Source organism: Streptomyces sp. NPDC057697, from assembly GCF_042799335.1.
Lineage (GTDB): Bacteria > Actinomycetota > Actinomycetes > Streptomycetales > Streptomycetaceae > Streptomyces.
The window spans coordinates 1-57,671 of record NZ_JBHVJA010000003.1 but is presented as its reverse complement, the minus strand read 5'-3'; the positions used below and the strand labels follow the sequence as shown (position 1 = coordinate 57,671).

Sequence of the window (57,671 nt, the reverse complement as noted above, 5' to 3'; positions counted from 1 at the left end):
CGCGACGCTGTGACGACGGACCGGACTTGCCGTCCTCGTCGTCGTCCTCGTCGTCGTTGTACAGATCCGCGTACTGTGCGTACGGGTCATCTTCCTCGTCGTCGTCCTCGAACGGCTCTGCGTTCGGTGGTTGACTCGAAGGCGATGCGCCCAGCTCATTGGCCAGACGCGACAGGTCAGTCCCGCCGCTGCTGTACTTCAGCTGGCGGGCGACCTTGGTCTGCTTGGCCTTTGCCCGGCCGCGCCCCATGGCTCGACCCCCTCGGTGACGGGGCTCGACGGCCCCAGAGTCTTGACACGCGTTCATGTTTCAGGACGGACTCTCGGCTGAGAGACCGTGCCCGTAGGGCTTCAACGGTACCTGCTTCCGCGGCCATACGGTACGCCGCCCGCATCACGCGCCCCGGAAGGAGACCGGCGAGGAGCCCTGTCCTCGCTGGTCAACTGCGATTTTAACCTCTTCCTGGCACGCGACCCGCCGACCGGCGTGAGTCTTGTCTCGCCGGTCGACGGGTCGGTGGACCACTGGCGACGCGGACGCGCGGTGACGCGTCCGGCACGGTCAGCCGCGGCGGGCTTCGGCCATTCGCTGTTCGGCGATCCGGTCGGCCGCCGCGGCCGGCGGAATTCCGTCGACCTTCGCACGTGCGAATATGGCCAGCGTGGTGTCGAAGATCTTGGACGCCTTGGCCTTGCACCGGTCGAAGTCGAAGCCGTGCAGCTCGTCGGCGACCTGGATGACGCCGCCCGCGTTCACCACGTAGTCGGGCGCGTACAGGATCGAGCGGTCCGCGAGGTCCTTCTCCACGCCGGGGTGCGCGAGCTGGTTGTTGGCCGCACCGCACACCACCGAGGCCGTGAGCACCGCCACGCTGTCGTCGTTCAGCGCACCGCCGAGGGCACACGGCGCGTAGATGTCCAGGCCCTCGGTGCGGATCAGCGCGTCGGTGTCCGCGACGACGGCGACCCCGGGGTGCCGGTCGGTGATCCGGCGTACGGATTCCTCCCGCACATCCGTGATCACGACCTCCGCGCCGTCCGAGAGCAGGTGTTCGACCAGATGGTGGCCGACCTTGCCGACCCCGGCGACCCCCACTTTTCGGCCACGTAGCGTCGGGTCGCCCCAGAGGTGCTGTGCCGAGGCCCGCATGCCCTGGAAGACGCCGAACGCGGTGAGGACCGAGGAGTCGCCGGCCCCGCCGTTCTCGGGGGAGCGGCCGGTGGTCCAGCGGCACTCGCGCGCGACGACGTCCATGTCGGCGACATAGGTGCCGACGTCGCAGGCCGTCACGTACCGCCCGCCGAGCGAGGCCACGAACCGGCCGTAGGCCAGCAGCAGTTCCTCCGACTTGATCAGCTCGGGGTCGCCGATGATGACGGCCTTGCCGCCGCCGTGGCCGAGACCGGCCATGGCGTTCTTGTACGACATTCCGCGCGCGAGGTTCAGCGCGTCCGCGACGGCCTCCTGCTCGGAGGCGTACGGATAGAAGCGGGTGCCGCCGAGGGCCGGGCCCAGGGCGGTGGAGTGAAGGGCGATGACGGCCTTGAGGCCGGTGGCGCGGTCCTGGCAGAGCACGACTTGTTCGTGTCCACCCTGCTCCGAGCGGAACAAGGTGTTCAGTACATCAACAGGCGCGCCGGTCACATCGGTCACTGTGGTGACTCCCAAGTACGTAGCGGCGAGGACCCTCCTGAAGGTGGGGAGGGCCCTGGACCGGCCGCGCGGCCGGTCCGACAGGGCAAGAGGGTAAGTCCTCCGCGGACGCGGTTCCGTTCCAGTGCGCGGGATCACCCCCCGGCGGAGTACGGGCGTGACACGATCTGCTGCATGTCGGTGGTGTCTTCGGTGCTCGTCCCCTACGCGTCCTACCTCCGGGTGTACGAGCCGCTGGCCGCCTTCCCGGAGGCCGAACGCGCCCACTGGGCGCGGTACGCCGGGGGGTCCCGCGTCCCCACGGCCCAGGACGAACTGCGCCGCTCGCTGGCCGACTTGGCGGCCACGCCGCCGGTCGCCGTGCCGGTCCACGAGAGCGGGGACGCGTTCGTCGCCGAGGTCGACGGGGTGGTGTGCGTCTGCCCGTGGCGGACCAGGCTGCGCGGCTGGCTGGCGCTGGAGGGGCTGACGGAGATGTTCCCCGGGCCGGTGCTCGACGCGGTGCTGCCTCCGGTGGTGCGCGGGCAGGCGGCCGCGGACCACGAGCGGTGGGCGGAGCGGAATCCGGACGCCAGGCCGTGGATCCGCACCTCGGTGTGGCAGGTGCCGGTGCGGTGGTTCGTGCTCTTCTCCGACGAGGAGCGGGAGCACACGGCGGCGGGCGAGGACGGCGCGGCGCCGGTGCTGCGGTACCGGACGCCGATGGTGCAGGCCCGCCGCAGACTGGCCCGCGCGCTGAAGACGCTGCGGGACTCGGTGGACGGGGGCGGGCTGACCGAGGGGCTCGTGGACGTGGGGCGCTGGCTGGAGGAGTTCCACCCCCGTGCGCTGGTCGAGCTGGACTACGGCGGTCTGGTGCACGCCCTCCCGGCGGAGCAGCTCGCCGCGGACCGGTCGGCGGCAGACGTGGCCGAGGGCATCGCGGCGCTGCGGACCGGGGACACCGAGCTGGCGGGCGAGGCGTACGGCCGGCTGGCGGAGCGCTGGCGGGCCGTAAGGGATCGTCAGTTCGCGAACTGACGGGGCGGAATCCGCGTCTGCCCCTGTGTCCTGTGTGACGGCTGGGGGCAGAGAGGCGGAAGCGTACACCCGTGACCTCGGGACCTACGTCCCGAACCGGGCCTTTGCCCTCAAGCGTGATGGATAGCACTAACGGGGCCCTTGCGCCCTTCCCTACTCCTCATGCCAAAATAGGACAAGGAGCCCCGGGAGGGTGCCTTCCGTCCAACTACGGGCGGAATGCTCAGCATTGCACGCTATGGGGGGTCTGATGGCTCCTGATCGCTCTGTGACTGATCGTCACGGCGGGGTGACTGTCCGCTATGGCATGGTCCATCGGCTTCCGTCGCTGATGAACACCTGGGAGGGCAATTCCATCGGTTTGGCCGACGTGGCTGGACGGATGGTGTAGTTGTAGTGCCGAGGACAAGCCGTTCGTCCTATAACCGACTCGGCCCGCGTCCGCCATTTCGGGCAACGCGGGTCAAGGTGCAGAATTTAGAGGAAAGAACCGAGATGGTTCGGTTCTCCCGAGGAGGCCGCTCATGACCGCTCGCACCCCTGATGCCGAGCCGCTGCTGACCCCGGCTGAGGTTGCCACGATGTTCCGCGTGGACCCGAAGACGGTTACCCGCTGGGCCAAGGCCGGCAAGCTCACGTCCATCCGCACGCTCGGTGGACATCGCCGGTACCGCGAGGCAGAGGTCCGCGCACTGCTTGCGGGTATTCCGCAGCAGCGCAGCGAGGCCTGACACACCCCCTGCCACGCCGCAACAACCGGGCTTCCGGGTCCCCCAACCCGCACAGGCCCACCCATAGCTCCACATGACGGGCGCCCGCCCCAACGGGCGCCATACCTGTGCCATACGGGTGCGTCATCCGATCGCGCTGGACTCCGCCGGGTCCAGCGCGATCTTTTTGTGTCCGCGCGCAGGCGCGGCCGGACGGTCCGCGGGGGCCGGGGGAAACCGCGCGTGCGGTCCGGTCCGGACGGGTCGCCGTGCGGGCTTGGGCGGGTCTGTTCGGGACTGTTCCGGACGGCCCGGGGAGGCCGGTCCGGGCGGGTCCGGACGGTCCTGCGGCGCCCTCGTCCGACTGGTGCAATTGCACATATTAAATTCGCCAGTTGTAGGAAGGGAGTAAAGTCACCACTTCGCAAAACTCTTTCGGTGACTCCCGTCACACTCCCCGGGTCTTGCCAGGTACGAGCCTGCCACTGCCGGGAGCGGGAATGCCCCGCCATTGGTCACCCGCTCGGGGGACTTTCGTCCCGGGCCTCCACGGGGCCGTCCTGGCGCCCTCCACGGGGGCCGGGCGGTTCGGGGGCGGAATCGGTCCGGCGGGCCGTCACGGGCTCCATGACGAGCCGCAGGAGCCGATGGCAGACCGGACAGTGGCGGGTGAGGTGGTGGCGGCCGGAGACGGCGGCCAGATGGGCGCGCAGAAGCGCGTGGGTCTGGTGTGCGACGGATGCGGCCATGCGCGCCACCTTCCGGTGGACCGCCGCCCCGCACCGGGAAATCAGGGACGGCCCCTGCTGTCTGACTACTCGTCGGCAGTTGCCGGAGTCAAGACGCGCGAAAGCCCGGATCCAGAAGGATCCGGGCTTTCGTTACTGCGGTCCTGACGGGATTTGAACCCGCGGCCTCCACCTTGACAGGGTGGCGAGCACTCCAAACTGCTCCACAGGACCAGGTTTTCGCTGCCTTCCTTGCGGCTGGCTGCGAAGACAGACTGTACAGCAGGTCAGAGGGCCAGGTCGAACTCACCGTGGGTGGCTGCTCCGTCACGGCCGGAACGGACCGTCCGGACGGTCGGTCTCACGGTGCCGCCGCGTCGATCGCCTTCACGATCCGCTTGTCGGAGACGGGGTGGGCCGTCCCCAGCGCGTGGGCGAAATAGCTGACCCGGAGCTCCTCGATCATCCAGCGGATGTCCAGGACCTCCTGCGGCACGGGCCGGCCCTGCGGCATCTGTTCGAGCAGCCAGGCGTACTCGTCCTGCATCTCGTGGACCTTCTGCATGCGCGTGGTGTCGCGCTGGACGGCCGTCGGCATCTGCTGGAGCCGGCGGTCCACGGCGACCAGGTAGCGCATCAGGTCGGGCAGCCTGCGCAGCCCGGTCCTCGTCACGAAGCCCGGCGGCACCAGGGCCGCGAGCTGGTCCCGCGCGTCGGTCACGTTGTCGACCAGGACCAGGCTGTTGGTGGCCTTCAGGCGCCGCTCGCAGGCCTGCCAGGCGGCCAGCACCTGCTGGACCTGCTTGACCGTGTGCTCGGTCAGGGCGACGAGGTCGGTGCGGACCTTGTCGTAGAGCTTCCGGAACGATTCCTCGTCCCAGGCCGGGCCGCCGTGCGCGCCGATCAGCCGGTCGGCGGCCGCCGTCGCGCAGTCCTCGAACAGCGCCTGGATGGAGCCGTGCGGGTTGCGGGACAGGGCCAGCTTCTGCTGGTTCGTCAGCTTGTCGGAGGCGAACTTCGCCGGGTTCACCGGCACGTTCAGCATGATCAGCTTCCGGGTGCCCAGCCACATCGCCTGCTGCTGCTCGGCCTCGGTGTCGAAGAGCCGGACGGCGACGGTCGCGCCCTGGTCGACCAGGGCCGGGTACGCCTTGACCGGCTGACCGGCCCTCCTGGTCTCGAAGACCCGGTTCAGCGTGCCGATCGTCCAGTCCGTGAGGCCCGAACGCTCGATGGACTCGCCCGAGGGTCCCGCGGTGGCCGCGGCGGCCTTGGAGAGCGCCTGACGGGCCTTGGGGCGCAGCTGGAGCTTCAGCGCCTCCAGGTCCTTGTCCTCGGCCACCTTGCGGCGCCGCTCGTCGACGATCCGGAACGTGATCTTCAGGTGGTCCGGGACGCGGCTCAGGTCGAAGTCCTCGGCCGTGACCGGGACGCCGACCATCCGCTGGAGCTCGCGGGCGAGCGTGACCGGCAGCGGCTCCTGGAGCGGAACGGCCCGGTCCAGGAACTTGTCCGCGTAGTTCGGCGCGGGGACGTAGTGCCGGCGGACCGGCTTGGGCAGCGAGCGGATCAGCTCGGTGACCACTTCCTCCCGCAGGCCCGGGATCTGCCAGTCGAAGCCCTCGGCGGTGACCTGGTTGAGCACCTGGAGCGGGATGTGGACGGTCACACCGTCGGCGTCCGCACCCGGCTCGAACTGGTACGTCACCTTGAACTTGAGCTTCCCCTGACGCCAGGAGTCCGGGTAGTCGTCCTTGGTGACGGCCCCGGCCTTCTCGTTGATCAGCATCGAACGTTCGAAGTCCAGCGCGTCCGGCTCGTCCCGGCGCTTGTGCTTCCACCAGGAGTCGAAGTGCGCCCCGGAGACCACGTGGTCGGGGATCCGCCGGTCGTAGAAGTCGAAGAGCGTCTCGTCGTCCACGAGGATGTCGCGGCGGCGGGCGCGGTGTTCCAGCTCCTCGACCTCGCCGAGCAGCTTGCGGTTGTCGTGGAAGAACTGGTGGTGGGTCCGCCAGTCGCCCTCGACCAGGGCGTTGCGGATGAACAGGTCGCGGGAGGTCTCGGCGTCGATACGGCCGAAATTGATCTTGCGCTGGGCGACGATCGGTACCCCGTAGAGCGTGACCCGCTCGTACGCCATCACCGCCGCCTGGTCCTTCTCCCAGTGCGGCTCGCTGTAGGTGCGCTTGAGGAGGTGCTGGGCCAGCGGCTCGATCCACTCCGGTTCGACCCGGGCGTTGACCCGCGCCCACAGCCGGGACGTCTCCACCAGCTCGGCCGACATCACGAACCGCGGCTGCTTCTTGAAGAGCGCCGACCCCGGGAAGATCGCGAACTTGGCGCTGCGCGCGCCCAGGTACTCGTTCTTCTCGGTGTCCTTCAGCCCGATGTGCGACAGCAGCCCGGCCAGCAGCGAGGTGTGGACCGACTGCTCGGGGGCGTCGTCCTCGTTGAGCGCGATGCCCATCTGCTTGGCGACCGTGCGCAGCTGCGCGTAGATGTCCTGCCATTCGCGGATGCGCAGGAAGTTCAGGTACTCCTGCTTGCACATCCGGCGGAAGCTGGACGAGCCGCGCTCCTTCTGCTGCTCGCGGATGTACCGCCACAGGTTCAGGAACGCCAGGAAGTCGGACGTCTCGTCCTTGAAGCGGGCGTGCTGCTGATCGGCCTGGGTCTGCTTCTCCGAGGGCCGCTCGCGCGGGTCCTGGATGGAGAGCGCCGCCGCGATGACCATGACCTCGCGGGCACAGCCGTTCCGCTCGGCCTCGATGACCATGCGGGCCAGGCGCGGGTCGACGGGCAGCTGCGAGAGCTTCCGGCCGAGCTGGGTGAGCCGCTTCTTCGGATCCTTCTCCTCCGGGTCCAGCGCGCCGAGCTCCTGGAGGAGCTGGATGCCGTCGCGGATGTTCCGGTGGTCCGGCGGGTCGATGAAGGGGAACTTCTCGATGTCGCCCAGACCGGCCGCGGTCATCTGGAGGATGACGGAGGCCAGGTTCGTACGGAGGATCTCCGGGTCGGTGAACTCCGGACGGGTCAGGAAGTCGTCCTCGGAGTACAGCCGGATGCAGATACCGTCCGACGTACGGCCGCAGCGGCCCTTGCGCTGGTTGGCGCTGGCCTGCGAGATCCGCTCGATCGGCAGCCGCTGGACCTTGGTGCGGTGGCTGTAGCGGGAGATACGGGCGTTGCCCGGGTCGATCACGTACTTGATGCCGGGGACGGTCAGCGAGGTCTCGGCGACATTGGTCGCCAGAACGATCCGCCGGCCCGTATGGCGCTGGAAGACGCGGTGCTGCTCGGCGTGCGAGAGCCGGGCGTAGAGGGGGAGCACCTCGGTGTGGCGGAGGTTCCGCTTGTTCAGGGCGTCCGCCGTGTCACGGATCTCCCGCTCGCCGGAGAGGAAGACCAGGATGTCGCCCGGACCTTCGGTCTGGAGCTCGTCCACGGCGTCGCAGATCGCGGTGATCTGGTCGCGGTCGGAGTCGTCCGAGTCCTCTTCGAGGAGGGGGCGGTAGCGCACCTCGACCGGGTAGGTGCGTCCGCTGACCTCGACGATCGGCGCCTCGCCGAAGTGCCGGGCGAAGCGCTCCGGGTCGATCGTCGCGGAGGTGATGACGACCTTGAGGTCCGGGCGCCTGGGCAGCAGCCGGGCCAGATAGCCGAGCAGGAAGTCGATGTTCAGCGACCGCTCGTGGGCCTCGTCGATGATGATCGTGTCGTAGGCGCGCAGCTCGCGGTCCGTCTGGATCTCGGCGAGCAGGATGCCGTCCGTCATCAGCTTCACGAACGTGGCGTCGGGGTTCACCTGGTCGGTGAAGCGGACCTTCCAGCCGACCGCCTCGCCCAGCGGCGTCTTCAGCTCGTCCGCCACGCGCTCGGCGACCGTACGGGCCGCGATCCGGCGCGGCTGGGTGTGCCCGATCATGCCCCGGACACCGCGCCCCAGCTCCATACAGATCTTCGGGATCTGCGTGGTCTTGCCGGACCCGGTCTCCCCGGCGACGATCACGACCTGGTGGTCGCGTATCGCCTCCAGGATCTCGTCCTTCTTCTGACTGACCGGGAGCTGTTCCGGGTACGACAGAGCGGGCATCCGCGCGGCACGCGACGCGAGCCGTTCGGCTGCCTGCCCGGTCTCGGCGGCGATCTCGTCCAGCACGGCCTGCCGGGCCTCGGGCTTGCGGATGCGCCGCGCCCCTTCGAGACGGCGGCCGAGCCGGTGCGCGTCGCGGAGCGAGATCTGTCCGAGCCGGTTCTGGAGATCAGCGAAGGAAGTAGACATACGGAGCCCAGGATCTCACCCGGGCCCGAGGAACGGCCAACACATTTCGTGCGGTCCGGGTCACCCTCCGGGCACCGCGCGGAGGCGCGGGATCACAGCACGTACCATTTCGGGCAGCTGACCCCCGTCGCCCCGTCCGGAAAGGCCGTCGCCGTGTCCCGTACGCAGTGGTGTTGCCTGACGGCGGTGCTCGCGGTCGTGCTGGGGCTGTTCTGCGGACCGGCGACGGCCGCTCCGCAGGTCGCGTCCACGACCGTGGGCGCGTTTACGACTGCGGGCGCGTTTACGACTGAGGGCGCGTCCATGACCGTCGACGTGTTCACGATCTCCGGCGCGTCCACGACCGCCGGCGTGGCCATGACCACGGGTGCGTCCACGCCTGCCGGCGCGTCCACGATCTCCGGCGCGTCCACGACCGCCGGCGAAACCATGGCCCCGGATGCTCTGGCCGACCCCGGACCCGTGGTGGCGGCGCCCGCCGACCGGGCCCCGGTGCCGGGCTGCCGCAAGACCAGGAAGCAGGACGGAGAACCCGCGCTCCCGGGCCGGGCGCGGGCCGCGTACGACCAGGCGCCCGGCCTCGCCGGGTGGGGCCTGCCCGCCACCACCGGCCAGGGCCCGGTCCACCCGCCCGTACGGCTGAAGCTGCGCGCGCCCGAGCCCGCCGCGCCCACTCCCGTCGAACTCTCCGTGCTGAGGGTGTAGCCGGCCGCCTCCACCCGGCCGTCCCCCTTCCTTCCCGTATCACCAGCACGGAGTCCCGCATGCCCGAGTCCACGCCCGCACGCAAGCCCTCGCCGGGGAACAAGAACAGCGACAAGAACAGCAACAGCGCCAAGAACGGCAACAGGAGCAAGAACAGGAAGCCGCTGCTCTACGGCGCCGGAGTCGTCCTCGCCGCCGCGCTCCTCGGCTTCGTCTCCTACCGGGCCACCGCACCCGACCACCCGTCCTCCGGCTCCTCCTCGGTCGCCGACATCACGGCCGACCCGGACGCGGGCGTCTACCCGGAGCTGGCGAAGCTCGCCCGCCGCAACGCCGCCGACAAGCTCGCCCAGGGCCGGGCCGACGCCCCCGTGGTCCTCATCGAGTACGCCGACTTCAAGTGCGGCTACTGCGGGAAGTTCGCCCGGGACACCGAACCCGCCCTGGTGAAGAAGTACGTCGCCGACGGCACCCTGCGCATCGAGTGGCGCAACTTCCCGATCTTCGGCGCCGAGTCCGAGGCCGCCGCACGCGCCGCCTGGGCCGCCGGTCAGCAGGGCCGTTTCTGGGAGTTCCACGCCGCCGCGTACGCCGAGGGCGCCAAGGAGAAGGGCTTCGGCAAGGACCGGCTGAAGGAACTCGCCCGCCAGGCCGAAGTCGCCGACCTCGCCCGCTTCACCCGCGACGCGGAGAGCTCCGCCGCCTCGGCCGCCGTGTCCGAGGACCAGGAACAGGGGTACGGGATCGGCGCCACCTCCACGCCGTCGTTCCTGATCAACGGCCGCCCGATCGCCGGGGCCCAGCCCATGGAGACCTTCACCTCGGCCATCGAGGCGGCGGCCGAGAAGGCCCGCGCCACCGAGGACGCCAAGGGCGGCCAGGGTGCCAAGGGCGCCGGGGACGGCGCGAAGTGACCGCCGACATCGGCTATTTCGCGGCATTCCTCGGCGGGCTGCTCGCCCTGGTCAGCCCGTGCAGCGCGCTGCTCCTGCCCGCCTTCTTCGCCTACTCCGTCGACTCCGCCTCGCGGCTCCTGGCCCGTACCGGCATCTTCTACGCCGGACTGGCCACCACCCTGGTCCCGCTCGGCGCCGCGGGCTCGTTCGCCGGACGGCTCTTCTACCGCCACCGGGACGCGCTCGTCCTCGGCGCGGGCTGGCTGATCATCGGGCTCGGCATCGCCCAGATCGTGGGTCTGGGCTTCGCCTCGCGCCGGATCGCCGCCCTCAGCGGCCGGATCCGCCCGACCACCGCCGTCTCGGTCTACGCACTGGGCGCCGTCTACGGACTGGCCGGCTTCTGCGCCGGCCCGATCCTCGGCAGCGTCCTCACCGTGGCGGCGGTCAGCGGCAGCCCGGTCTACGGCGGACTGCTGCTCGCCGTCTACGCCCTGGGCATGGCGGTCCCGCTCTTCCTGCTCGCGCTGCTCTGGGAACGCTTCGACCTGGGGCGCCGGGCCTGGCTGCGCGGCCGCGCCTTCCGGCTCGGCCGCTTCGAGCTGCACACCACGACGCTGCTGTCCGGGCTGTTCTTCATCGCGCTCGGCGCGCTCTTCCTCGCGTTCGACGGGACGACCGCGCTGCCCGGACTGCTGGACGTGGACGATTCGTTCGCCGTCGAGCAGTGGGCCCAGCGTGTCGGCGAGCATGTGCCGGACGCCATGGCGCTGGTGGCCGTGGTCGCGGTGGTGCTGCTGATTCTGGCGGTACGGGCGTGGCGCGGCCGGGACGGCGTGAACCGGGCGGACCGGGAAGAGGCCTGACACGGCGAAGGCCCCGTCCAACGGACGGGGCCTTCGGGTGGTGGCTGGGGCCGGGATCGAACCGGCGACCTATCGCTTTTCAGGCGATCGCTCGTACCAACTGAGCTACCCAGCCACGCAGCTGGTAAAAGCTGCAGCGGTCCTGACGGGATTTGAACCCGCGGCCTCCACCTTGACAGGGTGGCGAGCACTCCAAACTGCTCCACAGGACCAAGCTAATGTGCGAGACAAGTCTCGCACACAGTAAAGCGTGCCCCCAACGGGATTCGAACCCGTGCTACCGCCTTGAAAGGGCGGCGTCCTGGGCCACTAGACGATGAGGGCTAAGGGCCCACCTGCGCGCCTTCCAGCGCGTCGGGGACGTGAGAAGCATATGGGATGGCGGCGGCTATCGCCAAAACGGTTTACGGCGGGGGCGGAGCGGGCGCGCGGACGCCTTCGCGGAGGGCAGGTCCGGGCGGTCCGGCCGGGGCGCGGCGGCCGGTCGTACGGGACAATGACGGGGTGCTGGAGATGACGCGCGAAGAGTTCGAGGAACTGGTCGCCGAGGCGCTGGACCGGATCCCGCCGGAGCTGACACGACTGATGGACAACGTCGCGGTGTTCGTCGAGGACGAGCCCGACCCGGGCGATCCGGAGCTGCTCGGGCTGTACGAGGGCACACCGCTCACCGATCGCGGCGAGTGGTACGCGGGGGTGCTGCCGGACCGGATCACCATCTACCGCGGGCCGACCCTCCGTATGTGCGAGTCCCGCGAGGACGTGGTCGCCGAGACCGAGATCACGGTCGTCCACGAGATCGCCCATCACTTCGGCATCGACGACGCGAGGCTGCACGCGCTCGGTTACGGCTGAGCGCGCCCGGAGGTCCGTCCCGGACGCCCGCCGGGGTCCCTGGCGGCGCGCGGACGGAGCGCGGCGGGTGTGCGGGTGGTGTGCGGGCCGGGCCGGGGCGTGTCCCCGGCGGGGCAACGAGAGTTGGGCACGGCGCCCCCTCTCCTTCCCGTACCGCCCCGCTCCTTCCCCGTATCCCGGAGGTGCCTCTCGTGCGCCAGCTGTCCGTTCCCGTCCGATGGGCGGCCGTCGTCGCCGCGACGGTCGCCGCGTCCACCGGTTGTATGAGCATCGGCGACGACGGGGGGAAACCGGAGTCGTCGCCGTCCCCTTCGACCGGGCACGGGGGGAGCGCCGCCCGGCCGGACGGCGGCACCGTGGCGGGCACGGGCCGGGTCCGTACCGGTGGCGGCGGGGCCGAGGCGCACTCCGAGCGGGAGACCGTCGAGTCGCCGGAGCCGAGCGGTTCCGCCGGGTCCTCGCCCAGTCCCGGCGAGGCGCGCCCGGGTGCGGAGCCCGGGAGCGCGGGGCCGACCCGGGGCGGGCCGACGCCGACGCCCTCGCTCTCGAAGCCGGGGCCCGGGGTGCCGCAGCCGTCCGCGTCCCCCGCGCCCTCCGGACCGGTGACGCCCGAGCCGCCGAGTTCGCCCCCGGAGCCGGAGCCCTCCGAGCCGCCGCCCCCGCCGCCGTCCGCCTCGCCGGCGGCGCAGCTGCGCAGTGAGGCGATGCGGGCCCTGGGGGAGTCGGTGCCGCTGCGGACGCCCGAGGCATCGCCGCAGGTGGGGCCGGTGTAGTGGGGGGCTGGGAACGGCCGGTTTGCGCGATGTGGGGGGGAGTGCGTATGGTAGTAGATCGTTTGATCCCATTGCCCGGCGCCGAAACAGAAGCGCGCCGTGTGGCGCGTACTCTCCCTTGCCGTGGCTGGACCGCATTGAGGCGGTCGAAATTGCGAATCACGGAGTTACGGGCGCGTGCCGAGACTCCGGAAGGTTTCGCATTTCGCATGTCAATTTCCAGTTCTGACCGCACCGTCATGCCCGAGAGCATCGAGAACGACGAGCTCGTCGAGGCCGCGCAGGCCGTCGTCGCCGAGTCCGCCGACTCCATCGAGGCCGACGCCCCCCTGGCCGAGCAGGCCGACACCGCCTTGGCCGAGCAGGCCGACGCCGCGGACGCGGACGCCGAGCCGAGCATCACCTTCGCCGACCTGGGCCTGCCCGAGGGCATCGTCCGCAAGCTCGCGCAGAACGGCGTGACGGCGCCCTTCCCGATCCAGGCCGCGACCATCCCGGACGCCCTGGCCGGCAAGGACATCCTGGGCCGCGGGCGCACCGGCTCCGGCAAGACGCTCTCCTTCGGTCTGCCGACCCTGGCCACGCTGGCCGGCGGCCACACCGAGAAGAAGAAGCCCCGCGCGGTCATCCTCACCCCGACCCGTGAACTCGCGATGCAGGTCGCGGACGCGCTCCAGCCGTACGGCGACGTGCTCGGCCTGAAGATGAAGGTCGTCTGCGGCGGTACATCGATGGGCAACCAGATCTACGCGCTGGAGCGCGGTGTCGACATCCTCGTCGCCACCCCGGGCCGGCTGCGCGACATCATCAACCGGGGCGCCTGCTCCCTGGAGAACGTCCAGGTCGCCGTCCTCGACGAGGCCGACCAGATGTCCGACCTGGGCTTCCTGCCCGAGGTCACCGAGCTGCTCGACCAGGTTCCGGTCGGCGGCCAGCGGATGCTCTTCTCCGCCACGATGGAGAACGAGATCGGCACGCTGGTCAAGCGCTACCTGGACAACCCGGTGAGCCACGAGGTCGACAGCGCCCAGGGCAACGTCACGACCATGACGCACCACGTCCTCGTCGTGAAGCCGAAGGACAAGGCGCCGGTCACCTCCGCCATCGCCGCCCGCAAGGGCCGCACCATCATCTTCGTCCGCACCCAGCTGGGCGCCGACCGCATCGCCGAGCAGCTCGTCGAGGCGGGCGTCAAGGCGGACGCGCTGCACGGCGGCATGACGCAGGGTGCCCGTACCCGGGTGCTCGCCGACTTCAAGGACGGTTACGTCAACGCGCTCGTCGCGACCGACGTCGCCGCCCGAGGCATCCACGTCGACGGCATCGACCTGGTGCTGAACGTGGACCCGGCCGGTGACCACAAGGACTACCTGCACCGCTCGGGCCGCACCGCGCGGGCCGGCAAGTCCGGTGTCGTCGTCTCGCTGGCGCTGCCGCACCAGCGCCGTCAGATCTTCCGGCTGATGGAGGACGCGGGCGTCGACGCCTCGCGTCACATCGTCGGCGGCGCGGGCGCCTTCGACCCGGAGGTCGCCGAGATCACCGGCGCCCGTTCGCTGACCGAGGTCCAGGCCGACTCCGCGAACAACGCCGCCAAGCAGGCCGAGCGCGAGGTCGCCGACCTGACCAAGCAGCTGGAGCGCGTCCAGCGCCGCGCCGGTGAGCTGCGCGAGGAGGCCGACCGCCTCGTCGCCCGTGCCGCGCGCGAGCGGGGCGACGACCCCGAGGCCGCGGTGGCCGAGGCCGCCGCCGAGGCGGAGGCCGCCATCGAGGCCGCCGTCTCCGTGCCGGAGCAGCCCGCCGCCCGTGACGACCGTCGCGACGACCGGGGCAACTTCGACCGCCGGGACAACCGTGGCGGCGACCGCGGTGGCTACCGCAACGACCGCCGGGACGACCGCGGTGGTGACCGTGGTGGTTTCCAGCGTCGTGACGACCGTCCGTCCGGTGGTTTCCGCCGGGACAACGACCGTCCGTCGTTCAACCGGGACCGCCGGGACGACCGCGGTGGTGACCGCGGTGGTTTCCAGCGTCGTGACGACCGTCCGTCCGGTGGTTTCCGCCGGGACAACGACCGTCCGTCGTTCAACCGCGACCGCCGCGACGACCGCCCCTCCGGCGGCTTCCGCTCCAACGACCGTCGTGACGACCGTGGCGGCCGCTCCTTCGACCGCCGGGACAACGACCGCCCGTCGTTCAACCGCGACCGCCGCGACGACCGCCCCTCCGGTGGCTTCCGCTCCGGCGGCAGCGACCGTCCGTTCAACCGCGACCGTCGTGACGACCGTCCCTCCGGTGGCTTCCGCTCCGGCGGCGGCGACCGTCCGACCGGCCGCCGCGACGACCACCGGGGCACCGGCACCAACACCGGTTCCTTCGGCCGCCGCGACGACAAGCCGCGCTGGAAGCGCAACGGCTGAACACCGTGAGGACCTGCTGAAGGTCCGCTGAACGGTCTGCGGAAAGCGGGCCCGCTCTTCACGAGCGGGCCCGCTTCTCGTTTTCGGGGCAGGGCAGGGCAGGACCGGGCCGGGCCGGGCTGTGCAGGCGACGCAGACGGCGCGGGCGATGCAGACGGCGCGGGCGACGCGTGCGGTGCAGATGGCGCGGGGGCTGGGCAGAGGCCGGGGGAGGGCGCTGCCCGGGGGCGCGCTTTCCCCAGTCGTGACCCCGGCGTGACCCCGGCGCCCGCATGTGTGCTCCGGCGCCAGGGCATCGCTGGGGACATGACAAACGACATGGGCGGGAGCCCACCCCCGGGCGTCTCCGACGAGGAGCGCCTCGCACAGCTCGGGTACACACAGACGCTGGCCCGGCGGATGTCGGCGTTCTCCAACTACGCCGTCTCGTTCACCATCATCTCGGTGCTCTCCGGCTGCCTCACGCTCTACCTCTTCGGCATGAACACCGGCGGCCCCGCCGTCATCACCTGGGGCTGGATCGGCGTCGGACTGATGACGCTCTTCGTCGGCCTGGCGATGGCCGAGATCTGTTCGGCCTACCCGACCTCCGCCGGGCTCTACTTCTGGGCCCACCGACTGGCCCCGCCGCGCACGGCGGCCGCCTGGGCGTGGTTCACGGGCTGGTTCAACGTGCTCGGCCAGGTCGCCGTCACCGCCGGGATCGACTTCGGGGCGGCGTCCTTCCTGGGCGCCTATCTGAACCTCCAGTTCGGCTTCGGGGTCACCCCCACCCGTACGATCCTGCTCTTCGCCGCGATCCTGCTGCTGCACGGCCTCCTCAACACCTTCGGGGTGCGGATCGTCGCCCTCCTGAACAGCGTGAGCGTCTGGTGGCACGTGATCGGGGTCGTCGTCATCGTCGGAGCCCTGACCTTCGTACCGGACTCGCACCGGTCGGCGTCGTTCGTCTTCACCGAATTCGTCAACAACACCGGGTGGGGCAGCGGCTTCTACGTGGTGATGATCGGCCTGCTGATGGCCCAGTACACCTTCACCGGCTATGACGCCTCCGCCCATATGACGGAGGAGACCCACGACGCCGCGACGGCCGGACCGCGCGGCATCGTCCAGTCGATCTGGACCTCCTGGATCGCCGGCTTCGTCCTGCTTCTCGGCTTCACCTTCGCCATCCAGTCGTACGACGGAGCGCTGAACTCGCCGACCGGCGCCCCGCCCGCCCAGATCCTCCTGGACGCCCTCGGCGCCACCACCGGCAAGCTCCTGCTGCTGATCGTGATCGGGGCCCAGCTCTTCTGCGGCATGGCGTCCGTGACCGCCAACAGCCGCATGATCTACGCCTTCTCGCGCGACGGGGCCCTGCCCTTCTCCCACGTCTGGCACACGGTCAGCCCGCGCACCCGCACCCCCGTCGCCGCGGTCTGGCTGGCCGCGGCGGGAGCCCTGGCGCTGGGCCTGCCGTACCTGATCAACGTCACCGCGTACGCGGCGGTGACCTCGATCGCGGTGATCGGCCTCTACATCGCCTACGTCATCCCCACCCTGCTCCGGCTGCTCCGGGGCGACGACTTCGCCCCGGGCCCCTGGCACCTGGGCCGCTGGTCGCGCCCGATCGGCATCGTGGCGGTGGTCTGGGTCCTGATCATCACGGTGCTCTTCATGCTGCCGCAGCTCTCACCGGTCACCTGGGAGACGTTCAACTACGCGCCCGTCGCCGTCCTGGTGGTCCTGGGCTTCGCGGCGGCATGGTGGCTGGCGTCGGCGAGACACTGGTTCCTCGCCCCGGACGACCCTGGCACGACCGCCCCCGACGACACCCCCTGACGGTCCGGAATGTCACCGCGCCGGGGCCCAGTGGCCGATACCCGATCGGCGACCGGGCCCCGGCGGGCTATGCTCAGGGGTGATTCGCCGAGGGCCGTTAGCTCAATTGGCAGAGCAGCGGACTTTTAATCCGTTGGTTGTGGGTTCGAGTCCCACACGGCCTACCGAACGCGGGGCGGGGGAACCCCCTCTGACCTGCTACTTAGCGCCTCGACCGGCTTCGGCTGGCCGGGGCGCTTCGGCGTTTGAGGGCTCGGGCGTAAGCGGACGGGCCCCATCATGGCCCTGGGGGCGGACGGAGAGGCACTGGGAGGGTTCAAGGGCAGGTGAGAAGCGCTCGACTCCCGCCGCGCTCTGCTACTGCACTGCCACAGTTCCTTGATGGACTGTCTGCTGATCCTCCAAGAGAGCCGCCAGAAAATCACGGGCTTGCAGGAGGTCGCCCAGATGCGCCCTGAAATCAGTGATCAGCTCATCCACCTCCTCCAGGTTCAGACCCGGCCAGGTGCCGTCACCCACGAACTCCAGTTCTGGCGCATTATGCGGCCAGTGGACGACTCCGAACTCCAGGAGGCCGTGCCCGTAGCCTCCGGACATCGTGTGGGCAGCCGTGCCGTGGATCGGCTCATCCGGGTGGCCGTTCTTCCCGCAGTCGCGGCCGATGCATTGGCCGGCGAGCGCGTCGCACAGCGTGGACTTGTCGGATGCTGGTGCCGTACTGCTCATGCCTGGGCCTCCAGCCACTCGGTACGGATCTGCACCAACTGGGAGTGGATCTCGTCGAGGCGGTCGCAATGGGTGCGGATCTTGCTGATGATGTCTGCGAAATCGTCGGGATCCACGCACTCCATGACCTCGTCCTGGAAAGGTTCGAAGACCAGGTGCGGCATGTGGAGCCTGGGATTCTGGTCATACGGTGCGATTTGGATGCGGCCCTGAAGGATGGGCGCCAGGGCTGTACCGTCCTTCGCGTCGAAGACAGCCACTTCTGGCCTCTCGAAGTGGAACCCGTGGAACAGGTGCGAGAGGCACTCGTCCTGGTCGTTGGTGTGATGGTCCGTGCAATAGGTGGGGCAGTACTCGGTGATCTGTCCACCATTTTCGACCCTTCGGACCCACGTTCGGGGTGAGTGGCCGTGTTTCTCAGTGCCTACGGACGGCTCTGCTTGCGCCTTTGTCGCCATGCTCTGCCTTCTGTGTTGCGGCGGTTTTAGGGCCGCTGCGTGGTGGGTGAAGGACCACGACTGCCTGAGGGAGGGCGGAGCTCTGTAGGAGGGGTGGTACCGCCCAGGGTGCGCCCCCGATGTGGTGTGAGGGCACTTGCTGGGTCAGGCAGTACCCCGGTGCGCTGGCTTCTCCACGTGCGCCGGGACAGCACCAACCGATGGGGTGGCCCGGGCCGATCGGCCTTGACGATCGGGCACGGGGTACCTGCCGCGCAGCGGCCTCGGCCGCAGCCTGGTCCACCTCCGGCAGCAGGCTCGTGTACGTGTCCGACGTCAGCGTGATTGCGGAGTGCCGCAGCGCCTCCTTGATCGTGTGGAGGTCCCCGCCCCCTGCCGGGGGTGAGCGTCGCGGCGACATGGCGCAGATCACGCATGGTGATCGAGGGCAGATCCGTGGCGGCGAGGACGCGGCGGAAGGTCTCCGAGACCGTCTCGGGGCGGAGCCAGGAGCCGTCCTCCCGGGTGAAGACTTGCCGGTCTCGTCCCAGGTCGGGGCCCACGACGCCCGGCTCCTCCTGCTGGCGCCCACGGTGTTCCCGCAGCAGCGCGACGCTGACGCTGTTCAGGGCGATCGTGCTGGCGCTGCTGTCCGTCTTCGGCGTGGACTCGTACAGGTCCCAGCAGTCGGCCACGATCTCCTTCGCGGGGTGATGAGGCCAGTGTCCAGGTCCACGTCCGTCCAGCCCTGGCCGATGGCCTCGCCGGCGGAGCTCACGGGTGCCGATCAGGTGGAAGAGGGGGTACAGGAGGTCGCTTTCGGCCGCGTCCAGGAAGACGTCGAACTGGGCCGGGGTCCACACCATCACCGCCGACGGTTGTCCAGCAGGCGGAAGCTGCCCGGCAGACCGTCGAGCCCCTGCGGACCGCCTGCCGGATCGCAGCCGCCCAACCGCTGGCGGCCATATGTGCCTACGGCCGGCGGCTTCCGGCACCGGACCGGCGACGCCAGGTCGCCGTGCTCCACACTGTGCTGCCCGACCTCGCGGACCGGATCCAGGCCGAGCCCGGGTGGCCCGCCCTGACTGCTGTACTGGACCAAGCCGAACGCGAGGGCCATGAGGCCACCGCTCTGCTGCGGCAGGCCGTGGCCCAGCGGGAACTCGGCCCTGCGGGTTCCCTCTCCGAGGTGCTGGTCTGGCGGCTGCACGGGCTCGACGTCCAGCCGGTGAAGGCTCCGGACCGATGTGTACGGACGAAGAGCACCCCGCCTCTTGTCCGGCCGGTCACCATTCCTGCCGTTTCGGCTATACGACCACGCGGACGTTGACCCCGCCCGTCAGCCGTTCACCGGGCGGGCCCCGTGTTCGGTCGCGAGGGCGGTGAGGCGGGCGGCCGTGGAGGTGTCGAGGGCGGTGATGGCGCCTCCGGCGTCGTGGGTGTTGAGGGCGAAGCCGATCGTCCCGTAGAGGATGCGGACCTCGGCGTGATGGTTGGCCTCGTCCTCGGCCGCCGCCACGGCCGCGTAGAGAGAAGGGACGGTGGAGCGGTCGGTCTTGAAAGTGGCCGTGAGTTTTCCGTCCTCCACGGTCCAGCCGGGGAGGTCGGTGAGGGCCTGGGCGAGTTCGGCGTCGGTCAGCGAGGTGGCGGGCATGGGGGCTCCTTCTTTTAACGGTTTTAAGCGACGAGTGGCTTGAGGGCCTTGACGAGACAGTCGCCGATGGGGTCGTTCCGCCAGCGGCTCATGCTCTGGCGGAGAGCTTCCAGCTCTTTGCGGTGGCGGGCGGAGCCAGTTTGGGCGGCGATCTTGGCGGACTCGGCGGCCAGGGTCACGGCGTGTTCCGGCTCGCCGGTGGCGGCGTACGCGGCGGCTTGGCGGGCGAGGTAGACGCCGGTGTCCCGGCGGGCGTCCGGGGGCATGTCGGCGTTGATCCGGTCCCAGATGACTTGGGCCTCCTCGTACAGCCCCATGCGGCCGTAGCAGGTGGCCCGCTGGACCTCGAAGAAGTACGCGTTGTGGTGGACCGCACCCCATGGCACGGACGGATCCGCTACTTCGACCACGGCGGACGCCTCGTCCAGAAGATGATCGACGGCGGCCCGTTCGCCCAGGAGGGAGTGGCCGTGGGCCTGCTGGTGCATGAGGTTGACGCGGATGCGGTTCGAGAGCCGATGCCGTTCGCTCAGCCCCTGTCGGCACAGGTCGACAGAGGCCCGGCCGTCGCCCAGGTCGGATCGGAGGCGGGCCGTGTTGGAGAGGATGTACGCGGTGAGATCGGCGTTCCCGAGGATCTGGGCGTCCATCTGCGCGATGCCGTGCCAGTACGCGGTCGAGTCCCACAGGCCGGCGTCCTGATGGAGCCATCCGGCCAGCGCGGCGTAGGTCACCCCGACCTGGATCAGTTCCTTCCGCACGGTGCCGCTGGCCGCCCGGGTGAGATCGCTGATCAGCCGGTACTGCTCGGTGACGGTCCCGATGAGATCGCGGGGGCCGAGCATCATGTCGGCGGTGTAGTGGCCACCGAGCTGCTGGTAGAAGTAGCCGACCAGGGCCGGGTCGATGTCCCGGGGCCTGAGGTCGGTCGGGCTTACCACGCCGAGCGCGGCCACCGATCCGGCGGCCGGGAAGCTCCGGCGTTCCATGGAAGGTCCCTCCTCCGCACGGCGTGAACGGGCTGGGTGACCGGGCGGGGGAGGGAAGCCGAGGTGCTCCGGGCAGAGGCCGAAGGCGGCGCGCAGGGCGGCGGCGGTGTCGGGCCGGGGCCAGCCCGGCCGGTCCGACTCCCAGCGGCGGTAGGTACGCACGCTGACGGTGAAGTACGGGTCGCCGAGCGCGAGCCGGCCCGCCGTGCTGATCTCCTCAGCTGCCTTCTCCTGGGACAGCCACCCGCGGTCGAGCCGTGCCGCCCGCAGCCTGTCGTTGGTCCTCACCGTGTCCCCTCGCGCTCGACCTCTCCAACGTAACGCTCAACTGATCTGCTCATACCCGGCGTTACGGAAGATCGGTCCATCTGTTCGAAGTGGCCGCTGAATGGCCGCGCTGTGGCCGTCGGGCTTCCTGGCCGCCCGGTGGGGTGTGACGGTTCCCTGGAACGGTCAGCCACTCGCCACCCCAGGGAAGAGGTGAACCGGTGTCCCGACCTCCCTGGACGGATGCCGCACACGAAAGCCCCCGGGGGCCTGGGCCCCGTACCGACGACCGGGTACTGCTCTCCGAGGACGCGCGGACGTTTCGCAGCCGCCACGGTGACCCCACCCGCTGGACGGCCGAGGAGTGGACGGTGTTCCTCTCCCTGGGCGGCGCGCGATGAGCGGCAGGCACGCCGCAGGTCGCCCCTCGCGACCCGGTCCCGCCACCCTGCTGCTCGGCGTCATCGGTGTCGTACCGCCCTTCCTCGTTCTCATCCCGCAGGTGGTCGACGCGGCTTCGCCCATGAAGCCCATGCCGGCCGTTGCCGCCGGCACCAAACCGGACTCGGAATCGTCGGCCACTTCCTGAGACTGCCCCGGGCAGGAGACAGACCCACTTGGTGGACCTCTGCCCGCGGCGCACACCCCCTGGCCCACGGCCCGGGGAACCGCCCGAGCACCTCTACGACGAAAAGGGAACCCTTCATGTCGCTCCTGCTGGAACGTGTCCCGTCCCTGTCCCACGAGATCGCCGCTGAGCCGGTCGGACCTGCTGAGACGCGGCCATTCGGTCTCGACAGCCTGACCGACCCGATGCCGGTCCACGGCCACCGTCCGGTGCTGACCGTGGACCCGGTCACCCAGCTCTCCCTGGTCGACGGCTTCCCGGCCGGCGCCCACCCCACCATGAGCAAGACGTCGTGCAACACCGAGTCGGACGGCAAGGACGCCATCGCCGTCGACACGGATCAGAACGACGACGAGTACGACGACTGATGACGTTCCGCGTCAGTCGGAGCACGCGCGGCGGACTCCCGCCGCGCGTGCTCGTCGTCACCCACGCCCTGGACCCCACTGCGGACTTCGTCCTGCGCGAGCTGAACGAGCGGCGGGTCCCGTTCTGGCGGACCGACCTCGCCGACTTCCCCACCCGTACGACCCTCCGTACAGAGCTGGGGGCGGACGGTCGCTGGACCGGCTCCCTCCACGACTGCGCCCGAGGCATCGACTTATCGGAGCTGCGGGCGGTGTGGTGGCGCAAGCCCACCGTCCACGAGCTGCCGGAATCGATGGGCGGTCCGGAGCGCCGCTTCGCGATCGGGCAGGCCAAGCGGGCGGTCACCGTCCTCGGGTCGTTGCCCGGGGTGCTGTGGGTGAACCGGCCGCAGGCGAACGTCGACTGCACCAAGCCCGTGCACCTGGCAGCCGCCGTCGCCAGCGGGCTCCAGGTGCCCGAGACGCTGATCACCAACGACCCGGCCGCCGTCCCGCCCTTCGCCCGGCGCTGCGGCGGGCGGATCGTGACGAAGGTGCTGGGCGGGATCGTCCACACGGAGGGCGGCACGCGGGGCCAGCTCTACACCCGCCGTGTCCCCGAGGAACAGTGGGTGGATCCCCGGATCGCGCTGACCGCTCACCTCTTCCAGCGGGAGATCGCCGACCGTGCGTACGAGGTCCGCGTCGCGGTCGTCGGCGGTCGGCTGTTCGCCGCCTCGATCCAGGCCCCGCCCGGGCACATCGGGCCGGATTGGCGCCAGGGCTCCGACGCCTTCACCCACACCGCCATCGTCCTGCCCGTCTCGATCGCGGACGCGGTACGCGAGATGATGCGCCGCCTCGGCCTGGTCTTCGCCGCCCTCGACTTCATCGTGGACGGCCAGGGCGTGCACTACCTGGTCGACGTCAACGCGGGGGGCCAGTGGGCCTGGATCGAACCCACCCGCGAACCGATCACTCACGCCATCGCCGACCTCCTACAGAAAGGCTCCACCCGCTGATGACCAGTGCTTTCACAGATCAGGCCGCCGCCGAGGCCCGCCGCGCTCTCACCCAGGCCCTCATGGATTCCGGCGACCTCACCGACTCGCGGTGGCTCCTCGCGTTCGAAGAAGTCCCTCGACATGTCTTCGTCCCGTACTTTTACGTGTCCTCCGGGGAACGCGTTTCCGGCGACGACCAGTGGTTCACCGCTGTTCATGAGGACCGCAGCCTGGTCACCCACCGTACGGACGGCGCGGCGACCTCGTCCAGCTCCCAGCCGTCCCTCATGGCCACCATGCTCGAAGCGCTCGCCGTGGCGGACGGGATGAACGTCCTGGAGATTGGCGCCGGCACCGGCTACAACGCCGCCCTTCTCGCCCACCGCCTCGGCGACGACCATGTCACCACTGTCGATATCGCCGCCGACATCACCGGCCCCGCCCGCGAACGTCTGGCCACCGCCGGATACCGCCCCACCGTGATCACAGGCGACGGCTCCCTCGGCGCCCCCGACCGCGCCCCCTACGACCGCATCATCGTCACATGCGGCCTGTCCACCGTCCCTCCGGCGCTGCTCCAGCAGCTCACGGACGACGGTTGCCTCCTTGCCCCCCTCGGCAACGCCCTCGCCCGTATCCACCCCACGGGACCGGGCACCGCCACCGGCCGCTTCCTCCGCCACGGCGCCTTCTTCATGCCCCTCCGCCACACCACGAGCGATGGTGTCCCTGCTCGTCGCCCGCCCCTGCCGACCGGTCCCGGCCGCCCCTCCGCCCTCCCCGCCAAGGCCATCGCCGACAATCACTTCCGCTTCCTCGCCGGCATCGCCGTCCCAGGCCTCACCTGGCAGTACGACCTCAACGACGAGCGCGAGATCACCGCCGCCCGCGTCTGGCACCGCGACGGCTCCATCGCCCAGCTCCACCCCGACACCACTGTGACCGAGGCGGGACCCCGCCGCCTCTGGACCACCCTCGAAGACGCCCATCGCAGCTACCAAGACGCGGGCAGCCCTACCCCCGACCGTTATGGCATCACCATCGACGCAGAGGGACAGTTCGTCTGTCTCGATGACCCAGACGGGCAGAGCTGGACGCTGGGAGAGTGACTGGTGCAGCCCCCGCAGGCAGTCCAGCCTGCGGGGGAGTGCTGTCAGAAGACAGCAGCGATAGCCAGACTGACGATGAGGTGCCACCACCCCGGATTAGACCACCAGGGGTCACGCCACTTCATTGTGATCACGAACATTTTCCCCTCCTGCGGAGACCTATTGGGGCCCTTGTCTGACGGCCCGTCTTCGAGACCAACGGGGCCCCGTGCATAGGGTCACGGGAATACTCGAAGAGTCTACTTAAGTGGGGGCCTGTGCGAAATCGGGTCGAGCTGGCAAGTGAGAACCGCTCGCGTGTGCGTGCCCAAGGTGGGGGTGCAACGCACGTGGTCGTCAACCGAAGCCTCGGTTGACGACCACGTGTCGATGAACACCCCCGAGTCTGTGGGGGACCACTCTGTTGCCGGGCCTGTCCAATCAACTGGGACCACCCCCGCGTGCGCGAGGACCACTCTGTTTCCGGGCCTGTCCAATTAAGCAGACTGGGACCACCCCCGCGTGCGCGAGGACCACTGCGCCGGCATCAGTGCAGCGTAGGCATTGTCAGGCCCACCCCGCAGGTGCGGGGATGTCCCGGGTCAGGCTTTCAAGATAGGTCCCAACAGCGTTGGGGGACATATTGGTGGCTGACCGCTGGTTTGGGGGCGAACCTGTTCCAGACAGTTTTGCGTGAGCGGACGCGCCAGCACAGGGCGACCGGATGGCACCGATGGCCCCGCACACTGGGCCTCTGCGACAGCCGAGCGATCAGTCAGAACCCTCCAACACAAGATCGTCGGGCCTTTTTTTATCCGTTGGTTGTGGGTTCGAGTCCCACACGGCCTACCGGCAGCAGGGCGGGGAAATCTCCTCCGACCTGCTGCGGAGCGCCCCGACCGGTTCCATCCGGTCGGGGCGCTCCGTGCTTTCCCGTCCGGGTCAGGTGGTGAGCAGGCGGTCGAAGAAGGACCGGTACTGGCGCAGGGCCAGGCGCAGGTCCTCGGTGGCGACCTCCTCGCCGCGGTGCCACTGGCCTTCGAGCCCCCGTTTGTGGTCGGCGAAGGTGGTGGCGAGCAGCCGGATGACCTCGGCGACGAGCTCGTCCGCCGCGAGGACCGACCGCTGGGGGTCGTCGACGAATTCCTGCTGGATCCGCTGCCACCGGGCACGGAGGTCTTCCGTGTCCTGGGGGCCGATCAGCGGGGCGGAACCGGGGCTCTGCGCGGACTCCGGGCTCCGGGCGGGCTCGTCGCGGTCGTGCGTGACGGTCTCTCTCGGGCGGCCGGTCTCGTCGGTGATTCTGCTTCTGGGCGCCGTGCTGTCGGGATCGGGCGCGGTGGTCCGCTCCCCGGCCGGGTCCGGGGGCCGTCGCGGCGGCTTTGTCTCGGGCCGGGCGATGTCCTCGGTGGACAGGGCTTCGCGGGCAGGCTCGGCGTACGCGTCGCGTCCGGTCGGTCCATCCCTCTGCATGTCCCTTCACCTCCACGGGGTGCCTGCGGACGGTCCCGGCCGCAGGGCTCTCATCGGTGTTCGCCGTCCGGGGAAGAGGTGTCGCCCCGCAGCAGTTCGTCGAAGAGCGCGCGGTAGTGGACCATCGCGGTCCGCAGCTCTTCCGTCGAGGTCTCCCTGCCACCCGCGCGCTGGTTGATCTCATGGGCGGCGCGGTAGTGCTCCAGCGTCCGGGAGTGCTCGACCGACAGGTCCCGAGTCTGCTGCTCGTAGCTCTCGGTCGGGTAGCCGCGCTCGCTCATGAGCGTGGTCACCAGCCGGTCCGCCTCGCCGACCGCCTGGTCGGGGTCGTCGACGAAGCGTTCCTGGACGGTGTTCCAGTCCCGGGCGTACTGGTCGCGGACCCTCGCGGGCAGCGGCCGGATCTCCAGCGCCTCGTGCCGCTCTTCCCTGGCCTTCAGGTCGCGTTCGGCCGCTCCGCGGCTGTGCTTCGCCTTGACCGTGCGTTCGTACTCCGGCCCGTAACGCTCCCGCAGGTGCCGCCGCCGGGACATCGTCCGCAGCGCGAGGGCGACCAGAGCCACGACGATCACGGCAGCCACGATGATGACGATGGTCGTCCACATCGAGTCCTCCACTCATCGGGAGTTCACGCCGACGGACGGGGCTCGGGGGCCTGTGAGAGGCACCGCGGCGGGGCATCCTGTCGCCTGGCGTGCCACCTTTCAGGATTCCACGCATCGCCCCGGTTGTCCCGGCGGAGCACGGCCGGCGGCCCGCCCGCGCGGCCGGGGCGGTCAGACGAGGAGCTTCGTCTTCGCCCGCTGGTACTCCTCGTCCGTGATGGCGCCCCGGTCCCTGAGCTCGGCGAGTCTCGCCAGGTCGTCGACGTGGCTGCCCTTCTTCGTGGCGTCGCCCGTGTCGGAGGTGCCCGCGGCCTCGCGTACGTACGCCTTGAAGGCCGCGTCGCGGTCCTGGGCCTCCTTGATGTCCCGCCGGCTCATGGACTTGCCGCGCACGATCACATAGACGAGCACGCCGAGGTACGGCAGCAGCAGCGTCAGGATCAGCCAGCCCGCCTTGCCCCAGCCGCTGAGGTCGTGGCTGCGGAAGATGTCCGTGATGACCTTGAACAGCAGGAACAGCCACATGACCCAGAGGAAGAACCAGAGCATGGTCCAGAAGAGGTCGAGCAGGGTGTAGTCGTCCACGGATCGCTCCTCGGTCAACGCGTGTTCGGCGCGGTGAGCAGGCAAAGGGTAAAACAGTCATATCACCAGATATTCATGGCCGCTCGTTGCCGTTATGGGGTGGTACAGGACGTTCTGTGACGAGGTCCGGAGTACCGTGGAAGGGTCGAGGGAGGCCCGGCCTCCAGGAGGCGGGGTCGACCCATGAACTGGTGCGGTACACCGCGTGAGAAGCGGCGTGAGCCGGCGTACGCACAGAGGCTCGCGAGGGCGCATGCACAGGGCAGATGAGTCCGCCCGCAGCCCGGTCGGGGCGATCGGCCGTGTCACCGTGCCGATTCCGCCGGGCGGGCCCGGCGAAGTGCTGGTGGCCGTACGGGGCGGGTCCGAGGCGTACACCGCGTGGTCGGCGACGTCGATCGACCGGGACGAGCGCGTCGTCGTCGTCGACTCGGTGTCGGCGCGGGGCGTGATCGTGGAGCGCCTGCCGCCCTGAGCGGCCCGAGCCGTCGAGGCGGCCGGAGTCGACGCGGCGGCCGGAGTCGTTACGTGCGGCCGGTGCGGCCGCACGTAACCACGGACCCAAGGAAGTGCGGCGGCCGTGGCGGCCGCACGTAAACCACGGACCTACGGAAGCAGTGACCTACGGCAGGAGCCTCCGATGTTCTTCTGGCACGTTCCCGCCCCCAACGAGGCGATGCTCATATCCGGTTCCAAGGGCCAGACCCTGGACACCCAGTTCCGGATCGTCACCGGGCACGGCAGCTTCGTGCTCCCGGTGAAGCAGAAGGCGCGCATGCTCTCCCTGGCGCTGCGCGAGGCGGAGATCACCGAGGACTGCGTGACGCAGCAGGGCATCCGTCTCAACGTCCGCGCCGTGGCCGTCTTCAAGGTCGGCGACGACGCCGTCTCCATCGCCAACGCGGCCCGCCGCTTCCTGACCGAGCAGGAACAGATGGAGGAACTCGTCGGGCGGATCTTCGCCGGACATCTGCGGTCCATCGTCGGCGGACTGACCGTGGAGCAGATCATCCGGGAGCGCAACCGGGTCTCCCAGGAGGTCATCGCGGGCAGCCACGGCGAGATGGAGAAGCTCGGCATCGTCGTGGACGCGCTCCAGATCCAGGAGATCGACGACGCCACCGGCTACATCAGGAACCTCGCCGCCCCGCACGCCGCCGCCGTCGCCAGTCAGGCCCGTATCGCCGAGGCCAAGGCCGACCAGGAGGCCAGTCAGCGCGAGCAGCAGGCCGCCGCGCTCAAGGCGGAGTACGAACGCGACACCGCGATCAAGCGGGCCGGGTTCCTCGCCGAGACCGAGCAGTACAACGCCCGCGCCGCCCAGGCCGGGCCGCTCGCCCAGGCCAAGGCCTCGCACGAGGTCATCGAGGAGCAGACCGCGCTGGCCGAACGACAGGCGGCGCTCGCCGCGCAACGGCTGGAGGCGGAGGTCCGGCGCCCGGCGGACGCCGAGGCGTACCGGCAGCGGACCCTGGCGGAGGCGGCCCGGGACCGGGTGAAGTTCGAGGCCGACGGCAACGCGTACACGGAGCGGGCCCTCGCCCAGGCGCAGGCCGACGCCAACAGCGCGCGCGCCGCCTCGCTGCGGGACGGCAACCAGGAGCTCATCGCGGCCAACCGCATCGTCGAGAACCTGCCCGCGCTCGCCGACGCGGCCGCCCGCGGCATGTCCGGGGCCGACCTCACCGTGCTCAACGGCACCAGCGGGGTCAACGAGATGGCGGCGGGCGTCGTCGGCCAGGGGCTGGCGATCCTGCACGCCCTGCAACAGGGGGTGAACCCGGTGAAGCAGCCGGCCGTCGACGGGAAGGCCGCGCCCGTTCCCCGCATCTCCGAGACGAATACGTCCTGATTGCGCCCATACGCTCCGTTCCGTCCCGGTCCGGGTGACGGCCCGGCAAACCGGAGTGGTCAAACGGGCGCCGGAGATGCCGTAGAGTTGTGTTCACCGACGCGGGGTGGAGCAGCTCGGTAGCTCGCTGGGCTCATAACCCAGAGGTCGCAGGTTCAAATCCTGTCCCCGCTACTGAAGGACCAGGCCCGGCACGCATACAGCGTGCCGGGCCTGATTCGTTTCCGTGCGCGGGCCCGCGCGGGTGCGTGAGCCCCGTCGCGGGTATCCCCCTTTTGGCGGACGAGGAGTCGCAGCTCCGTGCCGCTCCGGCGAGCCTGGGAGTGGGGCGCGGTACCGTCCGCAGCCGCGCGCGTACCGGGCAGGAGACCACAGGTGTGGAAGCGGGAGAGGCGGCGCGGCAGACATGCCGGGGGCGGTGCGCGTACCCGGAGCTTCGTGCGTACCCTCCCCGCCCTGATGATTCTCGGCGGGCTCGTGTTCGACTTCTTCACCCCGCAGACCTTCACCGCCATTCCGCTGTTCGTGGCCGCCCCGCTGATCGCCGCCCCGTTCTTCTCGCTCTCCAGCACCATCCGCACCGGGATCGCCTCGATGCTGGCCGTGATCGCGCTGCGGCTGTACAGCAATACGTTGCCGCAGGTCGTGCCGTTGATCGAGCTGCTCACGCTGGCCACCGTCTCGGTCCTCGCCGTGGTGATCAACGGGGTCGTGCGGCGCGGCAACGAGCAGCTGGCCTCCGCGAGATTCGTCGCGGAGACCGCCATGCGCGCGGTGCTGCCCCAGCCGTCCGACCGGATCGGCGGACTACAGGTAGCCGCGCGGTACGAGGCGGCGCAGGCGGACGAGTTCGTCGGCGGTGACCTCTTCGCCGTGGCGGACACCCCGCAGGGGGTGCGGCTGGTGGTCGGGGACGTGCGGGGCAAGGGGCTCGAAGCCGTGGAGACGGTGGCGGTGGTCATGGGGGCGTTCCGCGAGGCGGCCGAGCAGGAGCCCTCGCTGGAGGGGGTGGCCGGCCGGCTGGAGCGGGCGCTGGCGCGGGAGGAGGCGCGGCGGGGCGGGCTCGACGTCCTGGAGGGCTTCATCACCGCCGTGCTCGCCGAGATCCCGTCCGGGCTCTCCCGGGTGCGGATCGTCAACCGTGGTCACCCCGAACCGATCCTGCTCCACCCGGACGGGGCGCTGGAGGTGCTGAAGCCGTCCGTGCCGGCGCTGCCGCTGGGGATGGGGCTGGGGGCATGGCCGGAGCGGACGGACGAGTGGGACCTGCCGGCCGGGACGACGCTGCTGCTCTACACGGACGGGCTGTCCGAGGCGCGGAACGCCGAGGGGGTCTTCTACGATCCGGCGGCCCGGCTGCGCGGGCGGATCTTTCCGGGGCCCGAGGAGCTGCTGTCCGCGCTGACCGACGACGTACGGCTGCACACGGGCGGCGAGACGACCGACGACATGGCGCTGCTCGCGGTGGTACGTCCCGCCGCGGGGCAGCCGGACCGGCGCAGGACCGTACGGATCGTGGGCGCGGAGACGGTGGGAGGGGCGGGGTGAGAAGCGGGGCGAGAAGCGTGGCGAGGGGCGTGGCGAGGGGCGTGGCGAGGGGGCGGATGCGTGATGCCACCCTGTGTAGTCGAAAGGCGCCGCTCCGCATAACGTTTGACGCAACGTCAGAAACGGGGTAATGGCTGAGGTGCGGTCAACTCGTCCGATTCCACCCGCTTGTGTCCCGTAAAGTCCAGGCCAAAGACGTGAACGATCAGTGGGAACAGCTTGGAATAGGACGCCGGTGTCTATTAACGTTCGATAACGCAGCGCGGTCGTCCCAGCCGTCGTCAAGGGCGGCACCGTGCGCGAGCGCCGAATTCCGCAAGGGAACCGGGGAACCACCTACATTGGGGTGAATCGGACACCTGTGTCTCGTGAGAGACGGAGGGGCCCGTAGGAGACCTTCCTGCTCCGAACCCGTCAGCTAACCCGGTAGGCGAGAAGGAAGGAAAGGAGTGCGCCCCCGTGGCGTCCAACAAGCCTGCCCCCGAGGCCCCGTCCCGGTTCCAACCCGACTACGGCAGCGGTCACGGCGCCGACTACGGCACCCGTCCCGACGCCGGTTACGGCGCCGGTTACGGCGCCGAATTCGCACCCACCGGTCCCGCCACGGCTTTCGTCCCCACCGGTCCGGCTACGGCGTTCGTGCCCACCGGTCCGGCGACGGCGTTCGGAACCGACTACGGCACGGGGCACGGCACCGAGCCGGGCGGTGACTTCACCGGCGGATTGAACGGCGGGTTGAACGGCGGATCGGCCGTCGGAACCACCGGAGACTTCGGCGGCGAGCCCGGTCGCGAGTTCGCCGGGGAGTTCGGTGGCGAGTTCGGTGGCGACCTCCGCGCCGAGGCCAACTCCGGTGAGTCCGAGCGTGGTTGGGACGAGTGGAACCCCACCGAGGAGACCGTCCGCCCGGTGCGCGGCAGACACCGCGTCGCCAAGCAGCGCAACGGTCTCGCCCGCAGCTCCACCGTGCTCGGCGTCGGCGTCATAGCGGCGGTCGGCGCGGGCGGCATGGCCACCGCGGCGGGCAAGCCGCCGGTCTCCATCTCGGTGCCCGACTCCATCAAGGACAACCTCCCCGACGCCAAGTCCCTGCCCGGTGTGGGCGCCCTGTTCTCCGACGGGTCCGAGGCCGACAAGACCGCGGTCACGGCCGCCTCCGCCCCGCTCACCACCGCCGGCATCACCACCGCCGAGGCGGAGCAGGGGGCGACGGACGCGGGCGAGGCGCTCCGCGCCCGCATCCTCCAGCAGGCCGAGCAGCAGCAGGACGCCGCCGACGCCGAGGCCAAGGCCGCCCAGGAGAAGGAAGCCTCCGAGAAGGCCGCCGCCGAGGCCAAGAAGCAGCAGGACGAGGCGGAGGCCAAGGCCGAGGCCGAGAAGAAGAAGGCGGAGGAGGAGGCCAAGAAGAAGGCGGAGGCCCTGCGGCTCGCCAAGCTCGCCGCCAGCTACGCCATCCCGACCTCCTCGTACACGATCACCTCGACGTTCGGCGAAGCCGGTTCGATGTGGTCCTCCGGCCACCACACCGGCCTCGACTTCGCGGCTCCGACCGGTACCCCGATCAAGGCGATCCACAGCGGCACGGTCAAGTCGGCCGGCTGGTCCGGCGCGTACGGCTACCGCACGGTGCTGGAGCTCGACGACGGTACGGAGCTGTGGTTCTGCCACCAGTCCTCGATCGGCGTCGGCGTCGGCCAGAAGGTCAGCACCGGTGAGACCATCGGCCGGGTCGGCGCGACCGGCAATGTGACCGGGCCGCACCTCCACCTGGAGGTCCACACCGCCGGCGGTACGGGCATCGACCCGATGGCCTGGCTCCGCGGCAAGGGCCTCAACCCCTGAGACGACCCCCTGGAACGGCGACCGCCCACCCGTGAGGTGCGCCGGTCAGCCCCCGATGAACCCCGGCAGCCCTGACGCTCACCCCCCGACGTCAGGGCTGCCGGTCCGTCGTGGCGGAACAGTGGCGGAACAGCGGAACAGTGGCGGAACAGCGGAACAGTGGTGGAACAGCGGATCCGGCGGTGGAACAGCGGACCCGGCGGTGGAATAGCGGGCCCGGCGCGGGACGTTGATCCACTCATGACTTCTCTTCGTAAGCTGGGCTCCTCGGACCTTCAGGTCTTCCCGCTCGCCCTCGGCGGCAACGTCTTCGGCTGGACCGCCGACGAGGCGCAGTCGTTCGCCGTCCTGGACGCCTACGTCGAGGCCGGAGGCAACTTCGTCGACACCGCCGACGGCTACTCCGCCTGGGTGCAGGGCAACGAGGGCGGGGAGTCGGAGACGGTCATCGGCAAGTGGCTCGCCTCCCGCTCCCGTCGCGCCGATGTCGTGATCGCCACCAAGGTCTCCACCCACCCCTCGTACAAGGGGCTCGCGCCCGCCACCATCAAGGCCGGGGCCGAGGCGTCGCTGCGCAGGCTCGGCACCGACCACATCGACCTCTACTACACGCACTTCGACGACGAGAGCGTGCCGGTCGAGGACATCATCACCACCCTCGACCAGCTGGTGAAGGAGGGCAAGGTCAGGGAGATCGCCGCCTCCAACATCAGCCCCGCGCGGCTCCAGGCCTCCCTGGACTTCTCGGAGCGCGAGGGCCTGGCCCGCTACGTCGCCCTGCAGCCGCACTACAACCTGGTCTCCCGCGACACGTACGAGGGCGAGCTCCAGGACACCGCCGCCCGCGCCGGGCTCGCCGCCGTGCCGTACTTCGCGCTGGCCTCCGGCTTCCTCACCGGGAAGTACCGTCCGGGCGCCACGGTGGAGAGCGCGCGGCTGGAGCTCGTCGCCCAGTACCGGGACTCGGAGCGGGGCCAGAGGGTCCTGGCGGCGCTCGACGAGGTCGCCAAGGAGCACGACGCGCAGATCGCGACCGTCGCGCTGGCCTGGCTGGCGTCCCGGCCGACCGTGGTCGCGCCGATCGCCTCGGCCCGTACGGTCGAGCAGCTGCCCGCGCTGGTGGCCGTTGCGGACCTGTCGCTGACCGAGCAGGAGCTGGCCCGGCTCACCGAGGCGTCCGCCTGACCTGACGCACGGCCGTCCTACCGTGGCGGCTGCGGCGCCGGATACGGGTTGCCGACCGGCCCGGGGCCCGGCCCCGGGCCGTGTCCGCCGCGATGACCGCCGTACTGCGGGTACTGCGCACGCGGCTCGTGCCGGGGGCCCGGCCCGTGCGGACCGCGCGGGCCGGGCTGCGGATACCGCGCGTGCTGCGAGAACGGCTGGGGGTACGGGGGCTGCGGGTACGAGGGGCGCAGCCGGCCCGTCGCCTGCGCCGCGTACGCCAGGGCGGGCGCGGCCACCTCCCTGCGCTGCCAGAGATGGTGCAGGAGCTCCAGCTCGCGTGCGGCGAAGTCCGGGCCCGCCGTCCCGCGGCGGGCCCGGAGCCGCAGCGAGGCCAGTGAGGTCGCGAACGACTCGTACTCGGCGACGGCCTGGGCGGCCGCCTGTCCGTGGGCCTTGGCCGCGGCCTTCGCCTGGGCGGAGGGGGCCGGGACGGGCCCGTACGGGCTCTGCCAGGAGCCACGGGCCGCCATGGCGTACTTCCGGCGGGCGGCGTCGCGGGCCAGGCCGCGGGCCCGCATCGAGGCGAGGGCGAGCGGCTCCGCCGGGGTCAGCCAGCCGGCGGCCGCGTAGGCGGGCAGCTCGGCGGCGAGCGTCCGCAGCTCCCGCTGGCGCGACCAGATCACCAGCCAGGTCACCAGGCCGAAGACCGGGACCATGAACACGCCGTACACCGCGTAGAAGCCGTACGGGCTGAAGACCGCCGACCCGTTCCACAGCGCGTGCATGCCCATGGCGAGGACGAGCCCGAGCAGCGGCAGCGCGATGCGGCGGACGCGGGCCCGGCGCGGGGCGGCCGCGGCGAGCCCGAAACCGATGCCGGTCAGCACCGTGAAGAGCGGGTGCGCGAACGGCGACATGACCGCCCGGACGAAGAACGTCGCGGCCGTCACCGATACGAAGCCCGTGGTGCCGATCTGCTGATCCTCGCCGAAGGCGTTCCCGAGATAGAGGATGTTCTCGGTGAAGGCGAAGCCGCTCGCGGTGATGCCGGCGATCACGGCGCCATCGACGATCCCGTGGAAATCCCGTCTTCGGAACAGGAAGATCAGCAGGACCGCGGCGGCCTTGGCGCTCTCCTCGACGACCGGGGCTATGACCGTGGCACCGAGGGTGTCGGCGTTCGACGGATCGGCGGTGGTCGTGGCTATCCAGCGGGTCGCGAACGAGTTCGCGAGGATCGCGACCAGGGCGGCGGCGAACGCACCCCAGGCGAAAGCGAACAGCATGTTCCGCCAGGGGCCCGGATCGACCCGGTCCAGCCAGCGGAAGGCCGCCGTCAGGAGCGGCACCGGCAGCACGGCGAGGCCGAGACCGACGAGGAAGCCCTGGGTGCCGGTCTGATCGCGGACCAGGGCCAGGATCGCCAGACCGCAGAGGGCGAGCACCGTGACCACCACGACGACGCGGAACGTCCGGCTGCGCCACACCCTGCCGACGCGGCGGGGCCGGTAGCGCCAGTGCCCGCGCTCGGGCACGGCCGCCAGGATCTCGCCGACCCGCTGCTCCTGAAGGAGCGGGACGGCGGGCTGCGACTCCCGCTGCTGGACAGACCCGTCGGACACCACTCGATGACCCTAACCAGCGGCACTGACACCTGGCCATGGGGCGCCCGGCCGTCCAGGGGGCCGGACCGGCCGGTCCACGGGCTCAGCGGACCCGCTGGGCTCGGTGGCCCCCGCTGGGTCCGTCCGTCCCGCTGGGTCCGTCCGTCCCCCTGGGCCCGGTCGTCCCGCTGGGCCCGGTGGGCTCGGTGGTCCCGCTGGGTCCGTCCGTCCCGCTGGGCATGGTCGTCCCGCTGGGCTCGGTCGTCCCATTGGCTCGGTCTCCCGGCTGGTCCCGTCGGGCTGGCTGGACGACCTGCCTGGCTGGTCCCGTCGAGTCAGGTGGTTCCGTCGGGTCGGCTGGACGACCCGCCCAGCTGGTCCCGCCCGGCCCGCGCGTGGACCCCGTACGGGCCCCCGCCAGCGGGCTACGCGCGGTTCAGCGGCGGGCGAAAAGCAGGTCGTGCACGACATGGCCCTTGTCCAGGCCCTGCCCCTCGAACCGGGTGAGCGGCCGAAACGCGGGTCGGGGGGCGTAGCCGCCGTCCGCCTGGGTGTTCTCGAAGAGGGGGTGCGCGGTCAGCACTTCCAGCATCTGCTCGGCGTACGGCTCCCAGTCCGTCGCGCAGTGGATCACGGCTCCCGGCTTCAGCCGCTGCGCCACCAGGTCGAGGAACTCCGGCTGGATCAGCCGCCGCTTGTGGTGGCGCTTCTTGGGCCACGGGTCGGGGAAGTACACCCGCAGGCCGTCCAGCGCGTCCGGTGCGAGCATCTCGCGCAGCAGGATGATCGCGTCGCCGTTGGCCACCCGGATGTTGGTGAGGCCGTTCCGGTCGGCGAGGCCGAGGAGATTGCCCTGACCGGGGGTGTGCACATCGACGGCGAGAATGCCCGTGCCCGGGTCCTCGGCGGCCATCTGCGCGGTGGCCTCGCCCATGCCGAAGCCGATCTCCAGCACGGCCGGCAGCCCGTCGAACAGCTCGGGCAGATCGAGGACGCGCTGCCCGTCGATGTCCAGGCCCCACTTCGGCCAGAGCCGCAGCAGGGCGTCCTGCTGGCCGGGGGTGACCCGGCTGCGGCGTGGCTGGAAGCTGCGGATCCGCCGCTCGTGGTGCGAACCGGCCGGGTCGATGGCGGGCCCGCCCGGGAAGCGCGGCTCCTGGCGCAGCCTGCGCTGCCGCTCGAAGGAGGCGGCACGCAGCTCGTCCGGAATCCCGGCGGCGGCCGGTCCGCCGACGGCCGGTCCATCGGCAGCCGGTCCATCGGCGGGCGCCGCAGAACCGGAGCCCGCTGCCGTGGAGCCGGAGTCGGACGCCGTGGAGCCGGAGCCGGAGTCGGACGCCGTGGAGCCGGAGCCGGAGTCGGACGCCGTGGAGCCGGAGCCGGAGCCGGGCGCCGTGGAGGCGGAGCCGGACACTGCGGAACCGGATTCGGGCGCCGGGGCGGAAGGGCTCGCGGCGGGGTTCTCGGGGGTGGCCTCGGAGAGGTTCGCGGAGCGGCCCTCGGAGGGGTTCATGGGCTCAGACACAATGCCCCGATTCTACGGCGGGCGGTCTCCACCCCGTCTCCCTCGCCCGGATCAGCGCCCTGCGTGCCACCTCCCGCCCGATGGGCAGCGAGGCCGTCGCGGCGGGCGACGGGGCGTTCAGCACATGGACGGTGTGCGGGGCCTCGCGGATCAGGAAGTCGTCCACCAGGGTGCCGTCCCGCAGCACTGCCTGGGCCCTGACCCCGGCCGGTGCCGGTCTCAGATCGGCCTCCGTCACCTCGGGCAGCAGCCGCCGCACGGCCTGGGTGAACGCGTGCTTGGACAGCGAACGGCGCACCTCGCCCGCCCCGTACCGCCAGTGTCTGCGGGCTATCCGCCAGGCGCCGGGCCAGGCGAGGGTGTCCGCCAGCTCGCGGGGGTGGACGACCGGCCAGCCGTACCCCTCGCGGGCCAGGGCCGGGACCGCGTTCGGCCCGACGTGGACGCTGCCGTCATGGCCCCGGGTCAGATGGACGCCGAGGAACGGGAAGGCCGGATCGGGCACCGGATAGACCAGACCGCGCACCAGCTCCGGCCGCGTCAGCTCGTAGTACTCCCCCCGGAAGGGCACGATCCGCATCCCCGGGTCGTCGCCCGCGAGCCGTGCCACCCGGTCGCAGTGCAGCCCGGCGCAGTTGACCAGCGCACGGGCGCGCACCACCACGCCGTCCGCCGTGCGCACCGCCACGCCCCAGGGGCGCCGGTCGATCGCGGTGACCTCCGCCCCGTAGCGGATCACCCCGCCCGCCCCGCTCACCTCGGTGGCGAACCGGGCGGCCACCGCCCCGTAGTCGCACACCCCGGTCGACCCGACCCGGATCGCGGCGAGGCCGCTCACCTGCGGCTCGTACTCCGTGATCTGGGCGGGGCCCAGCTCGCGCACCGGCAGCCCGTGCTGTCGGCCGCGCTGGACCAGGGCGTGCAGCCGGGGCAGCTCGGAGCGCTCGGTCGCGACGATCAGCTTGCCGGTCACCGCGTGCGCGATGCCGTGCTCCGCGCAGAAGTCGACCATCTCGGCGGCGCCGCGCACCGCGTAACGGGCCTTGAGGGAGCCGGGGCGGTAGTAGATGCCGCTGTGGACCACTCCGCTGTTGCGCCCGGTCTGGTGCCGGGCCGGGCCGGGCTCCTTCTCCAGGACCGTGACCCGGGTGCCCGGAGCGGTGCGCGTGATCGCGTACGCCGTCGACAGCCCGACGATCCCGCCGCCGATCACCAGCACATCGCAGTCGTACGCCGCGTGCGTCATCATCACGCCACCTCCCACCCCGATAGTGCACTGACCCACTGACAACGCACTCAAACCCGTGTGGCCCAGCGTGGCGCCCGATCTTTACGGCCCTTGGTACGCCGGACGCCGGACGGATACCTTCCGGACACCGTCCGTACGCCCTCCGGCAGGCGGGCCGGGCCGGTCAGGCGGGGGCCACCAGGAGCGGCCGGGCCCGCTCCCGCAGCTCCGCGACGCGCGGCTCGTGCCCGTACGGTTCGAGCCGGTGCAGCAGGTCCCGTACGTACTCCGTGGTCCGGGCCGAGGAGATGCGGCCGGCCACCTCCACCGCCCGGGTGCCCGCGGCGCAGGCCGCGTCCAGGTTGCCCGACTCCAGCTCGGCCACCGCCGACACCACGAGCCGCAGCCCGTGCGAGCGGACGAACTCCTCGGTGGGTCTGGACAGCGCCTGCTCGGTGAAGCGCCGGACCTGGCGGGGTGCCTTCAGGTCGAGATGGCACTCCGCGGCATCGGCCGCGAACCTGTCGTACGAGTAGAAGCCCAGCCAGGACGGGTCCGCGTCGCCGTCCCGGGAGCGCTCCAGCCAGCCCTCGGCGGCCTTCAGCGCGGACCCCGCGGCCGCCGCGTCGTTCGCCTTGGCATGGGCGCGCGCCTCCACCAGGCGGAAGAAGCTCATGGTGCGGGCCGTGGCGAGCCCCCGGTTGCGCTCGACGGCGGCCTGCGCGAGGTCGACCCCCTCGTCGGCGAAGCCGCGGTAGGTCGCCTGGAGCGACATCGACGCGAGGACATAGCCACCGAGCGGGACGTCGGCCGCGGCGCGCGCGAGCCGCAGCGCCTGGATGTAGTAGCGCTGCGCGGCCTCCTGCTGGCCGGTGTCGAAGGCCATCCACCCGGCGAGCCTGGTCAGCTCGGCCGCCGCGCCGAAGAGCGCCCGGCCGACCTCGTCGCTGTACGAACCGAGCAGCAGCGGCGCGGCATCGACCCGTAAACACTCGGGCACCATGGAGGAACGCCAGTCCCCGCCGCCGTACTTGGAGTCCCAGCGGCGGGCGTCCTGGGCCGCCTCGCGCAGCTTGGAGACATCGCTGTGGCCGACCCGCAGCGGGGAGATGTCGCTGGTGGTGGTCGTGGGGCTCGTGGTGGTGCCGGTGCCGGTGCCGGTGGCCGCCGTGGGGCTCGTGGCGCCGGTGGTGCTGCCGGTGGGGGCGGTCGCGGCCGCGGACGACCGCGCGGACGCGGACGCGGATTCCGGGCTCGGCTGGGCGGGGATGGCCGGGGCCTGCCGCGTACCCAGCGCTCCCAGCGTGCCCAGCGCCGTCCTGGCCGCCTGGGCGTTCAGCGCCGTCCGGGCGTTCAGCGCGGCCGGGGCGCCGGGCCTCGGGCCCGGACCGGACGTCTGCTGCGGGACGGGCGCCGGCTCGGCGGGTCCCGCCGCCTTGCCCGGCGGGCTCTGCGCCCCCGCACCGCTGCGTGCGCCCCGTGCGCCTTGCGGCTCGGGAGTGGTTGCCCCGGCCGACGCCGCGTCCCGTGCCACCGTCGCGTCGGCGGGGGATATCAGCCAGCGGGACGCGGGGGTCGCGTACGCGCTGACCGAGAAGGAGCCCGCGAGCGACTGCCAGATCCCGCCGCCGCCCGCCCGCCGCCCGGCCAGATCGAGCCGGTACAGCTCGGTCGCGGAACGGACCGCCTCGGCCACGTCGCGCGGGAAGGCCAGCCCGACCTCCGGCGCCGGATCGGCGTCCGCGAGCCCGATCTCGTGCAGCGGGACCGGTCGGCCGAGCTTGGCGCCGATCGCCGCGGCGATGAGATGCGGCGCGGCGCCCTGCGGCACCATGCCCTTGGAGACCCACCGGGCCACCGATGTCTTGTCGTACCGCAGTGTCAGACCGCGCTGCGCCCCGAGGTCATTGACCCGCCGGGCGAGCCCCGCGTTGCTGATTCCCGCGAGGGCGAGAACGGTTCCGAGCTTCTCGTTCGGTCCGCGTTGCTCCCTGGACATGCGCCACCCCTCGACACACAGACGGCAGCCGCGTCACCGTTGCGGCGCGCGGCATTCGTACCGTGTCCTCCCCAGTGACGGGCCCCGGCACTCCGGCCGCACACGCATATGGCCGAGCCCCGAGGAATATGCCTCCTGCAGAGAACCTCAGTAAACCCAGCGTAGTTCGCCGCATCCCTACCGTTAAGGGGCAGACGTCCGTATGGCGGGATTGTTGTCCGTGCGGATGGGGGCGGCGGGGCGGTTGCGCCCCCGGCGCGGTCCGGGCGGCCTCCTCGTCCGGGTCGGGCGCCGGGCGGACCGGGGCCGCGGACCGGCTCGACGGCGCACGGGAACGGCACGTGAAGGCGTTGTCCGTCCATGGTGACGGCGCTGTGCGCGGAGTCCCGGACGTGCCCCTGGCGTGTGGCCGTGCGCCCGGCCGTGCGCTCTCGTCGGGCGGTTTCGGAAGGGTTTCCATGAGTGCTGCGTGGGTCGGCCCACTGCACACGACTCAGTGGGCTGGGGGACACTGCCGCCTCATTCCCCGCAGGCGGCGGACCGGTCCGGGAGGTGAACGACGCCTCCCGGACTGTGCATCGGCGGTTCCGGCGGAGATCGTTCGCGGCTGCCGGAGGGGTCGGAGGGTTCCGGGAGGCATTCGGGAGGTTTCGGGGAGCGAAGCGGGGCGAAAGCGGACGTCCGGCACGGCGAGTTGACCTTCGCGGAGTTCCGACCTCCGCCAAGAATGGCCGAATGTCGTCGGTCGCCTGGGGTTGGGGTGCCGGTTTCGCGGACATCCCGTGGGCCGCCCGGCGGTCGCCCGTGAGTCGCCCGTGGGTCGCCCGGCAGTCGTACGGCAGTTGTACGGCCGGTCGCCCGTCGGCGGCTCCCGCGCGGTGCGTGGTTGGCTGGATTTCGGCCCATGGATCTGGCTCATAAGAGGGCGTCAACTTGCGTGGCGCGTAAGTCGGTTGGCGGCCCGAGTATCCGGCGCGGGTCGCGCGTGATGCCGCGCCGCCGGGGGTGCCGCCGACTGGTCGCCGGTACGCGTCCGCCCGCGCCCGGCCCGGCCACCTGCCCGGCCACCCTCCAGGCTGACCGTCCGGCCCGGCCTTTGCCAGGGGCGCATGCCCTTCCGACGTGCGCCCCACGGAGCCCTTCCTGTGCGCCGTTGACGTGGCAGCATGTTCGCAACGGCGCCGCGCGTTACCGGAGTTCTCCCGATACTGCCCTGTCGCGCCGTTTTGTCCACAGCCTGTGGAGGCGGCGATGCGTTGGTTGGTGGGGTGGAGCAGTATCGCCGCGAGCTTCGGTACGGCCGGTGCGGTCGGCCCCGGCGACGAGGGCCGCACGATGCACCCCGTGGGCTCCCAACTCCTCTGGGGCGACCCGGATCCGCTCTGGGCGGTGGGGGACTGGCGCCCCGACGAGATCCGGCGCACCACCGTCGAGACCACCGAAGGCGCGCCCACCGCCCGGATGGCCGTCCTCGGCTGTTGCAGCGCCACCGACGAACAGCTGCGCTCCGGCCTCCTCGCCGCCCGCGGCGGCGCCCTGCGCCACCTCACCTCCTGGCCCGGCAGCTACACGACCGTCGTCCAGATCGGCCGCCGCATCACCATCATCGGCGACCTCGCCGGCGCCCGCCCCGTCTTCTACACGCCCTGGGCGGGCGGCACGGCGTACGCCACCGCCGCGCTCCCGCTCGCCGACCTCATCGAGGCCCAGCTGGACATCGGCCACCTGGCCGCACTGCTCGCCTGCCCCGAGACGCCGGAGGCGCTGCGCGACGGCACCCCGTACGCCGGGGTGAAGCGCATCCCGCCGGGCCACGCGCTCATCCTCCGCGAGGGCTCGCGCGAGATCACCGGTTACGAGGCGGTGGCCTCCCTCGCCGTGGCCGCCCCCCAGCTCGACCCGGTCAGCGCCGTCGACGGCGTACGCGATGCCCTGGTCGAAGCCGTGCGCGCCAGGCTCCTGGCCCCGCGCCACGCCCCCGAGACCGTGCCCCCCGACCCGGGCCCGGTGCCCGGCATGGGCCCCGCCGAACGGCGCGCCGCCCGCGGCGCACCCGTCCCCGGCATCGGCGCCGACCTGTCCGGAGGCAGCGCCTCCGGCACCCTCGCCCTGCTCGCCGCCGGACTTCCGGGCCTGCCCGGCACCCTCCTCGGCCACGGCACGGGAGCGGGCGAACGACTGCTCGCCGTCACCCTCAACGACCTCACCGCGCACGGACACGAGGACGAACTGGAGCGCGCCCGCGTCATCGCCGCCAACCCGCGCCTGCACCACGTGGTCGTCGCCGCGGGCGAGGAGGCCCTGCCCTACGCGGGCCTGGGCGGCGGCCCGCTCACCGACGAACCCGCCCCGGCGCTCGTCGTCGCCGAACGCCACCGCAGACGCCTCGCCGCGGGCAGCGCCGACCACTTCGTCGGCGGCGGCGCCCGACAGGTCCTCGACGCCCACCCGGCCCGCCTCGCCGACCTGTTGATGGACCGCCGCCGACGCCATCTGCTGCGCCCGGTCGCCGCGCTCGCCAGGGCGGAGGGCCCGAGCGCGCACTCCCTGTTCGTCCCGCTCACCGTCTACCGCGCGGCCCGTCGGCTGTCCCGGACGTCGTACCGCACGGGACTGGAAGCGGCGGCCGGCCGGCTCCCGGACGCCAACCGGCACGCACCCGACCTCGACACCCCCGCCGAGGCCTCCCTGGCCGCCCTCGCCTGGTCGCGGCCCGGCCCGGCCGCCCGCTGGCTCACGGGCGAGGCGCTGGCCGAGGTGGCGGCCCGCCTGCAGGACGCGGCCGTCCGCCCCGTCTCCGTCCAGCGCCCCGGCGAGGCGCGCGCCAGGGCGGCCCTGGCCCGGTACGCCGCCGACCACCGGATCCTGGAGCAGGCCGCCGAGAACCGCAGCCAGCGGCTGCACGCCCCGTTCCTCGACAACCAGGTCGTACGCGCCGCCCGCGCGCTCCCCGAATCGCTCCGCGTCCAGCCGGGCGCCCGCGCCGCGATCCTGCGCCGGGTGCTCGCCGGGGCGGGCATCCACGAACTGCCGCCGGGCTGGGGCACCCCCTCCGTCGCCACCTCGCACGCCCTCGCCCGCACCGGCCTGCGCGCCGCCCTGCCCGAGCTGATCGCCCTCTTCGACGCCCCGCTGCTCGCCGACGCGGGCCTGGTCGAGGCCCGCGTCGTACGGAAGGCCCTGCGCGCGGCCTCCGAGGGCGAACCGCTTCCGCTGGACGGCCTGGCACATCTGGCGTCCACGGAGCTCTGGCTCCGCCGCCTGGTGTCACGGCGCGGCACCTGCTGGACCGGCACGGCGGCGCCCCGCCAGCGCGCGGTCGCGGGCGGAGTCACCCCGGCCAGGCGGACGCTGCAACCGTAGGCGGCGGACGGCGGACGGCGGGCGGCGGGCGGCGGATGGCGCGCCTGGTATGGGACGGGCGGTGCGCCTGGTATGGGGCGGGCGGTGTTCCCGGTACGGAGCGGATGGCGCGCCTGGCATGGGACGGGCGGCGTTCTCGGTACGGAGCGGGTGGCGTTTCCGGTACGGGGCAGGCGGCGCACCGCGGGCGGGCTGCCGCTGTCCGGGCGCGGGCAAAAGCGTGGGGCGGCCCTCGTGGGTGCGGGACACAATGGCCCGATGCGTTACCTGATCCTGGGCGTCACCGAGGCACGAGACGAGAACGGCGGCGTGCTGCCCCTGGGCGGTACGCGGCTGCGTGCCCTCCTCGCCGCCCTGGCCCTGCGTGCGGGACGCGCCGCCCCCGTCGCCGAACTGGTCGACGACGTGTGGGCCGCGGATCCCCCGAACGATGCCCCCGCCGCGCTCCAGGCCCTCGTGGGCCGGTTGCGCCGGGTGCTGGGCAGGGATGCGATCGCGAGCACCTACGAGGGCTACCGCCTGGTGGCCGGGCCCGACGAGGTCGACCTCCATGTGTTCGAGCGGCTCTGCCGCGAGGGGGCCGGGGAACTCGACGCGGGCGACCCCGCGAAGGCCGCGCGCACGCTCCGTACCGCGCTCGCCCTGTGGCGCGGCCCCGCGCTGGCCGACCTGCCGGACCGGGACCACGGCCACGCCCTGCGCCCCGAGGGCCACCGGCTGGCCGCGCTGGAACGCCGTATCGAGGCCGACCTGCGGTGCGCGGAGACGGGCACGGACGGCGGGGCGTGGCCGAACTCCCTCGTACCCGAGCTCATGGAACTGGCGGCCGCCCAGCCGTACGACGAGCGCTTCCGGGCCCAGCTGATGCGGGCCCTGCGCGCCGAGGGCCGCCAGGCCGACGCGCTGGCCGCCTACGAGGACGCCCGCCGGACCCTCGCCGATGGACTCGGGGCGGACCCGGGGCCGGAACTGCTCGCACTCCACCGCGAGTTGCTCGCCCGCCCGCCGCAGGCGGGGCCGGGGTCGGGACGGTCGGTGGGATCGATGGGGTCGGGGCGGTCGGTAGGGGCTGTGGGGTCTGCGTCGCCAATGGGGTCTGTGGGATCTGCGGGATCTGTGAAGTACGTGAAGTCCGCAGGGCCCGTGAAGTCCGCAGAGCCCGTGAAGCCCGCGGACTCCGCGGAGCCCGTGGAATCCGTGGTGGAGCCTGTGGCGGCGGCGCGGGTGCTGCCGGGCTCGCCCCTCGCGCGCCCGTATGAGCCGGGCGCGCGGGAGTCGGACGGGCGGGAGCCCGGCGCGCGCTCGTTGCATCCGCACGAACCGTCCGGCCTCGCCGCCGTTCACGGCAACCTGCGGCCCCGGCTCACCTCCTTCGTGGGGCGCGAGCCGGAGCTGAGCTCCATCCGCGCCGATCTGACCCGCTCCCGTCTGGTGACCCTCACCGGACCTGGCGGCTCGGGCAAGACCCGGCTGGCCGAGGAGGCCGCCGCGCGTGGAGCACAACCGTCCCTGACAACTCCCACGCTCCTGGCGGCTCATACAGCTCAGACCCATCAGACCCATCAGATGGCTCAGATAGCTCAGACGGAACAAACGACGGAGGCAGTCCAGACAACCCAGGCGACTCAGACAGAACAGACAGAGAAGGCAGTCCCGACAGCCCCAGCAGTCCCGACACCCAAGCCGGTCTCAGCAGCCCAGACGCCCCCGCCAGGCCCGCCGGCGCTACCAGCCACGCCAGCCACGCCAGCCGTGCCAGCCACGCCAGGCTCATCAGCCCCGACCACCCCCGAGGCCGGTACGGACGCCTGGATCGCCGAACTCGCCTCCGTGGACGACCCCGCCGACGTACCCGGAGCCGTACTCTCCGCTCTCGGGCTGCGCGAGACGGCCCTTCTCCGTGACAACCGCGAGGGCCAGTCGCCGCGCACCGATCCGACCGGCCTCCTCGTCGAGCATCTGGCACGCCGCTCCCGCATACGCCCGTTCCTGCTCATCCTGGACAACTGCGAGCACGTCATCGACGCGGCCGCGAGCCTCGCCGAAACCCTGCTCACCCACTGCCCACAGCTGCGGATCCTCGCCACCAGCCGAGAACCCCTCGGTGTCCCCGGCGAATCCGTGCGCCCGGTCGGTCCGCTCCCGGCCGACCCCGCCCACCGGCTGTTCGCCGAACGGGCCCGCGCCGTACGGCCCGGTTTCGACCTCGGGCAGGGGGCGGCGGGCGATGCGGAGGCCGTCGCCGAGATCTGCCGACGGCTCGACGGTCAGCCACTCGCCATCGAACTCGCCGCGGCCCGGCTGCGGATGCTCGGTCCCCGTCAGATCGCGGACCGCCTCGACGACCGGTTCCGTCTGCTGACCGGCGGCAGTCGGACGGTGCTGCCGCGCCAGCAGACCCTGCGCGCGGTCGTCGACTGGTCCTGGGACCTCCTCGACGAGGACGAGCGCACGGCGTTGCGGCAGCTCTCCGTCTTCGCGGGCGGCTGGGACCTGTCGGCCGCGGAAGCCGTCGTCACCCCCGTAGCGCCGCCCACCGATGCCCCGCCCACCGATGCCCCGCCCACCGGGACGGCACCCGCCGAGGCCCCCGACCGGTCCTCCGTCCCCGACCGGTCTTCCCTCCCCGACCAGCCCTCCGCCGCCGATCTGATCGGGGCGCTCATCGACAAGTCCCTCGTCGTCGCCACCCCGACCACCACCGGCGAGATGCGCTACCGCCTCCTGGAGACCATCCACGAGTACGCCGCCGAACGTGCGGCCGAGGCACCGGAGATACGCGCCGCCGCAGCGGACGCGCACACCGCGTACTTCCTCGCGCTCGTCGAGAAGGCCGAGCCGCTCCTCCGCTCCGGCGACCAGCTGCCCTGGATCGAACGCCTGGAGACGGAACTCGACAACATCCGCGCCGCCCTCCACCGCACCCTCGTCACCAGCCCGGCCGAAGCGGAAGCCGCACGGCTGGTGCTCGGCATGGGGTGGTTCTGGTGGCTGCGCAACTTCCGTTCCGAGGGCCTCGCCTGGACCGAGCGCGTGGTGGCGCTCGGTCCGATGCCGACCGACAGCAGCGACTCCCGTTACTGGCCGCGCATGCACCTGGAGATGCTGCGGTACTTCCTCGTCGTGGAGAGCCGTCCCGCCGGGGCCGTCCACGACGAGGAGTGCCATCGGGACCGGATGAACCGGGTGGCCGACGTGTTCCGGTCCTGCGGTCCGCAGGCCGCCCGTTTCCCCGGGCTGCTCTGGCCGATGGCCCTGTTCACCACCCGCACGACCGTCGAGACCCACGCGCTGATCGACCTGGTGGTCGACAACACGCGTGTGCACGGCGGCCGTTGGGAGTACTGCCTCGCCCTGATGTTCCGTACCCACATGGCCGTCGACATGCCCGGTGGCATGCCCGGGATCGACACCGATCTCGTGGAGCTGCGCGAGCTGAGCCGCCGCATCGGCGACCGCTGGATCCGCGCCCAGGTCGCGAGCGCGACCGCCGAGGCGAGTGTGATGCGCGGACGGTTCGCGCAGGCCCGAGCGGCGTACGAGGAGGCGCTGCTGCTGTCCCGCGAGGTCGGGGCGCACGCCGAGGCGCCCTTCCTCCTCGCCCGTCTCGCGGAACTCGCCTACCGGACCGGGGACACGGCGGAGTACGAACGGAACCTCGTCGAGGCCGAGCACGAGGCGGAGCGCTACCAGGTGCACGACGCCCTCGCCTTCTGCCACTTCCTCAGTGCCACCGCGGCCCTGGAGCGGGGCGACATCGCGGAGGCGCGGCGCCTGGTCACCGAGGCGGCGGGCGTGGTCGGCCGGGGCAGCCCGCCGTCCCAGTTCAACGCGGCGATCGAGGGGCTGGCCGCCCGGATCACGGTGCACGAGCCGGGACCCGGCCGCGGCCCGGCCGCCGGGGTACGGGGTCTGGCGGCGGCGCTCCGGGCGGCGAGGAACGCCCAGTGCCCCGAGCTCGTCACCGGACATCTGGCGGAGTGCGCGGCCGCCGCACTGCCGAAGGTGGGCCACACCCGGGCCGCTGTACGGATTCTGGCGGCGGCGGACGGCTGGCGCCTGTTCGGCCCCCGGACCGGGGCCCAGCAGGCCGAGGTGGACGAGACCGGGCGGCGGGCCCGCGAGGAGCTCGGGGCTCAGCCGTACGAGGCGGAGCGCGCCGCGGGCCGCGAGCTGACCGTCGACGACGTCATCGAGCTCCTGACCCGCATCACCGAGGAACTCCCGGAGGCTCCGGAGCGCCCGGACACCCCGGAGCGCCCGGACACCCTGGGGCGTGCGGAAGAGCAGAGGCGTGCGGGAGAGGCGGGGCTTGCAGGGGAAGCGGGGCGTGCGGGAGAGGCGGGGCGTGCAGGGGAAGCGGGGCGTGCGGGGGAGGCGGGGTGCGCGGGAGCGCAGGGGCGTGCGGAGGCGCCCGGTTTCACCTCCGGCCTCACCCCGGACCGGCTCACTGGCAACTGATCCTCGAATCGGCCCAGTCGGCGAGCGCCATGAACCCACCGGGCCCGGCGTGCTCGACGACGAGCCGGATGCTCTGCTGACCGGCGATACCGACGTCCACGGGAACGGCCGGATCGTCGCCGTTCATCACCGGGGACCGCCACAGCCGCGCCCCGTCGCCGTTGAAGACGGAGAAGCGCACCGAGCCGAGCCCCAGGGTCATGTCGTCGATCCCGGCCATCGCCTCGTACCGGGAGCACTGCCTGTTCAGCTGGATGGTGACCGAGGAATTGCCGTTGACGGTCACGCCGTGCTCGTACCTCGTGCCGCCGATCGACACGTTGGAACGCTGCCAGACCCAGCTGCTCTCGCCGAGCACGACTTCCGGTTCGGTGTGGTCGCCCGTGAGCGAGTAGCTCAGCTCGCTGACCTTGTAGACGGTCGGCGCGGGCGGTGTCGGGGTCGGCGTGGGTGTGGGTGTGGGTGTCGGTGTCGGGGTCGGCGTGGGCTCCGGCGCGGGGGGTGTGGGCTCGGGCGGCGTCGGCTCGGCGGCGGGCTTCGGGGGCGGCGTCGGGGTGGGCGTCGGGGTGGGCGTCGGCTTCGGCCGGGGCTCGGGCGGCGGGGCGGGAGCCGGGGGCGCGGGCGGGGCGGGCTTCGGTGCCGGGGGTGTCGGCTCGGGGGGCAGCGAGGGCGCCGGAGCCACGGCGGCCGGTTTCGTCGCGGGCCTGGCCTCGGGCTCCGGCGGGTTGTCGCCGGCCAGCGCCCAGACCAGTCCGGCTGTCGCGGCCAGGACGACCGCCGCCGCGATTCCGGCCTTCGCCGGGGCGCCGAGCCCCTCCGAGACCGCGGCGCCTCCGGCCGCCCCTCCGCCGGAGCTCCCCCCGGTGGCGGCTGCCGCGGCGCCCGCGCCCGCGGCTCCCGCCGCGCCACCGGCGACGATCCCGGCGGCCTTGAGCGCGTACCCGGCGGCGAACCAGCCGATGACCGCGACCGGCAGCAGCGCGGGGATCCCGGCGTTGACATGGGCCAGCTCGCCCGCGGCGAGACGGCACTTGGAGCACTCCTCCAGGTGTCCGCGTAGGCCGCGCTCGGCCCGCATGCGGAGCCCGCCCCGGGCGTACGCGCCGAGCCGGTCGGCGTAGCGCGCGCAGTCGCCGCCCGCGGTGAGCGCCTGGCTCACATGCGCCTGGAGGTAGGCCTGCTTGAGGCCCTCACGGGCCCGGCTGGCGAGTACCGCCGTGGCGTTGGCGGTCAGCCCGAAGAGCGGGGCGACCTCGCTGGGCGACTCCTCCTCCACGGTGGTGTGCCACAGCACGGCCTGCCAGCGCTCGGGCAGACTGCGGAACGCCTGCATGGCCATCGACTGCTCGGCCTCGTGCATCGCCAGCACATCGGCGCCGAGGTCGAGCGTGTCCGCGTCCGACACCTGGGAGGTCTGGACGGCCTGCGCGGCGAACACCGCGAAGTCGTCGACGAGATGTTCCCGCTTCGCGGTCTTGGTCCAGGCGGCGCCGACATGGCGGACGGCCGTCATGAGATAGGCCCGTACGGCCTCTTCGGGTCCCTTGCCCCGGCGGACCGCCTGCAAGGTGCGGGCGAAGACCTCGGCCGTCAGGTCGTCGGCGGTGTGGGCGTCCCGGCAGCAGCTGCGCGCGTAGCGTCGCACCGCGGCGGAGTGCCGCCGGAAGAGCTCCTCGTACGCGAGATCGTCGCCGTCCCGCATCTGCTGGATCAACTCGGCGTCGGACGGAGCGGTGCCGGAGCCATCGGCGGCGGTGCTGCCGCCCTCGCGCTGCATCGGCACCGAGGCGTCGGATTCGGGACCAGAGCTTTGGTCTTGACCTTGGCCTTGACCTGGATCCGTGGATGCGGGCCACGGGCCCGGCAGGACGGTGCCGCCCTCGGCGTCACCGCTCGACCGCCCCGGCCCGGCCTGACTCGGTACCTGTCGGGCGGACAGCCCACCGGCCTCCGTGACACCGCCCGTGGCGGAGATGTCGTCGAACGACTCTTCCTGCTGCCCGTCACCGCTCATCGCGGTAGCCCCCGTATACGCCGTCGGACCCGAACATCGGGCAAGAGTGCCACATGGCGCAATCACGACGAACGCCCAGCCCCCGCAACCACTCATCCGGGGCGTTTTTCCGAATGTAAGTACTAACGGCCATCCATTCGTGAAACGATCACTCTTCCCTTCTGTGTGGGCGAGTTGTGCAGCCCCAGTGCGCAATGCGAGAAGGTCAGGCGTGCGACAACGGGGAGTACGCGGCTTTCGGCGGCGGCCGGGACGACCGTGAACGCCGCCCACGGGCGCCGAGTGGACCGAGCCGGGCCCTCATGGGTCGTCGACCAAGACCCCATCAAAACGGGCCACATCCCCCTTCGTGCCCGTCGCCACAACCGTCCCGACCACACGCCACACGGGCCCCACCCGTAGCCAGCCCCCACGCCCCGCACCCGCCCGCGCGAACGGACCCATCGGAGAGGCAGGCCCCGCGCCACGCTCGTCCGTGCCGCGCACGTATGCGTACCCCCGAGCGCATGGCCCCGGCCGTCACGCGGACACACGCCGCAGACGTGCGCGCATCAACCAACCGGTCAGGGCAAGAACACCCTTGGGACACGACACACCTCGCGCACGCATGTACGCACCACCGCGCAGCCCTCGCGCGTACGGCACTGCCGTACGGCAGTGCACGGTAGGGCACGGAACGCACCGTCGTTCTACGCTTTCGTGCCCACGATCCTGTGCTCATGCTCCCGTGCTCACGCCTTCGTGTCGGCCCACCGGGCGTAGCAGCAGCCACCACCGGCCATCACCACGCCCGCGCACCCGAGTTCACCTTCACCGCACTCGCGCGCACCACCGCGCCCGCGCACTCCGTTCACACGGACATTCCGCGCCCCGACGCCCCGACGCACCGGGGCACCGGGGCACCGGGGCACGCGAGCGTCCTGAGCAGGCGCCTCATGCAGGCACCTCACGCAGCCGCCTCACGCAGGCACCCCGCTCAGACGGTCGGTGCGGCCCCACGCGGGCATCCCGCGCAGGACCCCACACCCCCCGGCTAACAAGAACGCCCCTCACACGTCCGCTGGTTGAGGCTGGGCACGTCTCACACCCCCGGTTCACACGAACGCCCGGCTCAGTCAGTCGGTGCGGCCCCCGCGCAGGCCCCCCGCGCGGGGGTTGCACCGCGCAGGCTCCCCGCGCGGGGGTTGCACCGCGCAGGCTCCCCGCGCGGGGGTTGCACCGCGCAGGCTCCCCGCGCGGGGGTTGCACCGCGCAGGCTCCTCGCGCAGGCCCCCGCTCAGACGCTCGGCCGGGAGCGCAGCCCCTCCAGCAGGATGTCCAGCAGCCGGCTCGAAGCAGCGGCCTGCTGGGCCGCGTCAGGCAGCGAGGGCGCCGCCGTCGCTATCACCAGCAGGACATCCGCGACGGTCACATCGCGGCGCAGCTCACCGGCCGCCCGTGCCCGGTCCACCAGCCGGCCGACCACCTCCAGCAGCTCGCCGGCACCCGTGCCGTCGTCCTCGACTCCGGTCTCCCCGGACGCATGCCCCTCCGCAGCCCGAAGGTCGGCGTGACCGACTCCCTGGCGCTGCTGAGGCACCCGGGCCTCGTCCCGGCCACTGCCCGATGCCGGTACCGATACCGCCCCGGACGCCGATACCGATCCGGACGCCGGTACGGCCCCCGAGCCCGGTACGGCCACCGAACCCGGCACGGACACCGAATCCCCGGCCACCGCCGAGCCGTCGGCCTCGGAATCGGCGTCGACGCCGACCCGCAGAACCTGGGGCGGCAGCAGCCGCCCCGCGCCCGAGGCCACGGACGTCCGCAGGAAGCGCGACAGCGCCGACCACGGCTCGTCCTCCTGGCCGAGCGCGGTCCGGGCCTGGTCCGTGAGCCGGGAGGTCTCCTCCTCGGCTATCCGCCGGACCAGCACGTCCTTGCTCGGGAACCGCCGGTACACCGTGCCGACCCCGACTCTGGCGCGACGCGCCACGTCCTCCATCGGGGCCCCGTATCCCAGCTCGCCGAACACCTCGCGCGCGGCTCTCAGGACGTGCTCCAGATTGCGTTGCGCGTCCACGCGCAGCGGAGCCGTGCGGCCGTTCGCCCCGGCCGACGTCGCCGTGGACGCCGCCGCAGGCGTCCCCGTCGGCGCCCCGTTCCCTCCGACCGTGACGACCGACCCCGTCGACGCCGCCCCGATCGTTCCCACCGCTCCGTTTCGTCCCGTTCCGTCGGACGAATGGGACGGAACCGCAGCAGCAGTCGGCCAATGAGAATCCTGAATATGCATAACTTTTCCCCCGGTTATGACGTCTCCCCCCGGAGACTTCCCGCCGTTTGAGCCGGAGGGTGGATCATCGTCCCAACCCGCCACCCCGACGACATACGAACATAGTTGAGCCCGGCTCAATTCAGAAGGGGGTAGTTCCGCACGGAGCGCCCCCCGATCGGAGCAAGGACCGGTTGGTCACTGATTCGACCCCCGCCCGCGACCCCCGCCCCAACCCCTGACCTGCGCGGCTTGCCGGTCACCACCGCGCCACGCCCCGACCGCCCGTCGAGAACCTCCGGTCACACAATTTGCTCGGGCTGTGGACAAACCCCTGAGCACGTTGCGTCATGGGGTGGTGATGGCTTCAGATTCCGGGGGAACACCCCCCGGCCCCCCGCCGGGCGTGCGCATTCTCGTCGTCGGCGGCGGCTACGTCGGGATGTACACGGCGCTGCGTCTCCAGCGGAAGCTGAAGCAGAGACTCAGAAGCGGTGAGGCCGAGATCGTGGTCGTCACGCCCGAGCCCTATATGACGTATCAGCCGTTCCTTCCCGAAGCGGCCGCCGGTTCGATCTCGCCGCGCCATGTCGTCGTGCCCCTCCGCCGCGTCCTCGCCCACTGCCGGATCGTCATCGGCGAGGTGCGCGGCATCGACCACGGCAAGCGCACGGCGACCGTCACCACCCTCGCCACGGGGGAGGACGGCACCGACGCCGTCGAGATCCCGTACGACGAACTCGTCCTCGCCCCCGGCTCCGTCTCGCGCACCCTCCCGGTCCCCGGCCTCGCCGACCACGGCGTCGGCTTCAAGACCGTCGAGGAGGCCATCGGCCTGCGCAACCACGTCATCGAGCAGATGGACATCGCCTCCGCCACCCGCGACCCCGCCATCCGCGACGCCGCGCTCACCTTCGTCGTCGTGGGCGGCGGATACGCGGGCGTCGAGGCCCTCGCCGAGCTGGAGGACATGGCCCGCTACACCTCGCGGTACTACCACAACATCAAGGCCGAGGACCTGAAATGGATCCTCGTCGAGGCCTCCGGCCGCATCCTTCCCGAGGTCGGCGAGGAGATGGGCACCTACGCGATCCGCGAGCTGCGCGGCCGCAACATCGACGTACGACTCGACACCCGGCTGGAGTCCTGCGAGGACCGGATCGCCGTCCTCAGCGACGGCTCCCGGTTCCCGACCCGCACCCTCGTGTGGACCGCGGGCGTCAAACCCGCGCCGGTCCTCGCCGCGACCGGTCTGCCGCTCGACGAGCGCGGCCGGCTCCGGTGCACGGCCCGGCTCTCCGTCGAGGGCGTCGAGCACGCCTGGTCCGCCGGGGACGCCGCCGCCGTACCCGACCTCACCGCCGGGGAGCCGGGCCGGACCACCGCGCCCAACGCCCAGCACGCGGTGCGCCAGGCCAAGGTCCTCGCCGAGAACATCCTCGCGTCGATCGCGGGGGAGCCCCTCAAGGAGTACCGGCACGGCTACGCGGGCTCCGTCGCCTCGCTCGGCCTCCACAAGGGCGTCGCCCATGTCTACGGCCGCAAGCTCAAGGGCCGTCCGGCCTGGCTGATGCACCGCGTGTACCACCTCAGCCGGGTCCCGACGTTCAACCGGAAGGCCCGCGTCCTTGCCGAATGGACCCTCGCAGGGCTCTTCAAACGCGAGATCGTCTCGCTCGGCTCGCTGGAGCACCCGCGAGCCGAGTTCGAGCTCGCCGCGGGCGGCGGACGCCCCCGGCCCGACGGACCGCCCCACCCGGACGGCCCACCGGGGCCCCGCCGGCCCCCCGGGACCGACGGCCCGCCGCGCGACGGCGGCTGACGAACCGTCGGACCACCCCCGCACCCGCCCGGCGGCGGACCGTACCGACGACTGTCCGTACGGTCCGTCACACTGGACGTGTGACCATAGGTGGGCCCACATCTGCACAGAGTGACCCGGCCGGCAGTGACCGACAGTGAGCAGCCCGCAAGAGCGGACCAGACCGACACACGAGGCCAGAAATTCCGTGAACTTCACGCGCTGGAGCGCCCGCCTACCCGGAACGCAGCGCCGCGCCGCCGCACGGGACGACCGCAGTTCCGTGCCCCCGGCCCGCGCCGAATACGCACAGCCCGAGGCCGGGCCCCGGCCGCCGGACGGCGATCCGCACGGCGGGGCCGGTGACGCACCGCGGGACGACGCGCACGGCGGGGCGCCCCGGCCGGACGGCCCCGCGCTGGAAGACCTCTCCGCCCAGGACATCCTCGGCCAGCTGCCCGCCCTGGTGGCCCTGGTCTACGGCCCCGACCACCGGATCGCGTACGTCAACGACGCCTACGCCGCCGCCTTCGGCCACCGCCCGGTCGGCGCCACCGCCGCCGAGGCCATGCCGGAGCTCCACGAACTCAGCCTGCTGCCCCTCATGGACCAGGTCCTGCGCAGCGGCACCCCCCGCACGGTCAAGTCCCGCAAGGTCCGCAGCGGCAATTCGTACACCGTGACCTGCACCCCGGTGCACCGGGACGGGGAGAGCGACAGCGGCAGGGGCGGCCCCGGAAAGCAGCCCAGGGCCGACAAGGGCACCAGGGACAGGGCAAGAGGGGGCGAGAGCGGCGTGCTCGTGTACGCCGCCGACGTCACCGACCACGCCGAAGCCGCCGAACGGCTCCGCACCAGCGAGCGCCGCCACCGCGAGACGGCCGTCACCCTCCAGCGCTCGCTGCTCCCGCAGGAGCTGGAGCAGCCCGACGACCTCCGGATCGCCGCCACCTACCAGCCCGGCGGCACGGACGCCGCCGTCGGCGGCGACTGGTACGACGTCATCACCCTCGGCGCGGGCCGCACCGCCCTGGTCATCGGGGACGTGATGGGCCGCGGGGTGCGCGCCGCCGCCGTGATGGGCCAGCTCCGCACGGCCGTACGCGCCTACGCCCGGCTCGACCTCCCGCCGCACGAGGTGCTTCAGCTCCTGGACGGACTGGCCGCCGAGATCGACGCCAGCCAGATCGCCACCTGCGCCTACGCGGTCCACGACCCCAACGAGGGCCGGCTCGTCTACTCCTCCGCCGGCCACCTCCCGATCCTGGTGTGCCACGAGGACGGCACGGTCCACCGCGCCGAGGACCCGACCGGGCCGCCGCTCGGCACGGGAGGCTGGATCCACACCTCGGGCACGATCGGGCTGCCGCCCGGTTCCACCGCCGTCCTCTACACGGACGGGCTGGTGGAGCGCCGGAGCGAGGACATCGACGAGGGCGTCGCCGCGCTGGAACGCGCGCTGTCCGGCGCCAAGGGGTCGCCGCAGGTGGTCTGCGACCGGCTGATCCGCTCGCTCGGTGTCACCGCGGAGCACGACGACGACGTGGCCGTGCTGGTGGTCCAGCACCCCGCCCGCACGGGGCCGGACGCGGAGCTGTTCCACAACGCCTCGCTCGACCTCCTCGGCGGAATCGAGGCGGCCCCGCGCGCCCGCGCCTTCGCCACCGGCGTCCTCACCTCGTGGCGGTTCCCGGTCGAGCTCTGCGACCTGGGCGTGCTGGCCGCGGGCGAACTCGTCGCCAACTCCCTCAAGCACGGCACCCCGCCGATGCGCCTGGGGCTGCGGCGCACCGACCGGCGCCTGATCATCGAGGTGACGGACGGCGACGACCACCTGCCGCGCCGACGCCGGGCCGATCCGGCGGACGAGGCGGGCCGAGGCATCTCCATCGTCGCGACGATCGCCTCGTCCTGGGGCAGCCGCCGCACACCGGGCGGCGGCAAGGCGGTCTGGTGCGAATTCGCCCTGCCGCGGTGAGACCGGGCGACGGACGGGAGCCGTCCGTTCAGCGGGCGGCGGCCGGGGCGGAGCTGGTCTCCGCGTCCGGCAGCGACACGGCCACCACCCGGGACGGCACCGCCTCCAGCGAAGGCTGGTCCTGTACGGGGGTGAGCCGTCGGCCGAGCCGCAGCGCCAGCGCCGTGATGCCCAGCGAGAACAGCACGAACGTCACGATGTACGGCCCGTGCAGCGTCGCCCCCATCGGCCCGCCCACGGCCGGTCCGACCGCCAGCGCGAGCTGCTTGCACAGCGCGAACGCCGAGTTGTACTGCCCGACCATCGACTCCGGCGCCAGATCGGCCACCAGCGGGGCCACGGTCGGCGACAGCATCGACTCACCGAGTCCGAACAGGGCGTACGTGGAGATCATCGCGGCCGTCGCCATGGTCTGGCTGCCGTGCCCGAGCCCCGCGTATCCCGCCACGATCCAGGCGAAGGCCCAGATCAGGCCGACCGAGGCGATGACCCGGCTGCGCCTGCGGCGCTCGACCAGCCGCAGCACGACGAACTGCGCCACGACGATGACGGCGGTGTTGGCGGCCAGCGCGATCCCGAGCGTCGAGGGCTGGATGCCGGCGGCCTCGGTGCCGTACGCGGCGAGCCCGGACTCGAACTGTCCGTAGCAGGCGAAGAACAGCACGAAGCCCAGCACGCACAGCTGCACCATGGCCCGGTGCGAGAGCAGCACCCGCAGCCCGCCCGGCGCCTTGGACCCGTCGGTGGGCCTGGCGTCGGGGAAGGACGGCGCGCGGTTGAGCCGCACCGTGCAGGAGATGACACCGAGCACGACGAACATCGCGGCCTCGATGAGGAAGAGCAGGGTGAAGGACTCCGGCCGGTCCGTGTCGACGATCTGCCCGCCGACCAGCCCGCCGATGCCGAGCCCGAGGTTCTGCAGGAAGAACTGCATGGCGAAGGCGCGCGTACGGGTGGCGGTGCTGGAGCACCACACGAGCATGGTGGCGAGGGCCGGCTGCATGACCGCCGTACCCGCGCCGAGGACCGCGGCCGACAGCACGGAGGCGGTCACGCCCGACGAGAGGCCGAGGGCGACGGCGCCCAGGGAGGCGACGGCCGAGGCGACGACGAGCACGGGCAGCGGCCCGCGCCGGTCGATGGCCCGCCCGGTGAACGGCAGAACGGCCAGTGCCGCCATGGCGAAGACCGCCAGTACGACTCCCGCGGTGCCGGCACCCAGATCCCGTACCTGTGCCACATAGACGTACAGATACGGAACGGTGAACCCCAGCCCGAACGCGCTCAGCGCGCTCCCCAGCTGGATCCGCCGCAGTGCTGCACCCATCTCCCTGGTCACACTCACCTACCTCAAGGTCTCGAAGCGATATGCCGAGCCATCCGAACGACTCGAACCCGAAGACTTTAGCACTAAAGTTAGAACCTCAACAATACAGACCGAAGGACTTCGACGGCTTTGGAGGGCGTGCCATACTGCCCGCCATGCCTGACACCACCGAGCAGCCCGGACCGCAGGAGCCGAGCCTCGACGAGCAGATCGCCGCGTACCAGCGAGAGTTCCGTGACCTGGACCCCCAGGTCGAGCAGGTCGTCTCGGCCCTGGGCCGGCTGAACCGCCGGATGAACGTGGCGTACGGACGCCAGCTCGCCGCCCTCGGCATCAGCAACGCCGAGTGGGAGGTACTCAAGACCCTGGTCCTGGCCGGCTCCCCGTACCGCCTGGGCCCGGGAGAGCTGGCCAAGCGCCTGGGCCTCACCCCCGCGGCGATGACCCACCGCATCGACCGGATGGCGGGCGAGGGCCTGGTCACCCGCGACCGGGACGAGAACAACCGGGTGCGCGTGATCGTCGAGCTGACCGACGAGGGCCGGACGAAGTGGCTGGAGGCGATGCGCATGGCCACCGACTTCGAGGAGGACCTGCTCCAGGACCTCACGGCCGACGAGCGCGGCGGCCTGGGCGACATGCTGATCCGCCTGCTGCGCCGCGTGGAGCACGCCCAGCCGGACGCGGGCGGCCGCCTCACCGACCTGGACTGAACGGGCGGCCCGGCTCCTGCCCCGCCGCGGTCCCGCCTCGCGCCCGGTCGTGTGTCCAGCACGTGGGAAAAGGGCTTGACCTGCCGGGGTTGACACACCACGCATCGGTCCGTAAGGTTCTTCGAGTTGTCACGGGGCCGGAACGGTTCTGCGACAACCGATCCCGCCGCGAATGCGGCAACCAAAACTCAGCACGATCTCCCGTCGGGAGCAATTTCGGCATGCCGGAATTGATTTCGAGGACTCGATTATGAGTCGCCGGGAAAATCCGCTAGAGTATTGGACGTCGGAACGGCCCAACGGCCGGGAAGACAAACCCCGCTGACTGGGAATCAGGCCCGAAAGGATCTGATAGAGTCGGACTCGCCGGAAAGGGAAGCGCGAAAGCGAAGAACTGGAAAGCGAAAATGCAGGATCCCGCTTCGGCCGGGAATCGGACACGAAAGAGTCTGATAGAGT

At 71.8% G+C, this 57,671-nt stretch carries 42 protein-coding genes, 6 tRNA genes and 1 riboswitch (1 of these 49 running past the window's edge); of the genes, 25 read left to right on the top strand and 23 right to left on the bottom strand.

What is annotated here, in order from left to right; all coding sequences use genetic code 11:
• Window positions 1-250, bottom strand: partial view of a DUF3073 domain-containing protein gene (locus ACFVFH_RS10075; protein ID WP_383765674.1) — the 5' portion only. It extends 8 nt beyond the left edge of the window; only the first 250 of its 258 coding nucleotides appear in the window; the start codon lies at window positions 248-250; the stop codon falls past the left edge of the window.
• Between the two features lie 312 nt (window positions 251-562).
• A complete protein-coding gene (locus ACFVFH_RS10070) occupies window positions 563-1,654 on the bottom strand; it encodes a Leu/Phe/Val dehydrogenase (RefSeq protein ID WP_383765673.1) in 1,092 nt (363 codons plus the stop codon).
• A gap of 174 nt (window positions 1,655-1,828) precedes the next feature.
• On the opposite strand from ACFVFH_RS10070, the gene ACFVFH_RS10065 reads away from it, so the two are divergent.
• Together ACFVFH_RS10065 and bldC are read left to right on the top strand one after the other, a co-directional pair.
• Window positions 1,829-2,674: a hypothetical protein gene (locus ACFVFH_RS10065; RefSeq protein WP_383765671.1), complete on the top strand. Its 846-nt coding sequence runs from the start codon at window positions 1,829-1,831 to the stop codon at window positions 2,672-2,674.
• 524 nt (window positions 2,675-3,198) lie between these two features.
• On the top strand, window positions 3,199-3,405 hold the full coding sequence (bldC, locus tag ACFVFH_RS10060; protein WP_003949541.1) for a developmental transcriptional regulator BldC: 207 nt from the start codon (window positions 3,199-3,201) through the stop codon (window positions 3,403-3,405).
• A 494-nt stretch (window positions 3,406-3,899) separates the two neighbouring features.
• Here the strand turns inward: bldC and ACFVFH_RS10055 are convergent, their stop codons facing one another.
• The 3 genes from ACFVFH_RS10055 to hrpA form a co-directional block, all read right to left on the bottom strand.
• Window positions 3,900-4,133, bottom strand: a complete 234-nt coding sequence (locus ACFVFH_RS10055) for a DUF6274 family protein (RefSeq protein WP_383765670.1) — start codon at window positions 4,131-4,133, stop codon at window positions 3,900-3,902.
• A 138-nt stretch (window positions 4,134-4,271) separates the two neighbouring features.
• Window positions 4,272-4,346: transfer RNA gene (locus ACFVFH_RS10050), tRNA-Asp, on the bottom strand.
• A 127-nt stretch (window positions 4,347-4,473) separates the two neighbouring features.
• A complete protein-coding gene (gene hrpA / locus ACFVFH_RS10045; RefSeq protein WP_383765668.1) occupies window positions 4,474-8,394 on the bottom strand; it encodes an ATP-dependent RNA helicase HrpA in 3,921 nt (1,306 codons plus the stop codon).
• Window positions 8,395-8,697: 303 nt separating this feature from the next.
• On the opposite strand from hrpA, the gene ACFVFH_RS10040 reads away from it, so the two are divergent.
• From ACFVFH_RS10040 to ACFVFH_RS10030, 3 genes are read left to right on the top strand one after another with little or no spacing between them, the layout of a single operon-like run.
• Window positions 8,698-9,099, top strand: coding sequence for a hypothetical protein (locus ACFVFH_RS10040; RefSeq protein WP_383765666.1), 402 nt, complete (start codon window positions 8,698-8,700; stop codon window positions 9,097-9,099).
• Window positions 9,100-9,158: 59 nt separating this feature from the next.
• Window positions 9,159-10,013, top strand: a complete 855-nt coding sequence (locus ACFVFH_RS10035) for a DsbA family protein (protein ID WP_383765664.1) — start codon at window positions 9,159-9,161, stop codon at window positions 10,011-10,013.
• A complete protein-coding gene (locus tag ACFVFH_RS10030) occupies window positions 10,010-10,861 on the top strand; it encodes a cytochrome c biogenesis CcdA family protein (RefSeq protein ID WP_383765662.1) in 852 nt (283 codons plus the stop codon). Before ACFVFH_RS10035 ends, ACFVFH_RS10030 begins: the two co-directional genes overlap by 4 nt.
• 38 nt (window positions 10,862-10,899) lie before the next feature.
• Here the strand turns inward: ACFVFH_RS10030 and ACFVFH_RS10025 are convergent.
• From ACFVFH_RS10025 to ACFVFH_RS10015, 3 genes are all read right to left on the bottom strand, one after another.
• Window positions 10,900-10,976 (bottom strand) — tRNA-Phe (locus ACFVFH_RS10025).
• 22 nt (window positions 10,977-10,998) lie between these two features.
• Window positions 10,999-11,073 (bottom strand) — tRNA-Asp (locus ACFVFH_RS10020).
• Window positions 11,074-11,112: 39 nt separating this feature from the next.
• A tRNA-Glu gene (locus ACFVFH_RS10015) sits at window positions 11,113-11,185 on the bottom strand.
• 180 nt (window positions 11,186-11,365) lie between these two features.
• Here ACFVFH_RS10015 and ACFVFH_RS10010 point away from each other — a divergent pair.
• The 5 genes from ACFVFH_RS10010 (at window position 11,366) to ACFVFH_RS09990 (ending at window position 16,897) form a co-directional block, all read left to right on the top strand.
• Entirely contained in the window at window positions 11,366-11,716 is a 351-nt protein-coding gene (locus ACFVFH_RS10010) for a metallopeptidase family protein (protein WP_206433537.1), read from the top strand.
• A gap of 263 nt (window positions 11,717-11,979) precedes the next feature.
• Window positions 11,980-12,489, top strand: coding sequence for a hypothetical protein (locus ACFVFH_RS10005; RefSeq protein ID WP_383765661.1), 510 nt, complete (start codon window positions 11,980-11,982; stop codon window positions 12,487-12,489).
• Between the two features lie 239 nt (window positions 12,490-12,728).
• The gene (locus ACFVFH_RS10000) at window positions 12,729-14,909 is read left to right on the top strand and encodes a DEAD/DEAH box helicase (protein ID WP_383765659.1); all 2,181 of its coding nucleotides are present in this window, start codon (window positions 12,729-12,731) and stop codon (window positions 14,907-14,909) included.
• Window positions 14,910-15,215: 306 nt separating this feature from the next.
• Complete coding sequence (locus ACFVFH_RS09995) at window positions 15,216-16,733, top strand: amino acid permease (RefSeq protein WP_383765657.1); 1,518 nt, start codon at window positions 15,216-15,218, stop codon at window positions 16,731-16,733.
• 91 nt (window positions 16,734-16,824) lie between these two features.
• Window positions 16,825-16,897, top strand: a tRNA-Lys gene (locus ACFVFH_RS09990).
• Window positions 16,898-17,090: 193 nt separating this feature from the next.
• Here the strand turns inward: ACFVFH_RS09990 and ACFVFH_RS09985 are convergent.
• Entirely contained in the window at window positions 17,091-17,459 is a 369-nt protein-coding gene (locus tag ACFVFH_RS09985) for a hypothetical protein (RefSeq protein ID WP_383765656.1), read from the bottom strand.
• The gene (locus ACFVFH_RS09980) at window positions 17,456-17,917 is read right to left on the bottom strand and encodes a DUF6907 domain-containing protein (RefSeq protein ID WP_383765654.1); all 462 of its coding nucleotides are present in this window, start codon (window positions 17,915-17,917) and stop codon (window positions 17,456-17,458) included. Before ACFVFH_RS09980 ends, ACFVFH_RS09985 begins: the two co-directional genes overlap by 4 nt.
• A gap of 381 nt (window positions 17,918-18,298) precedes the next feature.
• Here ACFVFH_RS09980 and ACFVFH_RS09975 point away from each other — a divergent pair, with 381 nt between their 5' ends.
• On the top strand, window positions 18,299-18,610 hold the full coding sequence (locus ACFVFH_RS09975; RefSeq protein ID WP_383765653.1) for a hypothetical protein: 312 nt from the start codon (window positions 18,299-18,301) through the stop codon (window positions 18,608-18,610).
• Window positions 18,611-18,761: 151 nt separating this feature from the next.
• Here the strand turns inward: ACFVFH_RS09975 and ACFVFH_RS09970 are convergent, their stop codons facing one another.
• From ACFVFH_RS09970 to ACFVFH_RS09960, 3 genes are all read right to left on the bottom strand, one after another.
• Window positions 18,762-19,106: a hypothetical protein gene (locus ACFVFH_RS09970; protein WP_383765651.1), complete on the bottom strand. Its 345-nt coding sequence runs from the start codon at window positions 19,104-19,106 to the stop codon at window positions 18,762-18,764.
• A gap of 129 nt (window positions 19,107-19,235) precedes the next feature.
• A complete protein-coding gene (locus tag ACFVFH_RS09965; protein ID WP_383765649.1) occupies window positions 19,236-19,550 on the bottom strand; it encodes a 4a-hydroxytetrahydrobiopterin dehydratase in 315 nt (104 codons plus the stop codon).
• A gap of 23 nt (window positions 19,551-19,573) precedes the next feature.
• Window positions 19,574-20,827, bottom strand: coding sequence for a multiprotein-bridging factor 1 family protein (locus tag ACFVFH_RS09960; protein ID WP_383765648.1), 1,254 nt, complete (start codon window positions 20,825-20,827; stop codon window positions 19,574-19,576).
• 684 nt (window positions 20,828-21,511) lie between these two features.
• On the opposite strand from ACFVFH_RS09960, the gene tgmA reads away from it, so the two are divergent.
• From tgmA to ACFVFH_RS09945, 3 genes are read left to right on the top strand one after another with little or no spacing between them, the layout of a single operon-like run.
• On the top strand, window positions 21,512-21,802 hold the full coding sequence (gene tgmA / locus ACFVFH_RS09955) for a putative ATP-grasp-modified RiPP (protein WP_383765646.1): 291 nt from the start codon (window positions 21,512-21,514) through the stop codon (window positions 21,800-21,802).
• Window positions 21,802-22,803 (top strand): MvdC/MvdD family ATP grasp protein, encoded by a 1,002-nt coding sequence (locus ACFVFH_RS09950; protein WP_383765645.1) that lies wholly within the window; start codon window positions 21,802-21,804, stop codon window positions 22,801-22,803. The genes tgmA and ACFVFH_RS09950 overlap by 1 nt, the downstream gene beginning before the upstream one ends.
• Entirely contained in the window at window positions 22,803-23,894 is a 1,092-nt protein-coding gene (locus tag ACFVFH_RS09945) for a methyltransferase domain-containing protein (protein WP_383765643.1), read from the top strand. The genes ACFVFH_RS09950 and ACFVFH_RS09945 overlap by 1 nt, the downstream gene beginning before the upstream one ends.
• Window positions 23,895-24,815: 921 nt before the next feature.
• On the opposite strand, the gene ACFVFH_RS09940 is transcribed toward ACFVFH_RS09945, so the two are convergent.
• The 3 genes from ACFVFH_RS09940 to ACFVFH_RS09930 all read right to left on the bottom strand — a co-directional run bounded on the left by ACFVFH_RS09940 (window position 24,816) and on the right by ACFVFH_RS09930 (window position 26,536).
• A complete protein-coding gene (locus ACFVFH_RS09940) occupies window positions 24,816-25,346 on the bottom strand; it encodes a hypothetical protein (RefSeq protein ID WP_383765641.1) in 531 nt (176 codons plus the stop codon).
• Between the two features lie 50 nt (window positions 25,347-25,396).
• A complete protein-coding gene (locus ACFVFH_RS09935; RefSeq protein ID WP_383765640.1) occupies window positions 25,397-25,951 on the bottom strand; it encodes a hypothetical protein in 555 nt (184 codons plus the stop codon).
• Window positions 25,952-26,122: 171 nt separating this feature from the next.
• Window positions 26,123-26,536, bottom strand: coding sequence for an SHOCT domain-containing protein (locus ACFVFH_RS09930; protein ID WP_383765639.1), 414 nt, complete (start codon window positions 26,534-26,536; stop codon window positions 26,123-26,125).
• A 253-nt stretch (window positions 26,537-26,789) separates the two neighbouring features.
• Between ACFVFH_RS09930 and ACFVFH_RS09925 the strand changes: the two genes are divergently transcribed.
• The 6 genes from ACFVFH_RS09925 to ACFVFH_RS09900 all read left to right on the top strand — a co-directional run bounded on the left by ACFVFH_RS09925 (window position 26,790) and on the right by ACFVFH_RS09900 (window position 32,963).
• Window positions 26,790-27,011 (top strand): hypothetical protein, encoded by a 222-nt coding sequence (locus tag ACFVFH_RS09925; RefSeq protein WP_383765637.1) that lies wholly within the window; start codon window positions 26,790-26,792, stop codon window positions 27,009-27,011.
• 165 nt (window positions 27,012-27,176) lie between these two features.
• Window positions 27,177-28,388, top strand: coding sequence for an SPFH domain-containing protein (locus ACFVFH_RS09920; protein ID WP_383765635.1), 1,212 nt, complete (start codon window positions 27,177-27,179; stop codon window positions 28,386-28,388).
• A 100-nt stretch (window positions 28,389-28,488) separates the two neighbouring features.
• A tRNA-Met gene (locus ACFVFH_RS09915) sits at window positions 28,489-28,562 on the top strand.
• A 201-nt stretch (window positions 28,563-28,763) separates the two neighbouring features.
• A complete protein-coding gene (locus ACFVFH_RS09910; RefSeq protein WP_383765633.1) occupies window positions 28,764-29,936 on the top strand; it encodes a PP2C family protein-serine/threonine phosphatase in 1,173 nt (390 codons plus the stop codon).
• Window positions 29,937-30,230: 294 nt separating this feature from the next.
• A riboswitch (cyclic di-AMP (ydaO/yuaA leader) is annotated at window positions 30,231-30,384 on the top strand.
• A gap of 287 nt (window positions 30,385-30,671) precedes the next feature.
• Window positions 30,672-31,778 (top strand): M23 family metallopeptidase, encoded by a 1,107-nt coding sequence (locus ACFVFH_RS09905; protein ID WP_383766740.1) that lies wholly within the window; start codon window positions 30,672-30,674, stop codon window positions 31,776-31,778.
• Window positions 31,779-32,018: 240 nt separating this feature from the next.
• Window positions 32,019-32,963, top strand: a complete 945-nt coding sequence (locus tag ACFVFH_RS09900; protein ID WP_383765631.1) for an aldo/keto reductase — start codon at window positions 32,019-32,021, stop codon at window positions 32,961-32,963.
• 17 nt (window positions 32,964-32,980) lie between these two features.
• Here the strand turns inward: ACFVFH_RS09900 and ACFVFH_RS09895 are convergent, their stop codons facing one another.
• From ACFVFH_RS09895 to ACFVFH_RS09880, 4 genes are all read right to left on the bottom strand, one after another.
• On the bottom strand, window positions 32,981-34,567 hold the full coding sequence (locus ACFVFH_RS09895; protein WP_383765629.1) for a PrsW family intramembrane metalloprotease: 1,587 nt from the start codon (window positions 34,565-34,567) through the stop codon (window positions 32,981-32,983).
• 418 nt (window positions 34,568-34,985) lie between these two features.
• A complete protein-coding gene (trmB, locus tag ACFVFH_RS09890) occupies window positions 34,986-36,062 on the bottom strand; it encodes a tRNA (guanosine(46)-N7)-methyltransferase TrmB (protein ID WP_383766738.1) in 1,077 nt (358 codons plus the stop codon).
• Between the two features lie 4 nt (window positions 36,063-36,066).
• On the bottom strand, window positions 36,067-37,323 hold the full coding sequence (gene lhgO / locus ACFVFH_RS09885; RefSeq protein WP_383765627.1) for an L-2-hydroxyglutarate oxidase: 1,257 nt from the start codon (window positions 37,321-37,323) through the stop codon (window positions 36,067-36,069).
• 163 nt (window positions 37,324-37,486) lie between these two features.
• Entirely contained in the window at window positions 37,487-39,301 is a 1,815-nt protein-coding gene (locus tag ACFVFH_RS09880) for a sporulation protein (protein WP_383765625.1), read from the bottom strand.
• Window positions 39,302-40,552: 1,251 nt separating this feature from the next.
• On the opposite strand from ACFVFH_RS09880, the gene ACFVFH_RS09875 reads away from it, so the two are divergent.
• Window positions 40,553-42,664 carry an asparagine synthase-related protein gene (locus ACFVFH_RS09875; protein ID WP_383765623.1) on the top strand — a complete coding sequence of 704 codons (2,112 nt, stop codon included), beginning with the start codon at window positions 40,553-40,555 and terminating at the stop codon, window positions 42,662-42,664.
• A 258-nt stretch (window positions 42,665-42,922) separates the two neighbouring features.
• Window positions 42,923-47,125: a BTAD domain-containing putative transcriptional regulator gene (locus ACFVFH_RS09870; protein ID WP_383765622.1), complete on the top strand. Its 4,203-nt coding sequence runs from the start codon at window positions 42,923-42,925 to the stop codon at window positions 47,123-47,125.
• Here ACFVFH_RS09870 and ACFVFH_RS09865 read toward each other — a convergent pair.
• Window positions 47,112-49,139: a sigma-70 family RNA polymerase sigma factor gene (locus ACFVFH_RS09865; RefSeq protein WP_383765620.1), complete on the bottom strand. Its 2,028-nt coding sequence runs from the start codon at window positions 49,137-49,139 to the stop codon at window positions 47,112-47,114. The two genes, ACFVFH_RS09870 and ACFVFH_RS09865, sit on opposite strands and share 14 nt — an antisense overlap.
• A gap of 1,276 nt (window positions 49,140-50,415) precedes the next feature.
• Window positions 50,416-51,414: a TetR/AcrR family transcriptional regulator gene (locus ACFVFH_RS09860; protein ID WP_383765619.1), complete on the bottom strand. Its 999-nt coding sequence runs from the start codon at window positions 51,412-51,414 to the stop codon at window positions 50,416-50,418.
• 340 nt (window positions 51,415-51,754) lie between these two features.
• On the opposite strand from ACFVFH_RS09860, the gene ACFVFH_RS09855 reads away from it, so the two are divergent.
• Entirely contained in the window at window positions 51,755-53,215 is a 1,461-nt protein-coding gene (locus tag ACFVFH_RS09855; RefSeq protein WP_383765617.1) for an NAD(P)/FAD-dependent oxidoreductase, read from the top strand.
• Window positions 53,216-53,402: 187 nt separating this feature from the next.
• Window positions 53,403-55,172 (top strand): SpoIIE family protein phosphatase, encoded by a 1,770-nt coding sequence (locus ACFVFH_RS09850; protein WP_383765615.1) that lies wholly within the window; start codon window positions 53,403-53,405, stop codon window positions 55,170-55,172.
• 28 nt (window positions 55,173-55,200) lie between these two features.
• Here the strand turns inward: ACFVFH_RS09850 and ACFVFH_RS09845 are convergent, their stop codons facing one another.
• Window positions 55,201-56,499: an MFS transporter gene (locus ACFVFH_RS09845; protein WP_383765613.1), complete on the bottom strand. Its 1,299-nt coding sequence runs from the start codon at window positions 56,497-56,499 to the stop codon at window positions 55,201-55,203.
• Window positions 56,500-56,654: 155 nt separating this feature from the next.
• On the opposite strand from ACFVFH_RS09845, the gene ACFVFH_RS09840 reads away from it, so the two are divergent.
• Window positions 56,655-57,212 (top strand): MarR family transcriptional regulator, encoded by a 558-nt coding sequence (locus ACFVFH_RS09840; protein WP_356480180.1) that lies wholly within the window; start codon window positions 56,655-56,657, stop codon window positions 57,210-57,212.
• Window positions 57,213-57,671: the final 459 nt, after the last annotated feature.

Coding starts and splice junctions, on each gene's coding strand:
- hrpA (WP_383765668.1), bottom strand. CDS start 8,394: ATGTCTACTTCCTTCGCTGATCTCCAGAACCGGCTCGGACAGATCTCG.
- ACFVFH_RS09865 (WP_383765620.1), bottom strand. CDS start 49,139: ATGAGCGGTGACGGGCAGCAGGAAGAGTCGTTCGACGACATCTCCGCC.
- ACFVFH_RS09965 (WP_383765649.1), bottom strand. CDS start 19,550: ATGCCCGCCACCTCGCTGACCGACGCCGAACTCGCCCAGGCCCTCACC.
- ACFVFH_RS09855 (WP_383765617.1), top strand. CDS start 51,755: ATGGCTTCAGATTCCGGGGGAACACCCCCCGGCCCCCCGCCGGGCGTG.
- trmB (WP_383766738.1), bottom strand. CDS start 36,062: ATGAACCCCTCCGAGGGCCGCTCCGCGAACCTCTCCGAGGCCACCCCC.
- ACFVFH_RS10005 (WP_383765661.1), top strand. CDS start 11,980: ATGAGCATCGGCGACGACGGGGGGAAACCGGAGTCGTCGCCGTCCCCT.
- ACFVFH_RS09985 (WP_383765656.1), bottom strand. CDS start 17,459: ATGAGCAGTACGGCACCAGCATCCGACAAGTCCACGCTGTGCGACGCG.
- ACFVFH_RS09875 (WP_383765623.1), top strand. CDS start 40,553: ATGCGTTGGTTGGTGGGGTGGAGCAGTATCGCCGCGAGCTTCGGTACG.
- ACFVFH_RS09940 (WP_383765641.1), bottom strand. CDS start 25,346: ATGCAGAGGGATGGACCGACCGGACGCGACGCGTACGCCGAGCCTGCC.
- ACFVFH_RS10040 (WP_383765666.1), top strand. CDS start 8,698: ATGACCGTCGACGTGTTCACGATCTCCGGCGCGTCCACGACCGCCGGC.
- ACFVFH_RS09900 (WP_383765631.1), top strand. CDS start 32,019: ATGACTTCTCTTCGTAAGCTGGGCTCCTCGGACCTTCAGGTCTTCCCG.
- ACFVFH_RS09860 (WP_383765619.1), bottom strand. CDS start 51,414: ATGCATATTCAGGATTCTCATTGGCCGACTGCTGCTGCGGTTCCGTCC.
- ACFVFH_RS09995 (WP_383765657.1), top strand. CDS start 15,216: ATGACAAACGACATGGGCGGGAGCCCACCCCCGGGCGTCTCCGACGAG.
- lhgO (WP_383765627.1), bottom strand. CDS start 37,323: ATGATGACGCACGCGGCGTACGACTGCGATGTGCTGGTGATCGGCGGC.
- ACFVFH_RS09935 (WP_383765640.1), bottom strand. CDS start 25,951: ATGTGGACGACCATCGTCATCATCGTGGCTGCCGTGATCGTCGTGGCT.
- tgmA (WP_383765646.1), top strand. CDS start 21,512: ATGTCGCTCCTGCTGGAACGTGTCCCGTCCCTGTCCCACGAGATCGCC.
- ACFVFH_RS09925 (WP_383765637.1), top strand. CDS start 26,790: ATGCACAGGGCAGATGAGTCCGCCCGCAGCCCGGTCGGGGCGATCGGC.
- ACFVFH_RS10065 (WP_383765671.1), top strand. CDS start 1,829: ATGTCGGTGGTGTCTTCGGTGCTCGTCCCCTACGCGTCCTACCTCCGG.
- ACFVFH_RS09945 (WP_383765643.1), top strand. CDS start 22,803: ATGACCAGTGCTTTCACAGATCAGGCCGCCGCCGAGGCCCGCCGCGCT.
- ACFVFH_RS09840 (WP_356480180.1), top strand. CDS start 56,655: ATGCCTGACACCACCGAGCAGCCCGGACCGCAGGAGCCGAGCCTCGAC.
- ACFVFH_RS10055 (WP_383765670.1), bottom strand. CDS start 4,133: ATGGCCGCATCCGTCGCACACCAGACCCACGCGCTTCTGCGCGCCCAT.
- ACFVFH_RS09845 (WP_383765613.1), bottom strand. CDS start 56,499: ATGGGTGCAGCACTGCGGCGGATCCAGCTGGGGAGCGCGCTGAGCGCG.
- ACFVFH_RS09950 (WP_383765645.1), top strand. CDS start 21,802: ATGACGTTCCGCGTCAGTCGGAGCACGCGCGGCGGACTCCCGCCGCGC.
- bldC (WP_003949541.1), top strand. CDS start 3,199: ATGACCGCTCGCACCCCTGATGCCGAGCCGCTGCTGACCCCGGCTGAG.
- ACFVFH_RS10000 (WP_383765659.1), top strand. CDS start 12,729: ATGCCCGAGAGCATCGAGAACGACGAGCTCGTCGAGGCCGCGCAGGCC.
- ACFVFH_RS09880 (WP_383765625.1), bottom strand. CDS start 39,301: ATGTCCAGGGAGCAACGCGGACCGAACGAGAAGCTCGGAACCGTTCTC.
- ACFVFH_RS10035 (WP_383765664.1), top strand. CDS start 9,159: ATGCCCGAGTCCACGCCCGCACGCAAGCCCTCGCCGGGGAACAAGAAC.
- ACFVFH_RS09920 (WP_383765635.1), top strand. CDS start 27,177: ATGTTCTTCTGGCACGTTCCCGCCCCCAACGAGGCGATGCTCATATCC.
- ACFVFH_RS09870 (WP_383765622.1), top strand. CDS start 42,923: ATGCGTTACCTGATCCTGGGCGTCACCGAGGCACGAGACGAGAACGGC.
- ACFVFH_RS09980 (WP_383765654.1), bottom strand. CDS start 17,917: ATGGCGACAAAGGCGCAAGCAGAGCCGTCCGTAGGCACTGAGAAACAC.